This window comes from Haloferax elongans ATCC BAA-1513 (assembly GCF_000336755.1).
In the GTDB taxonomy this organism is placed as follows: domain Archaea; phylum Halobacteriota; class Halobacteria; order Halobacteriales; family Haloferacaceae; genus Haloferax; species Haloferax elongans.
The window spans coordinates 1-57,671 of sequence record NZ_AOLK01000019.1 but is presented as its reverse complement, the minus strand read 5'-3'; the positions used below and the strand labels follow the sequence as shown (position 1 = coordinate 57,671).

The window sequence follows — 57,671 nt, the reverse complement described above, 5'->3', positions numbered from 1 at the left end:
ATGACGAGGACGTAAAGGATGGTCACCAGCACCACCGAGAGAATCATGGACAGCGGGATGATTCGACTGGGATTCTTGATCTCGCCCGCGACGGTGGCGATAATCTCGAAGCCGAGGAACGAGATGAAGACGATGCCAGTCGTGGAGACGACACCACTGGGTCCGAAGGGGGCGAAGGGTTCGAGGTTCCCCGGGTCGATGAAGAACACGCCGACCGCGACGAAGACGAGTATGATGGCAGTCTCGACCCCGATGGTGACGTTCTGGAAGGCGCTTGACTCCTCGGTGCCGTAGTAATTGACCCCGAGGAGGAGGACAAGCCCGACGAGCCCGAGGCCGACGATGAAGACCCGTCCGTCGAGGAACGGAATCGGTTCGACGAGATACTGCCCGAAGCCAATCATGTAGAACGCGCTCGCGAACATCAGCCCCGTCCACATACCCCACCCGACGACGGCACCGAAGAGCCCGCCGAGCGCTCGGTTGACGTAGTGATAGCTCCCGCCAGCGATGGGCATCCCGGTCGCCAGCTCGGAAAGCGAGAGTGCCGCAAGCAGCGCGACGAAGCCAGCGATAGCGTAGGAGACCGAACTTGCGGGACCGGCGGCTTCAGCGGCGATGCCCGGGAGGATGAATATTCCCGCACCGATCATCGTCCCCCCGCCGAGCGTCATCGCCTCGATGAATCCGAGCGTCCGCTCGAGTTCGTTCCCCTCAACGCTCATCTGTCCCTCCTCCAACTCGTAGCGTCTGGGCTCACTCGACATCCCTCACGATGAGCGACGGGACGTCGAGCGCGTCGACGATGGCCGAGAGGACGTCCCCGATGATGCGCTCGCGGAGCGGGGGTTCGGTCTCGCCGAGGACGACGAGGTCGTACGCTGCTCCGAGTTCGACAATGTCGGTCTGTGGGTCACCGCCCTTCGAGAGCTGCCAGTCGACCCTGTCGCGTTCGACTCCGTACTCGACGAGGCGGTCGACGGCACCCATGAGAAGTAACTCTCCTTGGGTTGGGTCGGCGTCCTCTGCGACCGAGTGGAACAGGGTGGCGGTCTCGTTGCCCGCGAGCAGCAGGTCGGCGACGACTGCAAGAATCCGGTCGAGGTTCACGTCCCCGCGAAGAGGGACGAGGACGCGGTCGACGACCGTCGAACGACCAGCCGTCAGCACCGCGTCGCAGTCGTACTCGTCTGCGATGCGGTCGATAGTGGCCTCGCGGTCGTGTGTGAAGACGAGCACCTCGGCGGGATTACCGTGCTCGTCGGCGACTGCGTCCAGTCGGTCGGTGGCTTCGGGACCGTACTGGTCCCTGAGCAGTGCCGGTTCGGCCTGGTCCGGTACCGGGAAGTACCCGAGTAAAACCACCTCGACGGCGCCGAGATGGTCGAGGACGTCGAGAGGTGGCGGCTCCGTCTCCGAGACATCGACCGGAACGAGAATCCTCAGCTCGTCGATGCGTGTCATTATGTCACAAATGTTCCCTCCCGGAGCGTTTCAATCCTTCGCGGGGTTTGCAGGCGTCTCCGAACACCGGAATCAACGATGCTCTGGGGAGTTGCGGCCCGAACCGGCAAACGGGTGACCTAGGTCCTCGTTGAAGGGACGGCCCTGTACTTCCTGCTCTCTCATCACTGAAACGCACTCAGCCGGGTTGCTGAACTCACCCTCTGTCTGTGTCACATACTTCCTGTTAGAACTCGGTGAGATTTCTGCGGTCGTAAATTGAATATGGAGAGTGAAAACTAGCTGACCAATGAAAACACTCTTACTGGTAGCGGTTCACAGGTCCGACGTTATGTCCCTCCACAAACACTTCTATCGAGAGCTGACTGAGGGTGAGCTTCAGCTCGCCACAGCCATTGGGCTCGTGTCGGCACTACTCACCGTTCCACTATCGTGGGGAACAGTAACCGACGAGTCGTTCGTTGCCGGTGGGAGTATCTCTGGTGGGGCGTTCATAATCGCTGGCTTTCTCGTCGGATACCTCTACTATAATCGACCAACGAGCCGACGTCGAGCGAGTACACGAACTGGACTGGCTGCTTCCATCGGCCTCGTCATCGTGTATCTCGCCACCATGCTCTCAACCCTAAGCGTGACTTCACTCAGGGCAGCGCTCTTCACCGTGGTTGGAACTCCCATCGCGATTGTTCTCGGAGTTATCATCGTGGTGTTCGTTGTGCGCTTGGCTGCCTATATTGGTGACCGACTTGCTGCTGTGCGGTCGTGGCGAGCCAAAGTGAAGGATACGACGAGTGAAGACTGGCGAGGAACAAACGACTCGAAATGGTCGAAGTACGTGGCTGCGTACGTCTTACTTTTGCCTGTGACGGCTGGCTATCTCTTTGGACTGAGGCCGCAAAGTGCCGTTGGGTCACTTTTCGGTTTCTTATTGCTGCTGGTCACGTCCGTCATAGCAATACTTCTGCTCGTTGCAGTGTACAAGGATGCAGAACAGCTTCATGAGGATAATTCACCGTGGGTTCCAAACGTTGCTGCGTACGTCGGCGCTCCCGTCGCCGCGTTCATACTCGGGAATTACGCAGCGGAACTTAACACATGGGACGCCCCTGTTGGAGCCCTGAGTTTCCTCGGTGTGTGCTGGCTCGCTGCCCTCATCTATCTCCTTGACCGGCGGCGCTCAGTAAGGACAGCGTAGTATCTCTGATTTTGCGAAAACGCCAGTGATTTGCTAAACCAGCATCGAACTGCTAGCTTCTTTTGGACACTCCGCAGTCACTCTGCGTTGTTCTCACCCGACGCCCGAGCCACAGCCACGACCATCAGCTGTCAGCAAAGAATAGCCACGGTACATCACTGCCTTACATCGGCAAAGGCCCATCTGTACGATGGCTCAGAAATACTCGGCAGACCGTGTTGCAGCGTATCGGGGTGGCAGATGCTGCTGAGTCCGTATTGGGAATCAATAAATCACATGTAGCGATATAAATATCCAAGAAGGTTGCAGTGTCACGTCGGTCAGGATAGTGTGGATAACCATGATTCGTTGCTCGTCTGGCGTGCACAGAGAAGACGACTGATGAGTAGAGCCTACTAGCGACTGCTTAATTTATCGACACAATTTCGGTCCCACCCACTGATGCTTTGCTATGAACTACATCACTCGCCGCAGCACCCTTCGTGCGTGCGGTATCGCCGCTCTCAGTTCACTCGCTGGCTGTTCGACCCTCTCAAGAGGTGGTTCGGACACAGAACTCCCGAGTTACGAGCGACTCGATGTGACTCCCGTGTACGTCGCTGATGGGGCCGACCTCACGACGCCGACAGAAATCGAGACGGTGACCGCAACGAGCAACGCGGACCTCCTCGTCCTTCCCGATGATACAGACACCGACGCCGAACAGGCGGTCGAGTGGCTTATCGAAGACCGAGTGATTGCACTCCTCGGGGAGCGTGCCGAGACAACGTGGCTCTCGTGGGCACAGAGCGATGCGTTCACGGACGTGTTCGGAGCTGAGGGACACGCTGACAGTGAACCAGACCCGTCACTGGTAGTGAGTGCGAAAATCGACCTACGCACGACGACATCCCGCTACTCCTGGGGGAGCGAGCCAAGTAATCGCGACGTACTCAACGCACTTGACGAATCGCTCGTCGCCATCGAAAACAAGTCGTCGGCGGAGTGAGGCAGTTCTGACTGGCCTTCGGTCTGTGTGGTCCCCACACCCAGTCACCTATCGTTACTCATCAACGGCCGAGCGTTCAACAGAGCCGGTCTGCGTTACGAGAGATGCGAGAGCAGTGCCTCAGTTACGGCCTCCCGTTCGAGATGTACGCGCGATATCGTCTCACACCACACGGAACACACGCACAGTATCACGCTTTCCGCGTTCCGCAAGGAGTTGGGCGAGGCCAAGTTCCGAGAAGACCTGCTTCCAGTTTCGGTGATACAGCGGGAAGTCGTCGTTGACGTAGCTCACTTCCGCGCCTTCGCGACCACGCTGGGGACCATTCCCCTCGTTTTCTGCGGTGATGAGTAAGTCAGACGTGATTCGAGTCAACTCCTCGAAGACCCACTCGTCGTCTGGATGGACGTGTTGGAGCGTCTCGACCGAGTAGATAACGTCGAAATGGTCGTCCGGAACGTCGACGACGAAGTCCTCGAGAGCGCTGGCGTGGAACGTACCCGTCTCGGCGAGTTCCGGGAAATACTCGGCCATCACCTCGAAGGACTCGTCGTTGAGGTCGATACCGGTCAGGTTCTCGTAGCCCTGCGCTCGAAGGTGCGCGAGGTGGCGACCGGAGCTACAGCCGAGTTCGAGAATCGAAGCGTTGCTTCCGACGTAGTGGTCGAAGACGGAAGCGAGCGTCTCGCTCACCTCGTTCGCCCCGATTTGGGCGTAGTAGGCGGGCGAAAATTGACCAGAGCGAGTCGCCCAGCCACGGTGATTTTCTTCGGGGTCCATACCGGGGAGAACGGGGGCAGGGTCTAAAGGCTCCGCGGAGTCGGTGTGGAGAGGCTGACGGGCGAGCACGCTGGGAGTACGCTCGCTTGCAGGGCGAGTGTAGAGTATTGTGAACGACCGCACCACCTACGAGCACCCAGTTACGTACGAACACCCAGTCACTTACGAACGCCAGAATCGCCGACTTCGCCTGCGCACGTGGTACAGAGGCCTGCGCGTCGCTCGAAATGTGTCGAACAAACCTGTGCGCCGCATCGTTGGCACTGATACGCCGCTGGTGCCGACTCGCAGTGGTGACAGAGTCCTTGGACGCTCATCTGTCGCTCTCACGTCGAAATTAGGGCTGTCGAGATAAAAACCACCGCGGTGGTCCGGGGCGAGAGGAGTCACTGACGAGCAGGAGTTACACGCGTTCGAGTTCGACCTCGAAGATACTTCCCTCCGGGTCGGCGTCGAAGACGTCGACGGAGCCGCCATACCGGTCGACGAGCGACCCGACGAGGTACAATCCGAGTCCCGTTCCGGGGCTGTCGATTCCCTTCTCACCTTTTCCGAAGATTTCGTCCTTACGACTGTCTGGGATTCCGGGACCGTTGTCCTGAACCCGGATGCTGACGCTGTCGTCGTGAGTCGCCACTGAAACCGTGACGGCCGGGTCGTCCTTGTCGTTGTGCTGGACGGCGTTCCGAAGGAGGTTTCTGAAGACCGATTCCAGCAACTCGTCGGCACACACATCCACGTCGGGCACCGAGCCAGTAATCGACACGCTCGCGTGGTCGTGTGCCGAGTCGACTTCTTGGACCTTCGATTCGAGGGCGTCGGAGAGTGAGACTGCGGTTCGCTCCGCGTCGGTCTGGAGCATCACGTCCGACAAGACGCGTGCAGTCTTCGTGAGTTCCACCGCGTTGTCCGCACTCGTACGGACTTTGTCGAGGTAGGACTGTCCGGCGTCGTCGACGTGGTCTTCCAACATCTCGGCGTACGCGACGACGAGTTGCAGGTCGTTGCGGATGTCGTGACGCACGACCTGATTGAGAATTTCGAGGTCGTCGCGCTGGTTCAGCAACTTCCGCTCTATCTCCTTTCGGTCGGTGATATCGCGGTTGACCGCGACGAACCGTTCGATGTCACCCTCGTCGTCGAGGATGGGTGCGATAGTCTGGTCGACGATAAATCGCTCGCCGTCGCGGCGCTCGTTGACGAGTTCGGCGTGCCAGACTTCGCCCGAGAGAATCGTCTCCCAGAGCCGACGATAGAACTCGTCGTCGTGTTCGCCCGAGTTGAGAATCGCTGGCGTCGCTCCAATCGCTTCTTCGCGGGAGTAGCCGGTAATCTCCTCGAACGCCGGGTTCACGTACTCGATTCGTCCCTGCGTGTCGGTGACGATGAGAGAGTGGCCAGCGTATTCAACCGCCTGCTCGAACGTCCGAAGTTCGAGTTTGTCCTGTTTCCGGTCGGTGATGTCCACTTGAATCGCGGCGAATCCCGATATCTCGTCGTCTCTGACGATGGGTGCGATAGTTTGGTCCGCGACGTACGTCGACCCGTCCTTTCGGCGATTTCGTATCTCGCCCTCCCAGACGCGACCATCGAGAATCGTCTCCCAGAGGTCTTCGAAGAACTCCTCGTCGTGTTCGCCCGAGTCGAGAACGGCGGGTGTCTCCCCGATGACTTCGTCGGCACAGTAGCCAGTGAAAACCTCGAACGCCGGGTTGACGTACGATATCGTTCCATCGGGACCGGTGAAGTATATCGCAACGGTCACAGACTCGACAGCCTCTTCGAACGTCGTGAGGCCATCACCCATTTTTCTTACAAGTCCGCGGCCGTGACGTTCCACCATAATCGGGTATTTCGAACCACCGCTGATGAGTATATCGCTGGTTGTTACAGAATGAAAGAAGCGAACTAGAAGAAGTTGTCAATCAATTTTCAATACACTCGGCCTATTCGAGAATGACCGAGAATCCCCACGTTGCCTCTGTTCGGTCCTCGTCGGACCCGGAGGCTTTCCCGACCGCAATCGTCGTCTCGAAGCGGTACTCTCCGGTGGGGAGACACCCACTTGCTCCCTTCCCCTGTGACGCCCCATACAGGTCGACGCGTTTGGACCGCGATTCGTCAGCATCGAAACGCTCCATTCGGTACTCCTGGGTCACCATCAACGGTTCAGAGAGTCGCCAGCAGCCGGGGGCAGCTGGGTAGTCATTCTCTGCCGGGAGGAACGTGAGGGCACCCGTCTCGTCAGTGACGTGCTCGAAGAAGATTGCCCGTCCCTCACCGGCACTGACCGTCTCGTCGCTCGTGTTGGAGAGCGTAATTTCGACCTGCGGTGGGTGGTCCTGAGTCGCGTCAGCCTCGGTGACCTCGACTGCAGGTTCGAGCGGGATGTCGGGCGCTGAGTCGACGTTCGCGAGCGACATCGTCGATGCGTCGGGCGCGTCTGTATCGGTCGGTTCGTCAGTCGGAGTGTCAGTGTCGTCGGGCATGTCTGTGGTGTCTTCTGGTTGCTCAGTCGTGGTCTCGTTTGGTGTGTCCTCGGTCGTGTCCTCGGAGTCTTCGGTCGGGTCGCTACCACTGCCTCCGCCAGCGTCGCCGAGACAGCCAGTTGCGACGCCGAGACTGATGACGCCAGCGCTTTGGAGGAGTTGTCTTCGAGTCGGGGGCATACATCATCGTTTGACAGGAAGTAAAATAACCGTACGTGAGAGTCAAAAGGCTGTTTCAGTCACACCCAAGGAGGTCGTAGACGGCGCTTCGAGTTACGGTGTTTCGTCGGTTCGGCGTCGACTGCGGTAGTAGTCCCACTCGGTGTCAGACCCGTAGTGGACCACGAGGTCAGTCGCCATCTGTTCAGCGATACCAGGGACGTTTCTGAGGGCGGCGGTATCACGGTTCAACACGACAGCAGCGACCTCGTCAGCAGTCCCGAAGTACTCGTAGAGAGCGCTCGCAACCCGCTGGCCTGCGTTCGGAACGGGGCGGCAGGCAGACCGAATCCGCTCTCGTTCTACTCGTTCGTCGATGCGCTGGACCAACGTCTGAACCCACGAAGCAACAGCGGCGCGGTCGTCAGCAGAGTTCGGCTGGTCGAACTCACGGACCGAGTCGTCGACGATACCACCGAATCGAGCAGACACAGAGACACCGCCGGGATGTGGAAGGACGTGGACACCAGGGTCGTCGCCGGATTCGGTGCCGACGAGTGATGCGGGGACCGCCTTCTCGAAGCGAAGCGCGAAGTTCGCCGGACGGGGTTCACCCGGCGGATAGATGATCCACTCGTCACTCGGGAGGGCGACTCGCTCCGGGAGCCACCCCAACTCGCTCACCGCAGGGCCAGTGTCCGTGTCGGTATTGTCATCTGTCACGCGTGCGCCTCCGGCGTGCCCACCGCGACGGCAGTAACTCGGGCACGGAGTCGTATCCAATCCGTCCGCCCGGGCGGGTATAATACGGGGGGATACGCAGGTGCGACTTCGGGATGTTGCAGAAACATTCGACACCCGGTCGCTCAAGTACGTTGAACACGAACCACCGGTGTATGCCCGTCGTAGAAGTCAACCTGCCGGACGAGTTGTTGGTCGAGTTCGAACAGCTAGTCGACGAAGAGTTCCTAAGCGAAGAACAGGCCGTCGAAGAGCTCCTGTCGATGGGAATGGACGCGTACGGTGCCCCCGTCGACGACGAATCGGCCGTCCAGTCCGACTTCGTCGAGAGCGCACAGAACAACCTCTTCGACACTGCTGGCGACCCCGGTGGTCTGGACGACGACGTCCTGTAACTCGGTGCCAGCCTTCTCTTCGCCTCGATTTTTCTCCGCCGAGCAACAGCGACTCCCGAGTAACTACTAGCGGCTGACGAAGCGGCCACACGTTGGCGACCGACTGGAAAGCGTGTTCACACGCTGAAGATGTGCAACCCGAGGGTCGTGGCTGTGTCGCTCAGACTCACTCGTCCGCGCTCGCCTGCTCTTTGAGCCACGAGACGACGCCGTAGAGGGCGGGTGTTGCCATCGCAGTGCCGAAGATGCCCGCGAGTGCGATACCACCGATGTCAGCCATTCCGGGGTCGTCGAACGGTTCAGCGATTTCCGCGTTACTTCCCGCTTCGTCTTCAGAGGCGACGACGACTGCGCCCTTCATGCCCATCGATTCGTGGGGGACACACACGTACGGGAAGGTGCCCGTCTCGTCGAAGGTGTGTTCGAACGTGTGACCTCCGTCGCCGACGAGTTTTGACTCGAATACACCGTCGGGGTGGACAACGTTGTGAGAGCCGCCACCACCAGTCCAGCGCCAGACGACCGTCGTCCCTTCTGTGACGCGAATCGCCGCAGGACCGAACCCGAACGCGCCGCCGTTGGCTTCGCTCCCGACAGTCACCTCGACGCGAGCGAGGCCGGTCTTGTCGGCGACGCCGTCGTAGTTCGACGTGTTTTCGAACCACGTGTCGAGGTCGGTGGCGGATTCACTGCCTCCAGACTCGGTTTCGGCGTTCGACTCCGACGATGTCGACTCGGCCGCACCGCCGGTTTCGACGTCGCCGACGACGACCGCACCTCGCATTCCCATAGACGTGTGCGGCGTGCAGATGTACTTGTACACGCCCTCAGCGTCGAACGTGTGCTCGAAGGTGTGACCTGCGTCGCCGACCAGTTCACTCCCGAACGAGTCATCGTCGGCAGTCACGTCGTGGACGCCGCCTTCGCCAGTCCACTTCCAGACGACTTTCGTCCCGGGGTCAACTTGGATGGCCGGTGGAGAGAACCCGAACGCCCCACCATTTGCCTGACTTCCGACGGTAACAGTCACTTCGGACGCACCAGTCTTGTCGACGACGCCGTCGTAGTTCGACGTGTTTTCGAACCACGCGTCGAGGTCGGCACCGTCTGCCTGTGCACTCGCAGTCGACGCCGAACCAGTGACGGCTGCGCCAGACAGTGCTGCACAGCCGAGTAGTCGAAGTACGCTCCGTCGCCCCAGTGTTGGATTCGTCGTATCGGATGTCGTCATGGTGAACCACGCCGACTGGTGCGCATCGTGGGCCGCATGGCAGTCGACACGTGAGACGAAGCCCCCCGTACAAAAAACCGGAGAGCGTGATTCCCGTGAGTTGGCTCTAAAACGAACATGTTCGGCCCCGTCGAAATTCGACGGGGGACTACACCAGTGTGCGCCGGTCTACGGCCGAACGCCCGACGTTACTCGGGGTTCGGGTCGAAGATTTCGGGGTTCTCCGGGCCCTCTGCGCGGACGACCGCCATACAACCCTTCCGGGCCACACGCGTCAGCGAGTGGTCCACGAGTTTGAAGTCGCCCGGAACCGGCGAGTTCATCGTCGCAATCGTGGTGCTTCCCGGCGGGACGAGGCGGGTCTGGATGTGCGTCTGTGGGTCCATCGACAGCGACCCATCCGGGTAGAGCGTCTCCCAGACGCTTCCGATGGGGTGGAAGCTACTGGAGAGGTTCGGGCCACCGTCGACGAAGAACACACGTACAGTCTCGCCGGTCTTGACTGTCGCCGCTGGGCCGCGACCGGCGTCCGTCCAGGCGAATTTCTCGCCGTTCAAGAGGACGTACGTCGGTTCTTCGTTGCGCATCGCGTCGAAGTCGAACTTGTGGTGACCCTTCGTTCCGGCTTTCTTGTCCGTGTACAACTCGTGTTGGCCGATGTAGATTTCTTTGTCGACCTCGGGGAGTCCCTCTGGCGGTTCGACGAGGATGATGCCGAACATCCCCGCGCTGATGTGCATGTCGAGGTTCGGCACTGCACAGTGGTAGATGTACGCGCCAGGGTAGGTCGCCTTGAACCGGAGTTTCGTCGACTCTCCGGGCGCGGTCATCGTCGCTTCGGCACCGCCACCCGGTCCTGCCACGGCGTGGAAGTCCACGTTGTGCGGCATGTTGTTCGATTCTGGGTTCTCGAACGTCAGGTTCACCGTGTCACCCTGACGGACCCGAATCATCGGCCCCGGAACCGTCCCGTTATAGGTCATATAGGTGAACGTGACACCTTTTTCGACCTCAGCAGTGACCTCCTCCGGTCGGAGCGTCACGTCGACTTCCGTGGGTTCGTCGCGGTCGATTGGGCCGGGGATGTCCGTCGGGTCTGCTGCGACCTGGTCCGAGGTTACTGGTTCAGACTGCTGCTTCGGTTCTGGTGTCTCGTCGAGCGCCTGTGCCGCCGTCGGTGGTTTCGCCGAACACCCAGCGAGCGATGCCACACCACCGAGTCCGAGTGCCTGTAACGTCCGCCGTCGAGTTGTATACGCCATCTGGTGTCACCTTCCATTTGGATACAGACCACCGAACTGGGTATACCCAGAAGACGGTTTCACCGGACAGAGACGGGTACCGAACATCTTCGTAACGTATAGGACTACGTTTGCCCGTCATTCTGAGGGTAATGTCGATGCCGAGGGGAGAGAACATGTTCGGGGGGGCGCACATCACCCGACCGGACAAATCAACAGGTGTCATGAGCGACACAGCAGACAAAACCAAATCGACACACGACACGTCGTGGTCGGCGAATCTCGAAGCCCCCGAGCACGCGGAGAGTGAACGCCGCGTCGTGAGCGACGCACTCGACGCAATCGAACGAACCGAGTCAGGCTGCCACGTCAACCTCGTCACGCACGCGAACCACGGCCATCCCGAAGCATACCTCTACCCCGTCATCGAGCGCGAGTTCGACGATGTCGACGTGGCGTTCGTCGACCAGTGTGGTTGCGGGGGGTTTGTAACGCGCGTGAACGTCTAAGTTGACTCCGACGCGACGCTCAGAATCATCGAAGCGATGACCGCACTCACAACTACGCAAAACGAAGACTGACGGCGGGGATTAGTCTGTGCCCACGAACCGGTCACGACGATACCGGCAGTTTTCACAGAAGAACTGTGCCAACCCTGCGGGCTGGGTTCCACTAAATAGCATCTCCGTACCACAGTCGGGGCACCACTCGGAGTACCCGTCCTGTGTGAGGTCAGTACTCATACCAAGCTCATACGAGTAGGAGTTTATTACATTAACGATTGTGGACAATGTGCCGCCGTGGCAGTCACGTCTGCGACTTCTGTCGTGCCGGAGACGGCTCAAAAGTCAGTAGACTGCGACGTCAGGGGCTGTAGTTACCAGAACCGATTCTCGTCGAGGCGGGCTATCGCTTCCTCGATGGTGGCCTCGTTCCGGGAGAACGTGAACCGAACCCAGTCAGCAGTCCCCTCGGTGTAGAAGCTACTTCCGGGCACGACCGCGACGCCAGCCTCACGAATGAGACGGAGCGCAAATTCGGTGTCGTCTGCGTCGGTCGGGTATCTGGTGAGCATGTAGTACGCCCCGTCCGGCTTAACCGGGTCTAAGCCGACACTCCGAAGTCCGTCGTAGAGCATCTCTCGGCGGCGTTCGTACGATGCAGCCAAGTCAGTGTAGTAGTCGTCGGGGAGCGACAGCGCCTCCACACCGGCCTGCTGGAATGGTGTCGGTGCGCAGATGCTCGTGTAGTCGTGGACCTTCCGAAGTTCGGCCGAGAGCGGTTCGGGAGCGAGCACGAACCCGACACGCCAGCCAGTCACGGAGTACGTCTTCGACATCCCCGTACAGACGACGGTTCGGTCGGCGAGGCCGTCGATTTCGACCGGACTGACGTAGTCATCCGTATAGACGATGTGTTCGTAGATTTCGTCGGTGACGACGATGAGGTCTTCCGCGGCGGCGACGTCCGCGATGACTTCGAGTTCGCTGGGTGAGAAGACGGTTCCCGTCGGGTTGTGCGGGTGGTTGAGAATGAGAATCGAAGCGTCTTCGGCGGCGTCTCGAAGCTCGTTGGCGTCGATTTCGAGCCCATCCGTGATATCGAGCGGCATCGGCTGACCGCCAGCGAACTGGACGGCAGGAATGTAGCTCTCGTAGGTCGGTTCGAAGTAGATGACGCCGTCGCCGGGGTCACACAGTGCGAGCAGCGTGGAGACGATTCCCTCGCTCGTTCCAGTCGTAATCGTGATTTCCGTCTCCGGGTCGTAGGAGACGCCTTTCCACTCGGCGTAGCGTTCGGCGACAGCGTCACGGAGTTCCGGCAGCCCCCACGTAATCGTGTACTGGCTCGACGTGTCGATAGCGTCTTTCGCTGCCTGTTTCACCCGCGGTGGCGTCTCGTCTTCGTCGGGGATACCCTGTGACAGATTTATCGCGTCGTGTTTGTGCGCCTCGCGCGTCATCTCCCGAATGACCGACTCACGCATCCCTGTGACGCGGTCGCTCCCGACCGAGTGTGGAAATGGCGACGGCTGTGTCATATCGGGTGTGCGATAGTCTGACACATGAATCCACGGGGTTCTGTGGACCGGTCGCGTCAGCCAGTGCAGTTTTACCGGAGGTTTGCAGGCCGTGAAGTACTCGCATGCTCGCCCCCTAGATTGTGCGTCGTGACGTACCGAGAGCACGCGGCGTGGCGGCAGGAGCTTCTCGAACTCATTGGGGAGATGAATAAGGACGTCGACGCCGCCATCGTCGAGGGGCAAAACGACCGACTTGGGCTTCGAGCCGCGGGCTTCGAGAAACGAATCTACACCTGCTCGGAGGCCGGCGGACTGGTCCAGTTTGCGACTCGAATCGACGAAGAGTGGGTCGTCATCCTCACCGACTTCGACCCGGCAGGTCGGAAGTTGAACGCCCGGTTACGTGAACTACTTTCCGACTCACAGATCACTCCCGAATGGCGACGGAAAGTCGGCGCGCAACTGACGCCGTACGGCCGCCGAGACATCGAATCGCTGAACAACCTCTTTCGAGACCACTGGTGAACAGGTCTAATCAGCCGCCAGCGAGTTCGAACGGGCGTTCGAGCACGTACCTGTTTTCGGGATATGACTTGTCGCCGATAGTCGTCTCACTCTCGTCGACGTGTTCGAACCCGAACTGTTCGTAAAAGTCGTTTCCAGGCTCGTTTGCGACGAGGACCATCGCGTTGATTTGGTCGATTCCTTTCTCGTCGAGGTCAGAGAGAGCCGCTTCGAGTAACGCTCGTCCGATACCCGCACGACGATGGTCGGGGTCGACGTAAATGCGGAGGATGTACCCCTCTCGTTCGGTGTAATTCCAGGTCGTGTGTGCGAACCCGACGACCGTCTCCTCGCGGTTAAAAACGAGAATCTGCCCTTGGCTCTTGTGGAGTTCCGATGCAATCTGCTCCGGGGTGTACCAGTCAAGAGCAGCCGTTTCAGCCGTCTCACGCGTCAAAATATCCGGGTAGTCGTGTTTCCACGACCGTTCTGCTACCCGGAGAATGGCACTGGTATCGGCGTCGGTCGCAGGGCGGATAGTCATACGTGAACATAGCACAGAAAAGACGATAGTCCTTCCCCAGTGTCACCCCCGCGTGGCGAGCACGTATGCGACCCCAGTGAGACCACCCCACGAGGCTGCTGCGGCGAGTCCGACGCCGACCAACGGGCCAACACTGAGGAGTCCACCGACGAGCCACACGAGGACGCCAGCCGCCGCGAGACCTTGTATTTGGAGGCCACTGACCGGGGGGGACCGCTTTCGTAAGGTCAGCGCCATTCCGTGCCCACCGAGTAACAACGCACCCAGATAGAGTGCACCACCAAGCAGGCCCCAGACTGAGCCTAAGACGGCAGAGAGGCCACCGCCTCCGCGTCCACCTCCGGCGAAGAGCCCACTATCAGACGGCGTCGGCGACTGAGTCTGCTGTGTCGTCGCCACCGCAGTCGATGTCGTGGTCGGTCCGGGCGTCGCTGTCGGTTCTGCTGCGCCGACCGTCGCCGTCGCAACGGTCTCGCTGTCGATGCCGAGTCGGTCTTCGACCCCTAACTCGACTTCGAGCGACTGATTAGGCATCGTGAGGGCGAGCACTGGTGAGGATTGTGCCGTGTGTGCGGTACCATTCACGACGAAGTGGTACTGGGAGATAGGCGATTGAGCACCCGTCGAGGAAGCACCCGAGACGCTGAATTGGCTCGTTGCGGGCGCTGTCGCCGGTGCCTCGAGACGGGGAACGGGACGCTCGTAGGTCGGCCCCGGTGCAGTGGTTCGGAACGGCGTGAAGTCGACCCAGCCGCGCTCGGTGACGACTGGGTTGCCATCGCCAGCCGGTAGAATCGAGGAGTGGTACGGGCCGCTCTCGGCACCCCAGTAGTTGGATTCGGCCTCGACGGTCCGAAGTTGGTCGACGACGATTCGGGCCGTCGTGTTCGCGCTGATGAGAGGCTCGATATCCACAGTTAGCCCGCGTTCATGACCGTAGATGCTGTTGTTGGCGATGGAGTGGCTCTGTCTCCCCTCAGCAGTCTTTTGAATCCCGATTTCGCTCGGGAGCGTCCCGGTCACTTGGCGAATCGAGAGCGCACTTGCGTCCGCAGGGCGGATGTGGCTCTGCCCGTCTGTCCGCAAGACGACGACCATGTCTTCCCAGAGTCGAGCCACCACGAGGTCCTCGGTCAACTCGGGGTTGGCCACGAGTTCTTCGAGGGGAACCGACGTCTCCGCCTGGTTGACGATTGCACCTGCTGGGCCTTCGGCAACGTACACCCCTGTGCCCGGGTCGACGTCTTCGACCAGAACAGGGTCAGCGAACGTATTCGTGTTGAAGACGATGTCGTTCTCTCGAATGGCGGTCTCTATCACTCCGCGGACGACGACACCATAGGAGTTGGCGGCGATGGTGTTGTTCGCAACCGAGAGGTTGCCACGGTGTGTTATCGGGCTAGCAACGAGCAGCCCAGAACCAGCGTTGTTCGTCAGCCGATTCTCGCTGATGTCGGCCCGATGAATGAGGAGATCAGACCGAACGACGACACCGTGGCCGGCACCATCCCTCACCGTGTTGTTCTGAACAGTGACCTCGCGGGCTGCCGCCCCCATCTGGACCGCCAGCCCTGCACCCGCATTTCTCACGACGTCGTTGTTCGCCAGCGTGAGCTTCGTCACGCCGGTCCCGTCGAGGTCGAACCCATCTTCGCCGTTGTCTTCGAGCAGATTGCCACGGAGGTTGCTTCCTCTCGTCACCCACGCGGTGGCGTGGACGCCGTCGCGCCCGTTGTCGCGTATCGTGTTGTTGACGAGTCCGAATTCGAGTTTAGTGCTGTGTGCGGTGATTCCGACTCCGTGGCCGGTGTTGTTCGTCACCGTGTTCTCGCGGAGCGAAAGCGATGCCTCCCCGGAGGGGTGTGCGCCGGATTGGTGAACCCGAATCCCAGTCCGGGCGTCGTGAATCCGGTTTTTTACCCCCGTCGTCGACAGGTGAGACCGGGCATCGAGTTGAATGCCAGCGTCACGAGCCGAAATCTCGTTGTACCAGAGGCTCGTTTCGCTTCGCGCAGCGCGGATTGCAACGCCACTCCCGTTGGTCCTGTCTATCTGGTTGTCCACCAACCAAAACCGACCAACCGTATCGGCAGCGGCGAAGATACCGTTCCCGTCGATTTGGCTGAACGTCGAGCCACGAACGGTGAGGTGCTGTACACGCGTTCTCGACGCTGTGCGCCTGTCGACCGGTGACGCGATATCACCGACGACAAGCGAGGCCTGCACGCCGTCAGAGAGTTGTGAGATGGTTCCTTTTCGCAGATCGACTCCGACCGGATAGACTCCCCGCGTCGGGGGATTGACCGCATCTTCGTATTCGACGATTAACCGCCCGTCACTCGGGATGCGAACCGGTCGGGAGAACGAAATTTTCAGTCGGTCGTCCCGCACTGAGACACCAGTGACGAACTCCCTAAAGGACCGCTCGATACTGCCATTTCGGCTGCGGTCGAGGCCGATACGCTCGATGCTCTGCGCGTCGACGTTTCCGACCGACGCATCGTCAGGATACTGTAACTCGACTGTATCGAACGCGACACCAACGCCGGCGTCGAGGGAGAACGTGTGTACCGAACTGTCCTCACGCCCATTCGGTGACGCTCTCAGCGACACGTCTCCGGTCGCACCCATCGACGGACTCGCCCGAATCGCGTGTCCATCGATTCTCTGGAACGCCGACCGTTCGACCGTGATAGATGGTGTCGCAGTGGTGTCGTCGACCGAGAGCCCCGCTGCTGCAAAGTCCCGCAGCGTCGAATCGGCGATTGTAATCGACCCATCCGAACTGTCCACAGTAATACCGCTCGTTCCCCCTTCTACCGTCGTATTTCGTATCTCGAGACGAGAGGAGTCCGTGCCATTGTATCGAATACTCGCCCAGCGACGGTCGGCGTCGGCCCCATCCGACCGTGAAATCGCCACCGGACTGCCCTCGGTACCATTCACTACGAGCGAGCCATCCACAGAGAGCGTAATCTGTTCGGCGAGTTGCACGTTCGTGCCGGGGCGTATCGTCAGCGTAGCACCGGGTTCGATGTGAATATCCTGAATAATCCGATAGGGACCATCGTCCGGCGACCACGTCGTATCCGCCGTGATATCCGACTCGACGAACGTAGTGTCGGCCGTGGTTTCAGCGACCGCTACTGGGGCGACGAGCGATGTGACCAGTGTCACGACCAAGAGGACGCTCAGTGTTCGTCGCGTCCACGCACCAGTCGCGCTAGTCAATCAGGTCACCCCGCGTATCGGCGGTGTTTGGACGCGGTATCGCCCCTGAGACACGTCGCAGGAGGCGTTCCGCTGCTGCCTTCGCCCGGAGAGTCGCAAAGCGGCGCAGCCACCCATATTGGGTGTGCCGAATCCAAAACTGATAAAATATACTCATAATTAGAGATTGAATTAAAAGAGTATATACTCACCGGTTGATATGGTCGATACGTACCGAAACAGTCGCTCCCGGGTGAGATGGCAGCGGTCAGTTGTTTACTTTCGTGCTTCGGCCTGCGTGTTTCGGACTTCGTTCTGTGTGCTTCGGTCTGCGTCCTGCGCCTGCGTTGCGTCCTGTTCCAGACGCTCAGCAGTCTGCTCCAAACGTTCAGCAGTATCCGGCGAGATGTGTGGCAGCCTAATTGGGCGGTCGTCGACATCGAGACAAACCGTCTCGGTCCCGAACAACCGGTCAGCCACAGTCCGAGTCCGGTCTGCGTCGCCGAGTTGCTCGCGCGACAGTCGCCACTGCGGCCCGAACAGACGGTCGGAACCGACGACAGCGTCGGCGATACGATACTCCATACACAGATACCGAAACAGTCGGTCGAAGATGCCGAGGGTTGCGAAAAAACCACCCAGAACCGACCCGAGAACCACGAATAGGCCGACCGGCCAGCCACCGGAAGTCACAGCACTAAGCAGTCCGACGACGACGAGAAGACCGAGTGGCACCAGTGCTGCCGGTGACCGGACCCCCCGGGCGATTCCGTCGACGAGCAACGCCACCCGGTTCGGGCGTACTGTCGTCGGAACTGAATCGAGTTCAGTGTCGATTGGCTCCCAACGCGGACACTCTTCTCTGTCGAATCCGAGTTCGACCGCCGACTGCTCGTCGTATGCTTCCAGTCGGTCCCTGTAGACATCGACGATGTCTGCGAGCAACTTCACGGCGAACACAGCAGCCAAGACGAACGAGGCCGGAGCGCCCGCGACGACGAATCCCCCGCCGACGAACAGTGCTGAACCGAGTCCAACCACCGACATGAGTGCCGCTCGAAGTGGCTCGTGGGCCGAGACATCTTCGTATTCGGCAGTGACGAAGTAGCTGCCCGCCTCGACGGCCCGGCCAATCGTCACGCCAATGATTCCCAGTCCAGCAGAGGTCGCCGCAGCGCCCTGCAGAGTCGCACCCGTAGCCTCACCAACACCACCGACGCCGACACCACCAGCGAAGAGCCACATCAGACCCCCGATGACGAGTGTAATCGCAATCCCCGGAATGTTAGCGACCTGAATCGACAGCGGCAGGCCGGGGATGGGGATGCTCCCGCGTTTCTCGGAGAGCGCACCGGTCACCAACCACGAGAATCCGTTTGCGTCATACTCGGGTTTTCGCTCCGCAAACAGGGCTTCGAGTCCAGCAAACGTCAGCCGAACCCCGAGTTCGATCCAGTAGACAGTCAGGAGCGCGACGAGCGACCAGTCAAGGGCGACGACACCAACCAGTGGGACCGCATTGAGCGCCGCCAACGCGATGAGGCGGGCCCGTCGCTTCTCGCCGTCGGTGAACTGCATTGGAGGTTGGGTTGGCTTCTGGCTCAGGGCAGTTAGGTTGACGGATTTTTGTCGTGTGTGATCGACTGCGTTCCTGCTGGGGTTAGCAGGGACCGACGCCCGTGAAAAACGTCTGCGCTCTCTGTCGACCCCCCGGGGGTTTGGGGGTGATTGGGGGTCGACGGAAACACTTGAGTGGGAACGGGGTGTAGGAAGGCTGTGGTGGCCATATTGGCCATGGTTACAGACGAACCCTAGTTGGGTTGAAGCTACCGTGGAAAACGCCGGGACGATTTCGAATCAGGGCAGTTACAGACGAACCCTAGTTGGGTTGAAGCTGTCCGAACTGCGGCTCTCCGGCGACGCCCGCTGTTACAGACGAACCCTAGTTGGGTTGAAGCCTCGACGAAGGAGTCAAAGTCGACATCGCCCTGGAAGTTACAGACGAACCCTAGTTGGGTTGAAGCCCGGTCACGTCCGAACTCGGGGCCGACGCCTTCGAGCGGTTACAGACGAACCCTAGTTGGGTTGAAGCAACGGGGCGCGCTATCTCCCGGCAGTCCACATCGAGTTACAGACGAACCCTAGTTGGGTTGAAGCAGTTTGACAGACCGCCACTGTGGGAATGGACCGTGTTACAGACGAACCCTAGTTGGGTTGAAGCCAAATCGTCAGCGCGCAGTCCCCCACGTCCACCACGGTTACAGACGAACCCTAGTTGGGTTGAAGCAAAAGACGAGAACGTATTCGTCCGCGTTTCTGTTGACGGTTACAGACGAACCCTAGTTGGGTTGAAGCGCGCCGAAGTGACTTTTCGGCGTGCTTCACCGTTACTTGTTACAGACGAACCCTAGTTGGGTTGAAGCTGGCTTAAACCGGCGTCTTCGTCGGGATATCACAAGTTACAGACGAACCCTAGTTGGGTTGAAGCCACAGGTCCGGGTCGTCTTCGACGACGACCATGGGCTCGTTACAGACGAACCCTAGTTGGGTTGAAGCCTTTGAGGCTAACCTGTTGAGCATCGCCATCCAATTCGTTACAGACGAACCCTAGTTGGGTTGAAGCGCCAGTGCGGCTGTGACTACGCGATTCGGAAGGGCGCGGTTACAGACGAACCCTAGTTGGGTTGAAGCGTCTACAAGGCGCTCGCCGAGGTCGACATCGTCGGTTACAGACGAACCCTAGTTGGGTTGAAGCCGCATTTGTTTTCGCCCGGTTGTGGAACTACTAATTGTTACAGACGAACCCTAGTTGGGTTGAAGCTCGGACCTCACCGACAACATCCCCGAGACGGTGACGTTACAGACGAACCCTAGTTGGGTTGAAGCAGGATGCTGGGCATTTGAGTTCTTGACCACCGACCACGTTACAGACGAACCCTAGTTGGGTTGAAGCCCGAAGTTCGCCCCGCTCACGCGGTTGAGAACCTTCGTTACAGACGAACCCTAGTTGGGTTGAAGCCGCAAGGACGTCGACTTCGTCGCGAAGGACGACGCCGGTTACAGACGAACCCTAGTTGGGTTGAAGCGAGAATCAAGTCTGCCGCTTGTTCGGCCAGTTCGTGTTACAGACGAACCCTAGTTGGGTTGAAGCGTCCACCTTCTCGCGAGCGGCCCCGCCGTCGCCGCCCGTTACAGACGAACCCTAGTTGGGTTGAAGCCGCACCCGATGCCGAGGTGGAAGAATGACTGAAGCTGTTACAGACGAACCCTAGTTGGGTTGAAGCCAGGAACCACTCGGGTGGGGGTCGCTGACGCTCGACTGTTACAGACGAACCCTAGTTGGGTTGAAGCGACTTCGACATCGAGATCGACGACCGAATCAACGAGTTACAGACGAACCCTAGTTGGGTTGAAGCACGGTATCGGACTCTCGCGGCACCCACAGACAGTTGTTACAGACGAACCCTAGTTGGGTTGAAGCTCAGTCACCGACGACGGGTCGGGCCTGAGCGGTTGCTACAGACGAACCCTTGTAAATGAGCCAAGTTATCTGGATTGCGTAGAATATCCCCATATTGCGTCACTGGATTCGACGGAGACGACCACTCCGTTGGCGGTGTCCAGTCGAGTGCATCGAGTTTGACGACAACTGACAGTACGGGCGGCTCAAAGAACTAAAGAAGCACTGTAGGCTGACGTGGGAGTTCCCCTCGAAGGTGAGACGAAAATTAGGGTAGGCCCCGAAGTAAGCGCCGAGCGTGGGTGATGTCGTAGAATGTCAGATTCACACCCACCCTAACGGAGGAACCTTCTCCCTTGATTCAAACGGGGTGGCTTGCAGAGTCGGTCCTACAACTTTGACTGAACGTTGCAGGATTGACCCTACAACAGTAACCAATAGTTGTAGATCCCACCAAACAACTTTGATGAAAAGTTGTAGGGGCAATCCTACAAGTTATACTGCTTGGTGAGAGAGTACGCGCATGGACGACACACGGTTACAGGGGATTCTGTCGCGGTTTAATCCGTGGTGGCAGGGCGACCCGGTACAACCGAGTTTGTATTCGGATGAGCACCACCGTCGTGATTTTCAGCGCCTCGTCGACCGAGTTGCAAAGCGAGATATCGTTACGCTCGTCGGCCCGCGGCAGGTCGGGAAGTCGACGATGGTTGGTCAATTGATTGACCACCTGATTACGGAGCAAGACGTGCCACCGAAACACGTGCTGTTCCTCACGACTGAAGCCGGTACTGTCTCCTCCGATTACGAGACGATCGTCAGGGATGCACTCGAAGTGTACGAAGAGCGGATCCTCGGGAAGGCATTCAGTGAAGTCGACTCAGAGATTTATATTGCATTTGATGAGATTCAAAAAGCCCACAATTGGGCAGACACAGTCAAGCTCTATTCCGATCGGTACGACTCACTGACGTTCGTTCTGACAGGGTCGGTGAGTACGTTAATCTCGAAAAAGACGAGCGAAACGCTGGTCGGGCGGGCAAAAGAGCAGGTCATGGTGCCGATGAAATTTATCGATTATGTGCGCTATGAACAAATTCTCGACGCGTCTGAAGTCGACGAAAAGAGTCGCAACCTTCGACAGAGCCTGAAAACCGGTCTGAAATCGGGCGACAAGCCAGCGGTTGTGTTGGCATTGAGCCAAGCATGGACTCGTTTAGACTCAAAGCGACCTGAACTCCGAGATGCGCTTGATACCTATCTACTCCGTGGAGGCTACCCAGGGTACTTCGAGATGGAAGATACAGAGGCCCTTCGAGAGCTCGACGAAGACTTATACAGAGTGGTCACGGGGGACCTGCCGTCCGTCTATGACATCGAGAAAGAAGACAAGTTGATGAAAATCTTGCAGTATTTTGCAGATGGAACTGGCAGTAAGCTGAGTATCAACAATCTTAGCAAGGAGATTGGGTTAGGACGGGGGACAGTTGACCGATACATCACGTATCTCGAGGATTTCTACCTCGTCTACCGCTGTCCGCACTATTCCGAAAAAGCAGCCGGGTCGACAAAGCAACAGATGGCCTATCTGAACGACGTCGGCCATCTGAACGCACTCACTGGCACCACTGCTCAGCAGTTGCAGAACGCACCGACACGAGGACCGGTCCTTGAGACGGCAGTGTGTGATCATCTGCGGCGCCTCCAGTTCAACCTCTCAGAATTCAAGAATTCGGCGGTACAGTACAGTGAAATCACCGGCGAGATTGATTTTGTTCTGCAAGGCCACGATTACACCCTCCCCGTGGAAGTCAAACACGGCGACCCGCGAGATGCAGACCTCACTGCCCTCAGGCGGTTCATCGAGCAGCAAGAGCTTCCGATGGGGCTGGTCGTCAACAACAGCAATGTCTTTGGCGAGGACGGGCGGGTTATCTATCTTCCCGCCTGGCTGTTCTTCTACCTCTGTTGAGTTGGTACACTACGTCAGGGTTACACACCCCGGGGACTCGGCCTGCCCCTGCGGGTCACGACCGGTGCAGAGCGGACAACGAAGAAACGCAGTACAGACGAACCCTGGTGGGGTTGGATTCGGTCAAAATGTGCTAATGCTTTCGCTTAACACTACTTAACGGCTCTGAGCGGTATTGGTAGTTTTTCTGACTCATAATCAGTGTTAATTGACAAAAATTTGTGGCTATCAGTCTTAGCTCATCCCATTTACAGACGCGCTAGCATTTATGATACTGTCGGGAGAAGAACCACTTTGTATGACATCATCTGGCAAATCGGAGGTGAACAAACAGGATGCGTTTAATGGTTAAGTTACGTGCTCAGTGTGACGCCACCTACCAGCACGCGTACCACCACAAACTCAGAGGTCGTGTGTGGCGAGCACTCAAAGACTCGAAGTTTGATCGCGAACACGGCAACGGCCACCCGCTCGGGCTTGCGTTCAGCAACATCTTCCCGTGGGGAGACATCCAAGAAGGCGGGCAGCGGTCCCTGCTGTTCGCTTCACCGCGTGAGGATCTCCTTGCGACCATCGCACACGATTTGCAACACAACCGAGAGTTCAACGTTGGTGAAATGGCGTTCAAAGTTGATGACCTCTCCCAACTCAGCGTTGATGTTGGGGAACCGGGTACGCGTGGCGTCATCGAGACCGCGACTGGTGTCGTCGTTCGCTTGCTCCCCGAGCACCGCGAGCGGTACGGCATCGATGTCGACTATGAAACTGCAACGTACTGGCGTCCAAAGCATACCATCGACCCGTTCAAGGAGGCGGTGCAAGCGAACCTACAGCACAAACACGACCGGTTTGCTCCCGACTATCGAGACGGACCAGTCGATGTTGACGGTGAACTCTTCGAGGGGTATGATCTGTTGAAGACGTATGCACTTCCAGTGACCGTGACAACCGGAACAACTGCCGAGATTCTTCTGAGCAAGTGGCGCTTCGATTACCGTGTTCGAGACGACACGCACCGCACCCACCTCAACCTCGCACTTGATACAGGAATTGGCGGTCGGAATGGACTTGGCTTTGGGTTCTCGAATATCGTCGAGAAAACCAAACCTGGCGAAAGCGAACTGGAGGGAGCCGATGCTTTCGCCTGAGGAGTTCAGACAAACGTACCCCAACGGGGAGCTACTCAACGAACTCCCAAACAGTCCGGTTTCGTCACTCCGAGATATTCAGTATCTCTACGGAACACTCTTCACGCTCGCAACAACTGGTGGAGGGCCGTACGCACCGTATCTCACGCCCGACGCGGCGGGGGACCTCATCGACGAACCGGATAGCCTCATTGTCGTTCGTGTTGATGTGTCCGGAACAGCGCCTGAATTCGCCTCGGACAGCAAAGGTCCGGTTTGGGTGACGAAATACACCGACGCGCTCGTTCCAAAGGTTGCACACTGTAAGTACCCCGCTGCACGGGGAATCGACCACAGCATCACACACCAGGCAGGGAAGAACAGCGACCCAGAGAAGCTCGCCAGGTACGCGAAAGAGCGGCTCTCCAAATGGGCGAGTAATTCCGTTGTGCAAGAGGCTGCAGCCGAACACGACGATGGCTGGATTATCGACTCACTTGCTGAGTTGGGCGAAGATGAGACTGCACTTGAACAGCTTGGAGACGACGTCCAAGCAAGCCTCAGCGGGTCGACGACAGCACTCCTAACGGTCCAAATAAAAGTCGACACAGACGGTCCGTATCAGTGGCCTGGGGACCTTGATGTCACGATGGCCGCGATGCGAAGCCGGAAACTTTCGAAGCTCGTCTCGAAGGGAGAAGCCTCGAATTCGACCGGTGAGGCAACTGACCTAATAACGGGAGCGCAGACTCGAACGGTCGGGACAGCACAGGACCCATTAAACTACTTCCTCGGCAAACAGCTCGAGAAGTTCCCGGGATTCGATCCTGACGAAGCATGGCGCACACACCCAATCTCAGAGGACGCTGCGATCACACTGATGAACGCAGAACCGTTCATCGACGCGTGCTCGTATCGGACGTTCGGCGCACGGGTTTACTACCTCCCGTACTTTTTCGGGAATCCGACTGTCGAAGACACCTACCGCCTCTACGAACTTCTGTACGATACGCTTGAGGAAGACGATGAGAAGAGTGGACTGACGCCTATCGAGACCGCGTATCAGTTCCGTGAAGACGTCCCACTCGATGAGAATTCGCTCCGGTTCTACGTTTCGGCGATTATGCCACACCAGATGTCGCGGTTCGACGTCTTCGGCGAAACGATGAACGGGCGAATTCAGTACCCTGCCTCGGTAGCAACCGCTCACAGGGACATGCTCCGAACTGCGGCGTTTAAATCCGGAGTCGACCGGACAGCCGCACTGCCGACACACGAGAAGTGGCCACTCCTCTCGGGCGACGACTTTCTCGGGCTTGTCGCATCTGGTTCGTACTTTTACCAGACGTTCCCGACCGGAGACGACGACACGGACGCGAGTGCGGACGACCCACGGATTAAGGCACTCGTTGCGGTCCTCAGTGGCGACCCACTTCCGGTCTCGTCATTGCTGGATTCGTATGTCGACCGCATCATTGACGACTCCGGGGATGACGACCACGGGTTCCCGGTCTTCAGAGTGGCTAGCCAGTACGCCCAGCTGTGCGCACTCGCAAGTGCGCCACACACATTCCTCGAAGCCACAGGCACGCAACAGCCGGTTGCTGAGCCCCCAACCTACGACTCACGAACCATGCCAGATATCACCGAACCAATTGCAGACGGCGGCTTCGCCGGTGCAGAGAAGCTCGAATCGTTTATCAAAGACACGCCAGCACTTGCATCGAACGACGAGCGGTGTGCGTCCTTCTTGCTCGGCGCTCTTGTCGGTGCTGTCGGGAATTATCAAGAACACAAACACAATCGCTCGACGACACTTGTTGACCAGTTCCCAGTCCAAGCGGTTACGAGCAACCGAATCAAGAAAGTCACAGAATCTGCGATCGAGAAGACGATCACGTACACGCGGCAGGAAAAGAAGGGGGATGCAAGCTATCCGGGGACCAAATTCGATTATATCGTCGATCGACTCCGAAGACGAGTTATCAACCCGGACCCGGATGACTGGGAGCTCGATACTGCCGACCTCCGGTTCTACTACGCGCTCGGGCTCACCTACGGCATGAATGACCGACCGCAAACGTCGAACAGCGAGACCGAACAACCGAACACAGCCACCAACTAAGCCCATGACTGAAGACCTAGACACCGTCGAGAACCGCTCAGAAATCGTGTTCCTGTACGATGCCGTTGACGCGAATCCAAACGGCAACCCCCTCAGCGGGGCAAACCGGCCACGGATTGACCCACAGACCCAACAGGCAATCGTCACCGACGTTCGCCTCAAGCGATATCTCCGCGATCAACTAGATGCAGATGGGCACGGGGTCTACATTAGAAACGTCCAAGAAGAAGGTGAACAGTACACTCGCGAGAGATTACTCAAAGACCGCCTCAAAGCAGTCGACCCTGACGACTACGACGATAACGACGAGCTCTCTGAAGCAGTTTTCCGGACGTTCCTCGAAGAGAGCGCCGACGTACGCTACTTTGGCGCGACGATGAGCGTCGATATGGATGATTCATATGGGTCGTTGCCTGACCACTTCACTGGTCCGGTTCAATTCTCCCCCGGCAAGTCTATGCACGCGGTGAATGAAAACGAAGAATACGACAGCCTCACCAGCGTCATCGCGACCCAGGAAGGAAAGGAACAAGGTGGCTTCGGACTTGACGACCACCGCATTCAATACGGTCTGATACGGTTCCACGGACTCGTCGATGAACACGCTGCGGAAGACACGATGCTCACAACCGAAGATGTCGAACGGCTAGATACACTCTGCTGGCGAGCGCTGAAAAATCAAACAATCAGTCGGAGCAAAGTCGGCCAAGAACCACGTCTCTATCTTCGCGTCGAGTATGCCGACGATAGCTTCCATCTCGGTGGATTAGACAAGGACCTTGAACTCGATCAAAACGACGGACGAACGAAGCCTCCTGAAGAACTGAGAAACATCCGTGACCTGACGCTCGCGGTCGATACGCTTGTTGACCGACTCGAGCAGAATGCAAGTCGCATCGAGCAGGTCCACGTTGCGACGAGTGATGTCTTGTCAGTGTCTTCGAATGGCGATGTCGGTGGGCCAGAAGTCCTCATTGGGGCGCTCGAAGCAGCGCTCGGGGCAAATGCCGTCCACGTCATTGACGTGTACGATGATCACGTCGAGACGTTACCCAACTAACCGTGAGCCAACAGAGCCTCTCAGAGTGGGACAAAGCTCGCAACAGCGAGTCGGTTGAGCCCCCGCGGTGTCTCTCGCTCACAATTCGCGGTCCATGGGGTCACTTCCGTCGTATTGAGGGAAATATCGTCAAACAGACGTACCGTATCATTCCCCGAACGACGGTTGCTGGGTTGCTTGCAGCGGTGCTCGGTATCGAACGGGATGGCTACTACGGGCTATTTGCCCCCGGCGAGTCTGCGATTGCGATCGAACCTGTCGAGCCACTTAGAACGATGAACATGCCGGTCAATACCCTCTCGACTGCGGCAGAGTCGATGAAGTCGCTAAACAGCAGGGGAAAGATCAGTATCAAGCTCCCGGACCCGACGAAACCCCGCCAACAGCATAACTACGAGGTACTTGTTGACCCGGCGTATCGCCTCTACGTCTGGGTGAGTGATTCCGACCAGTTCGATGCACTACACCAGATGCTTTCCCAAGGGAAATCACAGTATGTTCCGAGCCTAGGGCTGTCAGAGTACCTCGCAGATATCCGGTACCACGGCCAGTTTGAGGTTGAGAATGACCCAACAACTGGTGTCGTTGCGGTCGACTCAGCCGTGCCGAACGCGGTTGACCGTGTCATTCCAGATACGGAAACACGCTGCCAAATCGAAGAATCGCCTGCATTCATGCAAGCTGATGGAAGTGGGCGTACAACGACAGGGTTCACGAGCTACGCGTACAACCCGGACGCGGGACCAATTCACGTCCGAGATCCAGATACAAACATCGTCGATGGTCACACGGTGATGTTCGTTTGAGATGACATCCGAGTACGAGCGCCGGTACTCACACCCTCCGGAGAACGGCCGCCCCGGTGTGTTCTTGTTCGACCACCTCCGTGACGTTCGGGACCGCGTCGATATGATCCTCCCCGCTGGGGCCACAACCCCAGACGACGAATCGGTCCGGGGTGTCGTTCGCCGACTCGCACTCGTCCACGACATCGGGAAAGCAACGACCTATTTTCAACAGTACATCGGTGAGTACCCTGGAAATCCAAAGCACGATGCCCTGAGATATCATGCGCCGCTCGGGTCGTTTGCGGCATACTATGTCCTACGAGAGACGGGTCACTCGACAGCAACGTGTCTTGCAGGGTTTATTGCAGTTGCAAAACACCATGGCCGGCTCCCAAACGCGATTACGTATCTCTTCTCTCGCGTATCGTCACCCGACCCCGAACCGCGGCGACGAATTAAACACCAAGTCGTGGACATTCACCAGCACGCACCGACTCTTGCGACCGCGGTATTCGAAACAGCAACTGGTGACGACAGTGTGTGGAAATCGTTCGCGATGGCTTGTGCCAACGATGAATCGCTCTTCGACGAGATTGCCAGTCACGTCACCCTCAACGGTGAGCGTCCGATTACAGACCCGGACTTTCTAACCCACGAGTTCTACGGCCTCATGCTGGAGTGTTGGGGGGCACTCGTACTCGCCGATAAGACGAGTGCTGCTGGCGCGCCTCGTAAACGGTCAGTCTACAGTGCTGCACCTCCTAGCACTGAGACACTCACACAGTATATCGACGATCTCTCGGGGACCACGACCACCCCAGGGGGAACTCGAACCGAGCGACTCAACCACTTCCGATCACGCGCCCGCCGCGACGTCCTCAATTCGATTCCGGACTTCGTCAGTGGTGACTCACGCGTTGCAACGATTACATTGCCGACTGGGATGGGGAAAACGCTCACTGGACTGAATGCTGCCTTCAAGATCCGTGACCGGACAGATGGCGCCCGCATCGTATACGCATTACCGTTTACAAGTATTATCGACCAGGTCGGAGCAGAAGTGCAGACTATTTTCGAGACTGACGGGACCGATGGGATGCTGGCGCTTCACCATCACCTCTCCGAAACTCGGTTTGAGAACACCGACGACGATGCAGCCGACCTGAACGACGATATCGCAGGCCTGCTCGGGGAAGGCTGGCGAGCAGGACTCACGATAACCACCTTCGTCCAACTGTTCGAAAGTCTAGCTGGGCCGCGAAATACGCAGTCAATGAAGATTCCTGCGCTCCGTAACAGTGTGGTCGTACTCGACGAACCACAGTCACTCCCACTCGACTGGTGGAAGCTCGTTCCAAGGCTAGTCGAAGTCCTCACTGACCAATATGGTGCAACCGTGATTTCGATGACAGCGACGCAACCTGAACTCTTCCCCAATGCAGAACCCCTCGTGTCGGAGACAGAGCAGTATTTCTCGGTTGCAGAACGTGTTCAGTATCGACTCCACGACTCTATTGACCGCTTCCTGCAGGGCGAGGACCAGCCTCTTGGATACGACGCAGCAGCGACTGAAATCGTTGAGGTGGCCGCTGCCGGTGAGTCTCTACTCGCGATTTGCAATACGATTGATAGTGCACGAGCATTGACTGCAGCCGTCACGGAACGACTTGCTGCCGTTAGCCTCGCCGAACAGTACTTTGAGGTCCTCCACGGTGGAGCTTCAGACCCGGTTACACAAACCGTCGAACGAGTTCGACAATCCACCAAGCGCGCGTTTGTCCATCTCTCAACTCGACTCCGGCCGACTGACCGACTCGCATTAATTCAGACAGTCAAACGGTTGCGTGACGCTGGGGTGCAAGTCATTGCAGTGACAACACAACTCGTCGAAGCTGGTGTTGACGTCAGTTTCGAGAACGTATATCGCGATTTGGCTCCAGTCGACAGTATCGTACAAGCCGCAGGCCGCTGTAACCGTTCGTTCGAACAGGAGCGAGGAAACGTTACAATCTGGTGGCTTGCCCAGCCGGCAGAGCAGACCCACACCCCAGCAGTAGCAGTCTACGACAACAATGGGCCGTCCCTGACGCCAGTAACTGCTGCGGCACTTAACTCTGTCCGTGGCGATAAAACCAAACTTGATGGCAAGGCAGTGGCCCGGACAGCAGTGAACGAGTATTACCGGCGACTGCAACACGACAAGAACGTTGGGAAAGAACAGTACCGCAAGTACGTCGAAAGTGCTGACGCCGAATCGCTGGGTAGGCTATCCCTGATCACACAAACAAACACAGTTGATGTCCTCATCGCTGTCACCCAGTCGGATCAAGACCTCGTCTCCGCGCTCGAAGAGGCGTACGACAACTACGACTTCGAAACGGTCAAGCGACTTCTCAACGCGACCAAACCACTTCGGGTCTCAGTACCAATTTACCGCGACGACTCACCAGAGGCAAAGACTGTAACGAACCTTCGACCGCTTGCTGGGCACGACAAAGAACGGTCGCTTCGTGTCCTCAGTGCAGAATCGCACACCTTCGAGCGATACTTCGATCACACCACAGGCTTCGTCGTGCCAGACACGACAATTGAGGACCGCTTCCTATGACCAAAGCACCACAGGACCCAGTTGCACGACTCTTACGAGCGGCAAAGGAAGACGCAGTAGACGACTCGTTTCGAGTGACTGGGGTTATGATGCAGTATTATGTCGTGTGTGAACGCGAACTGTGGTTCTACAGTCGGCAAGTCGAGATTGACCGTGGAAATACAGCTATCGTTCGTGGGACGCACGTCGATGAAACCGCATACAGGGAGAAACGACGGCACATGTCCATCGATAGTACAATCGCAATCGACGTACTCGATGACGGTCGAGTGATGGAGGTCAAACCCTCCTCTGCACTCGTCGACCCCGCAAAGCTCCAGTTGCAGTACTACTTGTGGTATCTGAAGCATGTTGCCGGCGTCGAGAAGTCCGGGGTTCTCGCCCACCCGACAGAACGGCGTCGTGAAGCGATTGAATTGACAGCTGAAGCCGAACAACGGGTCGAAGCGGCAATCCGGGGGATTTACGAGATCATTACGAGTGATTCGCCACCGCCAGCATCGGAGAAAGAAGTCTGTGAGTCGTGCGCCTATCACGACTTTTGTTGGAGTTGCTAAGATGGACCGAAACTACCACATATTCAGCGACGGGCGTCTCGAACGGTACAACGACACTGTCCGTCTCGTAACTCTTGACGGCGAAAAGAAATACCTCCCAATCGAGAAGGCCGAAGCCATCTACCTTCACGGCCAAATTGAGTACAATACGCGACTTGTGTCGTTCCTCAACAAACACGGCACGGCAATTCACATCTTTGGCTGGAAGGATTACTATGCCGGGTCGGTTATGCCAAACCGAGGCCAAACATCGGGACAGACACTCGTCGAACAAGTACGCGCCTACGACGATGCTGAACATCGGACGACGATTGCCCGGAAGTTCGTTGCCGGAAGTATCCACAACATGCGAGCGAACATCGCGTACTATGACGCGCGTGAGCACAGCTTCGGTTCGGCCCTCGAAACACTAGATTCGACGGCCGATCGACTCCAGAATACGGACACTGTCGAAGCACTCATGGGTGTCGAGGCAACCGCTCGGCGTGCCTACTACTCAACGTTCGATAGTATCCTCCCGGATGGGTTCGTGTTCAACGGGCGGCACTATAACCCACCGACGAACGAGGCGAACAGTCTCATTTCGTTTGGGAATTCGCTCGTGTATGCAAATGTGGTCTCAGGAATTCGCGCAACTGCCCTCGACCCAGCCGTCAGCTATCTTCACGAACCGGGAGAGCGCCGATACTCACTGGCACTCGATATCGCAGACGTGTTCAAACCGGTGCTTGCAGACCGAGTTATTTTCCGGCTTCTCAATCGGAAGCAACTGACACCATCGGATTTTGAAACGGAGCTCAATTCCTGCTTGTTGACTGAGAGTGGCCGAAAAACGTTCTCAAAAGCGTTCGAGGAGACGCTAGAGCAGACAGTTAACCACCCGCAATTGAACCGGAAGGTGAGCTACCAGTATCTCCTTCGAATCGAGGCCTACAAACTGAAAAAGCATCTCCTCACTGGAGAGGAGTATGTCCCATTCAAGCGGTGGTGGTGACTGTGGTGTATCTCATCGTTGTGTACGACATGCGAGCAGACCGAACACGATTGATGCTGAATTTTCTCCGGAAGTATCTCACTCATGTGCAAAACTCGGTCTTCGAGGGCGAGGTTACCGAAGGTGATTTAGAAACGATTCGGAATCATACTGAATCCCTGCTGAACCCAGAGGAGTCGGTGATTATCTATCGCGTTGGGTCTGCTCAGTATGTCGACCGAACTGTTATCGGAGACGACCCAACTGACGACGCGCGGTTTCTGTAACTTCGACCCCCCGGGGGTTTGGGGGGTATTGGGGGTCGACGGAAACACTTGAGTGGGAACAGGACGTAGAAGGGCTGTGGTGGCCAAATCGGCCATGGTTACAGACGAACCCTAGTTGGGTTGAAGACCGTCGAACTCGTCCATGACGACGATGAATTTGAGGTGTTACAGACGAACCCTAGTTGGGTTGAAGACCGCCAGATACCTATTACGACGAAGCAATAGACATCTATCGTTACAGACGAACCCTAGTTGGGTTGAAGAAAAGCCCAACAGCCCGTTGCAGACGGGATGCAACTCGCCGTTACAGACGAACCCTAGTTGGGTTGAAGAACAGTGTGTCCGGCTCAGCAAACGAGCGCATCACTGTTACAGACGAACCCTAGTTGGGTTGAAGCCCAATCGACAGCGCCGCTGCCGACGGACCAATCAGTTACAGACGAACCCTAGTTGGGTTGAAGCGCTGAGAACGTGGTGTCGATAAAGAACGTCGAAATGCAGTTACAGACGAACCCTAGTTGGGTTGAAGCAGGCCGCAGACGAGGACGATGACGGCGGGGCACTCCTCGGGTTACAGACGAACCCTAGTTGGGTTGAAGCGTCATGTGCCCCGGCCGACCGGGCGGCCTCCAGGTGGCGTTACAGACGAACCCTAGTTGGGTTGAAGCTGGATGACGTCGACCTCACGCACATCGGCCCCGTTGGTTACAGACGAACCCTAGTTGGGTTGAAGCAACTGTATAGCCGGTGAACCGCTTCGACAACTCGACGTTACAGACGAACCCTAGTTGGGTTGAAGCCAACAACAGAGAGATTGGTCAGTGAATCCCCAGTAAGTTACAGACGAACCCTAGTTGGGTTGAAGCAGTCACCGTCGCACCTGCAAACCCGTCGACGACAGACGTTACAGACGAACCCTAGTTGGGTTGAAGCCGTAGTCGTATTCCGAAGCCACCTCGTCGAGCAGTTACAGACGAACCCTAGTTGGGTTGAAGCCACCGAGTGGGGTCGAGAGCGCGCCACCGATAGGCGTCCCGTTACAGACGAACCCTAGTTGGGTTGAAGCCTCCAGGGCGGTGGCCCCACCGTCAACGGGATGTCCGCGTTACAGACGAACCCTAGTTGGGTTGAAGCTTCCATGAGGTGTTTCGTGGATATCTCGCGTGTCGCTGCTAGTTACAGACGAACCCTAGTTGGGTTGAAGCCAGACGACGAAAGAAGGCATGCACGAAGGCTTCTTCCGTTACAGACGAACCCTAGTTGGGTTGAAGCGTCGAGTAGTATTGCCATGTTTTAGTCCCTCGTGCGGTTACAGACGAACCCTAGTTGGGTTGAAGCCAACTCTTCGATGGTCTCGGTCGCCTCGGCGAGCGTCGTTACAGACGAACCCTAGTTGGGTTGAAGCTTGCTCGATACGCCCGATATCGGGGACATTCCCCCGTTACAGACGAACCCTAGTTGGGTTGAAGCCACTTCACGGGCTCGACCGAGGAGTTCGGGTACGGTTACAGACGAACCCTAGTTGGGTTGAAGCCTGCGGTACATCCGCCGTGACGAGCACACGATTCGGCTGGTTACAGACGAACCCTAGTTGGGTTGAAGCATGCCGATAAACAACGCAGTGAACAGGGCCAACAGGTTACAGACGAACCCTAGTTGGGTTGAAGCAACACTCACGCACCGACCAACACGAGTTCCTTCGATAGAGACAGCCGAACCCGCTACACCCGGTCAGAGAAGAACGCAGCCAGCTCTCGTGTCGCACGCTGCTCGCGTTCGCGGCGTTCGTCGTGCGTGATTTCTTCGACACCCTCGGGAACGGCCCTGTCGAACTGGTCGTAGTAGCCCGCTGGAACGACCCAGTCGTTGTAGTAGTTCGGTCGCTGGCGCTCGATAATCGACCGCGCGACGCGTGCTCCGTCACCGGCGTTCACGAGCGCCTGATGATATGTTTCGGTGATTCGACCTGCGGCGTAGACCCCGTCGACGGTGGTCTCGCCGTCGTCGTCGGTCACGACCACCTCGACATCGCCCGGGTGTTCCTCTTGTACAGTCTCGACACCCAGTGGGGAGAGGTAGTCAGTCTCGGCCCACGATGTCGCGAGAACGTAGCGAACGTCGAACACCGCATCTCGGCTGTGAACGCGAAATCCGTTACCTGAGGGGTGCTTCGAGATTCGTTCGACCGCCGTTTCGACTCGTTCACACCCGACCGCGTCGGTGTGCTCGTGCATCAGGTTGCGAAATGCGGCTGGCGAGATACCGGCCGGGAAGCCGAGATAGTTTTCGAGGAACGCGCACTTCCCAAGCGCGGAGCGGCCGTGGTCGAAACACAGGACATCGAAGTCGGCGCGAGCCAGAAAGACACCGGCTGCCGAACCGGCTGGCCCGCCGCCAACGATGGCGATGTCGTAGCTGTCTGGCGTCTCAGTGTTGGAGCTGTCAGTCATGGTCGATTTGCGTTGGTCACGTCCGGTTGGTGAGTCGCTCTTTCAGAGGGTGTGTCGCTGCGGTGGTCGTCACTGCGGTGGTCGCCACCGTGGAGGTCGTCACCATGGTAGTCGTCACTGTCGCGGTCGCTCGTAGCATCCGGTGCATGAAGACACCGAACGCGGGTGCCACCAACCGCCTCGAACTCGGGGCGGCGCTCGGTACACGCCGCCGTCGCCGCGGGACAGCGCGGATGGAACGAACACCCAGTCGGTCGATTCGTTGGGTCTGGAGGGTCGCCGTGGAGCGGGTTCGGTGGATCGTCTCTGGGGTCGTCACTCGGAATCGCACCGAGAAGCGCGTCGGTATAGGGGTGATTCGGCTGGTCGAAGAGCTGTGTTGCTGGTCCCGATTCGACAATCTCACCGGCGTACATGACAGCGACCCTATCGGCGAGATACCGGACGACGTCGAGGTCGTGAGAGATGAACACGTATCCGACACCGAACTGGTTTTGAACGTCAGCGAGCAGGTTCAGAATCGTCGCTTGGGTCGCCACGTCGAGGCCAGAGACGGGTTCGTCGAGGACGATTACGTCGGGGTCGTGGGCGAGCGTTCGAGCGAGCGCAACGCGCTGGAGTTGCCCGCCAGAGAGTGCTCGGGGGTAGCGGTCGGCAAGTTGCGGTGAGAGGTCGACGCTACGCAACAACCCGGAAACGTCGTCGAGGGTAGAATCGAAGTTGGAGCGAGAGGCAGGGTTTGGACCGTCGAGCGCCTCCGAGAGCGACCGACGAACCGACCACCGAGGGTCGAAACTCCCGCGTACGTGCTGGAGCACGACGCCAACCCGGCGGCGCTGTGTGGGCGACCGCTCCGCGAGCCCACCAGCAGGAGTCCCGTCAAGGAGCACCTGTCCGCAGTCCGGCGTGAGTTGACCAGTGAGGAGTTTGGCGAGCGTCGATTTTCCGCAGCCACTCTCGCCGACGACACCGACGGTCTCGCCGCTGTGAACAGCCAGCGATGCGTCACAGACCGCTTTCGCGGCCGAGGTGCGACCACGCAAGCGGTCCAAGAGCGACCGGTCGCCCGAGAACGACTTCGAGACGTTCTGCAACTCGAGTACCGGAGCTGCAGACGCCGATTCACTCTCGTCCACTACACGCTGCTTCGCACCGTCAGATGGAGTCACGGTCTGCACCTCCGTCTGGCATCGGTGGAGCCCGTCGGTGAGGCGACTCGGCGGGCGCATCGAGCGGTGCTTCCACGCAGGCCACTCGATGCCCGTCGTCGAGTTCGGTCGTCGGAATGCGACCCTCGCGACACGTCGGCGTCGCGTACTGACAGCGGTCGGCGAACGGGCAGGCCACGTGACCACCAACAGGGTCTGGTGGACTACCGTCTGCCGACCGAACCCGTTCACCCGGCTCACTGTTTCGAACCGAACACGAAAGCAGGGCTCGAGTATAGGGGTGCGCCGGTTCGGTCAGCACGGTCTCGACCGGGCCAGATTCCATCACTTGCCCGCCGTACAGCACGACGACGCGGTCACAGGTTTGTGCGATGACGCCGATATCGTGAGAGATGAGGAGGATACCGAGGTCACGTTCGTCTCGGAGAGTACGAAACCGTCGGAGGATGTCGGCCTGTGTCGTCGTGTCGAGTGCCGTCGTCGGCTCGTCGGCAATCAGAAGTGACGGCTCGCTCGCCAGTGCGATGGCGAGGACCGCACGCTGACGCAACCCGCCTGAGAACTCGTGTGGGTACGCGGACGACCGGGATTCAGGATTCGGAATATCCATCTGGTCCATCAACTCGATGGCGCGTTCGTGTGCGTCCGACCACGCCGACCGGTTTCGGAACAGCGGCACGCCGAGGTAATCGAGGAGTCGCTGGCGCTCTTCTGTGTCGTGAATCCGAACCGCCTCGGCAATCTGCTCGCCGACGGAAGACACCGGATTCAGCGTCTCGGTCGGGTCCTGAAACACCATCGAGATATCGGAGCCGCGAATCCGGCGAAGCGTCGACTCGTCGGCGGTCGTGAGGTCGGTCCTGTCGAACGTGACCGCCCCATCGACGATTTTTCCCGGGTCTTCGAGTCGACAAATCGACCGCGCCGTGACGGACTTTCCGCTCCCGCTCTCGCCGAGGATGCCGACGATTTCGCCGCGGTCGACGGTGAACGATGCGCCGTCGACGGCGTGGACAGTCCCGCGAGTGGTGTGGTACTGGGTCTGCAGGTCCTCGACGCGGAGTAATGGGTCACTCATAATTGCTTCAGAGTTGCTCCATTTGCGCCGACTGTGTCGGCGAAAGCATGTCTCTGAGGCTGTCACCGAGGAGGTTGAACCCGAGGACGGTAATCATGATACAGACGCCCGGAGCGTTGACGAGCCACCACGCCTGCTGGAGATACGTGCGTCCCGACGCGAGCATCGTCCCCCACTCGGGCGTCGGCGGCTGTGCGCCCAGTCCGATGAACGACAGCCCTGCAGTCCCGAGAATGACGCCACCGATATCGAGCGTCGCCAGCACCACGACCGGAGCGACGACGTTCGGAATCAGGTGCCGGACGACGACGTGTGTCCGGGACCGACCGAGCAATCTGGCGCTGGTGACGAACTCTCGGTTTCGAAGTGCGAGGACGTTGCTTCGGACTAATCTGGCGTACGACGCCCAGCCGACGACAGCCAGCGCGAGCATCACGTTCACGAGACTCGGCCCGAGAACGCCCGCGATGACCAACGCGAGCACGATTCCGGGGAACGCTAACAGCGTGTCGACGAGTCGCATCAACGCTTCGTCGACCCAACCGCCTGCGTAGCCCGCGACGAGGCCGACCGCGGTCCCGACGACGAGTCGGACGCCCGTCACGGCGACGGCGATTCCGAGCGACAGTCTGGCCCCATACAGCAGTCGCGTGAGTACGTCGCGGCCGAGTTGGTCGGTCCCGAGTGGATGGGACGGTGATGGCGGTTCCAACTGGTGAGCGAGGTTCTGTTCGACTGGGTCGTACGGCGACACGAGCGGGCCGAACACGGCGGTCACGGCCAGCAAGAGAACGACGACGACACCGACCTGTGCGAGGCGGTTCGACCGAATCGTGTCAGTCAACCGGCTCCGACTGTCGGCCGGGCGTTGCTGTGGGTCGGATTGGGTCGCGCTCACGTCGGTTCACCCCCGAAATCGATTCGCGGGTCGAGGCGGCTGTACGTCAGGTCGACCGCGAAGTTCGTCACTACGAAGATGACGCCGATGAGCAGCGTCACCCCCTGTACGACCGGGTAGTCGCGTGCGAAAATCGCGTCCACCAAGAGCGTCCCAAGTCCCGGTCGTTGGAACACGACCTCGACGACGACAGCCCCGTTGAGGACGTAACTCAACTGGAGTCCGATAATCGTCACGACGGGAACGAGCGCGTTCCTGAGGGCGTGTTTGTAGACGACGATTCGCTCGCGTAACCCCTTCGACCGGGCAGTTCGGATGTACGCGTCGTCGAGCACGTCGAGCATCGCCGTTCGGACTAACCGGGCGATGACGGCGGCCATGCCGGAACCCAGCGTCAACGCGGGCAAGACCAGATATTCGAGCCCGCCCGCGCCGGCGACGGGAAACAGGTCGAGCCAGAGCGAACAGACGATGATGAGCAGATAGCCGAGCCAGAAGTTCGGCATCGAGACACCGACGAGCGCGCCAAATTGTGCGGCGTAGTCGGTCTGACTCCCTGGCTCGACCGCGCTCGCGATTCCGGCTGGGACGGCAATCGCAACCGCGACGAGCATCGACGCGACACCGAGTGCGATAGTGTTCGGGAGCCTCGTGGCTATCATCGCGGTAACTGCCTGGTCGCTGTAGTACGACTGTCCGAGGTCGCCCTGAACTGCGTTCTCCACCCAGCGGGCGTATTGGACAGGGAACGGGTCGTCGAGGCCCTTCGCGACCCGGAACTGTTCGACCGCCTCCTGTGATGGGGTTTGGCCGCCCATCTGCTGGGTCAGAATCGTTCGCGCCGGGTCACCGGGCGTGACGAAGATGAGTCCATAGGTGAGCACCGAAACGCCGAAGAGGACGACGAGCATCGTCGCCACTCGTCTGGCCAGTTTCCAGCCGTTCATCGTTGTCGTGTGATGTTCTCTAGATGGTAGCAGGACTCGGTCGGGTGCGGGCGATAGCCGTCGATGTCGGCGCGTGTTCCGACGACGTTCGTATAGTACGTGAGCCAGCCAATCGGGACCTCGCGCTGAACGATGCGCTGGACCTCGGCGTACCGTTCGAACCGTTCGTCACGGTCACTCGTGCGCCGTGCCTCTTCGAGGAGTCTATCGACCGTCTCGTTTTCGAAGCCGCTGAACATCGTCGCCGTCTCCGAGTGAACGAAGTCCGACAGTCGGTCCGGGTCGGGGTACCACAGTACTGAACTCGACCAGAGCACGGCGTCGAAAGAGCCGCTTTTCGCCTGCTCTTTTATCGTTGCCGACTCCATGAGTGTGACCTCGACATCGAACCCAACCTCCTGAAGCTGTCTCTGTATCACCTGTGCGATTGTGGGGAGTTTCGGACGGGTATTGTAGGTCCAGATGGACACAGAGAGTGATTCTCCATCGCGAGTTCGAGTCTCACCGTCCTGTTCCCAGCCTGCCTCCGAGAGAAGACTCCGCGCACGGTCCGGGTTGTACTCGTACGGTTCGAGGTCGTCGACGGCCCAATCCGTGATGTTCGACGGGAACGGACCGACTGCCGCCGAGCCGAGGCCACTCAGGATATTCTCGACGATGGCGTCGCGGTCGACCGCGTGCATGACTGCGCTGCGAACGCGCCTGTCCGAAAACGGAGACGAGTCCAAATCGAAGACGAGGTACCGGGCTCGCGGAATCTCGTACGTGTGAGCAGAGAGGCCGTCGCGTGATTCGAGCGTGTCGGCCGTTTCGTTCGGGAGAATTCGAGCCATGTCTAGCTCGTCGCTCTCGAGTTTCAGCCGCCGTGTCTGGTCGTCGGTGATTCCCTCGTAGACGAGCGTCTCGACACGAGGCCCCGAACCGTGGTAGTCGGCGGTAGCCGTCGCCGTGATACTGGACCCTTGTTGCCAGCGTTCGAACTGGAAGGGACCGGTTCCGATTGGTTCGCTGACCGACCCGTCGTCAGTGATAGCGGTCGGTGAAATGAGACACGTCTGGCCTCGGGTACAGTGCGCCGGGAGTGGCGAAAACGGCGTGTCCGTCCGAATAACGACTCTCTGGTCGTCGGCCGCCTCGACTGATTCGACTGGCACGGAAGCCATCGAGTTCGACTCGAACGCCCGTCTGAGCGAGGGGAGCGCGGTGTTCGCCGTGAGGTCGGTCCCATCGTGGAACGTCACGCCCTCACGGAGGTCGAATTCCCACGTCACGTCGTCGACTCGCCGCCAGTCAGTTGCGAGACCGGGAGCTACTGTCGCGTCGTAATCGACAGTCAACAGCGGTTCGAGGACGCTGATTCGACGCCAGAGCCACCCGTTTACGACCGGGTCCAGCGAATCCGGCGTCCACGGCGACCCCACGGTGACCGTATCGGATTCCGCATGGTCGTCGCCGGGCGCTCCGTCGTCACCGGGTGCCAAGTCGCCACCGAGCGCCCAGTAGCCACCAAGACCGGATACGCCGGTCGCGAGTCCGAACAACGTCTGCCGTCTCGTAATATCAACCATTGATGTGCTTCGACTCTATCGCTGTCATTCGGTTTCGGATTGATGCACTTGTCGAGTCGGCGGCGGACCACTCCCCCGTCTGGTTGGTTCCGCGCATGCTAGTCGCTCCGAGAGAGTTCAGCCCAATCGGCCATGTTGCTGACTGGGTGGCCATCGATTCCCGAGACGGTCGCCTGCCGGGCCAAGACGGATTCGTTGTAGTACAGCGGGATAACGGCACCCGTCTCGACGACTCGTTTCTGCACTGCACCGTAGTGCTCGCGCTTTTCGGCCAGCGTCTCAGCCCGATAGCCGCGCTCGATGAGACGGTCGACCTCAGGTCCGGGGTTGTAGATTCCGGTTCCATTTTTCTTGTAGCGTTTTCGGTTGTCGCTGCCCTCCGAGTGGAACATCGCCCGAACGAGGTAATCACAGGCGGCGCTGTTCGAGCCGAAACTGACGAGCGTCAGGTGTGCCTCGCCGGCGGTGAAGGTATCGTAGAACGACGCCGGGTCGACCTGTCGAATCTCGGTCGCGACGCCGATGTCGTCGAACCACCCCGAGAGCGTCTGTGCGACCATCTTGTCGTCGGTGTTCTCGCTGTTAATCAGAATCGACAGCGGGTCGCCGCTGTAGGAAGAGTCCTCGACCAACTCCCGCGCCCGCTCTCTGTCGGGGCCGTACGGTGAGAGGTCGCCATGAACAGCCCACGGGATAACCGACGATATCGGCCCTCGGGCCGGTTTTCCCATCCCGTTCAAGACGCGCTCGACAATCTGGTGTTGGTCGACCGCCCAATTGAGTGCCTTTCGAAGCTGTTCGTCGTCGGTCGGTGCGGTGTAGAGGTTGACCGCGACGAGCCCCGCCTCGGGAGTGAGTTGCGTCTCGATAGCCGTGTCGTCCGCGTCGGCAAGCGCCGTTGCCCGGCTCTTCGGAATCTGCTGTGCGATATCGACCGAGCCCTTCTGAAGCGACAACACCCGCGTATTCGGGTCTTTGACCCACTTGAACGTGAGTTCCCTCGGTTCCGCAGTCCCCCCACGGTAGTTCTCGTACGGCGTGAGCGTTATCGACTGCTCTTCTTCGACGTGTTCGACCTGGAAGGGTCCCGTTCCGACTGGTGTCTCGTTCGGGTTGGGATGCTGAATCCCGAAGTAGTTGTGCGAAATCGTCCCCGGGAACGCAGGGAAGTGCTCCGTCGTCTGAAATCGGACCGTGGTGTCGTCGACTGCCGTGACGCCGTCGGGTTCGACGCCAATCCAACCCGGAACCCACGACCACTGCTCGAAGACGCGGTCGAACGAGCTAACGACCGCGTCGGCGGTCAGTGAATCACCGTTGTGGAAGGTGACGCCCTCCCGAAGCGAAAACTCCCACGTCGTCTCGTCGACCGCCTCCCACTCGGTCGCCAACAACGGTGCAGTCTTCATGTTCGCTGTCGTGTCCACCAGCGGTTCGAAGACGTGCGTGTAGTACGGCGTGACACCGCCGTAGATGTCCCACTTCTCTCGTGTCGGGTCGCGGGCGAGTGCCACGGTAAACGACTCGGCAGAACTAGATTGCGAGTCGGTGCTGGCCCCCGTGTCAGAGTCGGAGCCGAGACTGAGTTGCGAGCCAGTACAGCCTGCAATCAGCCCAGAGACACCAGCCGAGAGTCCAGCGAGAAATCGCCGTCTCGAAGAGCGCCTACGCATCGACAGCCACCTGTGTGATGAATTTCTCAGCTGTTGCTACCGGAAAACCACAGAGTTGTATCCGAACGTCCTCGCTCGGGAATACAGACGGAGGGTGTTCAGCAGACATACCAGACACGCGATGTGCCTCAGTAAAAACAACTTTGGTTTAGATAACTAAATTGAACTTGTGTGAGTCATGTGTAACCATTCCAGCCACTCAAACCACGGTGCAAAGAACGAGAGCAAGTCACAGAACCCCCACAAGAGCAGGCTACAGAATCTCCTGACGGTTGTAGAGGCCATATCGCTCTGCTCCACGTGGCTCCAGTTCGACAGTGAGATGCAGGAACTACTTCTACAACTATCGCCTCCAATGCGACGACAGTATCAAACTTCTGTGGGTTCCTTGGACGTTCATATTATAATGGAGAGACGAGTACGACGAGAGTAGGTGACAGGCATCACTGTCGACTCGGCTGATACATGACTCCCAGTACACTTGCCGTCTCGTTCCTCGAACTCACCATCGGGGTCGTTTGCCTCGCGATTACAGCGTTGTCGTGGCGCTATCGCGAGCGACCAGGCGGCTTACCTCTCGTCGTGATGGCATTCTCGGCTGCCATCTGGTCGGTTGCAGCGGGTGTGGCGTCGCTCTTTGTCTCACCAGACGTAACGAGAGCAGCACAGACCGTCGTGTACATCGTCATTGGGCCAGCCGCAGTCGCGTGGTTCTACGTCGTCGTCGAGTACAGTGGTCACGAGTGGTGGAAACAAAAGCTAGTCGTCGGAGGACTGCTCGGATTAGTCGGTCTCGAATGGGTGGGAATCCTCACAAACCCGCTGCACCACCTGTACGCGACTGGTATGACTGACCTCCCACAGTCAGGGCTGATTGACCCGACACCGGGTGTGATACTCTACGGATACACGCTGGTTCGGGTGACGCTCATGCTGATTGGTCTCAGTATCCTGCTGGAACGATACGCGAGCGCTCGGGGAGTGAGCAAGATTCAGACAGCATCGCTGGTTTTCACTGGTGTGTTACCAGTGTCGACCGGGTTTCTCGAATTGATGGACTTCGTTCGGATTCCGGGCTTGGATTTCAGCGTCATCGGCATCGTCCTCAGTTCGGGAGTCGTCCTGTGGGCGCTGTTCTACGCCGACTTTCTCGAATTCGTTCCAGTTGCCCGAGTGACACTATTCGAGAATATGACCGACCCGGTCGTCGCGGTCGACACCGACGGACGCGTGGTCGACCTCAACGGGCGGGCGAAGTTGCTATTCGGCGTCGGCGACGACGCAATCGGAATGCCGACGACAGCAGTCTTCGAAGAGTACCCCCAACTCTCAACAGCGCCGGTCGGAACCTCGGCAGAGCCAATCGAGATTACAGCCGAGGTCGATGGACTTCAGTACCAGTACGAACTGGCCGTCTCACCAATTGTCCCCCGAAGTGCTCACACCTCGGGGTCCAAGGACGCTCTCAATTCGTCGCTCGGGTTTCTCTTCGTATTCCGGGACGTGACGCTTCAAAAACAGCGAGAGCAGGCAATCGAGCGCAAGAACGACCGACTGGAACAGTTCGCGTCGGTCGTGAGTCACGACCTCCGAAATCCACTGAACGTCGCCCAAGGGTGGGTCGCACTGGCACGAGACGACAACGACAGTGAGAGCCTAGCCAAAGTCACCCAGGCACACGAACGGATGGAACTCCTCATCGAGAACCTCTTGACGCTCGCCCGGTCTGGAAACGCGATAAGCGAGACCAAACCGGTCAACATCGCCGAACTCGCCCACACGTGTTGGCAGACCGTCGAGACAGCGGACGCGACACTGACTGTCGATACCGACTTGACAGTGCACGCCGACCCAGCCCGGCTCCAAGAGCTAGTAGAGAACGTGCTGCGGAATGCAATCGACCACGGTGGAGAGGATGTGACGATTACAATCGGCACCCTCGGAGACGACCGCGGGTTCTACATCGCCGATGACGGTGGGGGAATCCCGCTCGAAGCCAAGGAACAAATCTTCGAAAGCGGGTACTCGACGGGGCAGGACGGAACGGGCTTGGGCTTAGCAATCGTCGCGGAGATTGCGACAGCACACGGGTGGAGAATCGGGGTCACAGACAGTGGCGAGGGCGGGGCGCGTTTCGAATTTGTGACTGAACGCGGCGATTCGTGAATGTATTTCCACGCTGGTTTCACTCCGGTTCCTGCTTCGGTCTGTCAGTTCGTGCGATGCCAGGTCGTGAAGTCTGTCATGCACTTGTCCGATACGAGTACAGAATGTCGGTGTGTCCAGGCGGATTACTTGAGATATGTCTTGCTTCCACCGAATCACAATGACATGGTCGAATGAATAGAGAGACATGTATCCGGAACTATTAGTATCCTACATGAGAAATTGAATAAATAAGCGTTACTGTAGGCCAACTAGTTCCAGTAGGAGGGTCGTTAAATGGGCGTCAATCGAAAATTGGGTATTCACAGACACCGAGTTCGTTCTCACGTCTCTTCTCCCGAGCTATGTTGGAGGACCTAACACGATGATTCGAGAGACGGCTCTAAGAGGGAACCCAGAAGAGAAGCCGAGTCGTCCCGGCCACACAAGAAAGCGGAGGTCAGTAAAACAACGGTGGCGGGTGTCGAAACATATACAAAAATTCGTCCCAGACAGCTACGACGACCTCCCCACCCCTGATTCCAATGCAAGATATCGTTAGAGAAGCGCTCGAACATACGACAGAAGAAACCGCCGGGGTAGATACTGATGAGGAGGAGTTTATCGACCCCAGTATCGTTGTGGTTGGCGTTGGAGGTTCGGGGAACAACACAGTAAACCGACTCAACAGTATCGGCATTGCAGGTGCCGACACAGTCGCTATCAACACCGACAAGCAGCACCTGAAGATGGTCGACGCGGACACGAGGCTCGTTGTCGGGAAGTCTCTATCGCACGGGTTGGGTGCGGGCGGTGACCCCTCCATTGGCGAACGTGCAACCGAGATGGCCCAAGGAACTATCAAAGAAATCCTCGGGGGTGCGGACCTCGTCTTCGTCACCGCCGGTATGGGTGGGGGGACTGGTACTGGCGGCGCGCCAGTCGTCTCGAAGATAGCCAAGGACCAAGGGGCCATCGTGGTCGGAATCGTCTCGACGCCGTTCAATGTCGAGCGCGCTCGCACGAAGAAAGCCGGGGAAGGACTCGACAAGCTTCGCAACGAAGCCGACTCGACCATCGTCCTCGACAACAACCGGCTCCTCGAGTACGTCCCGAATCTACCCATCGGTAAGGCGTTCTCGGTCATGGACCAGATTATCGCTGAGACCGTCAAGGGAATCACCGAGACCATCACCCAACCGTCGCTCATCAACCTCGACTACGCCGACATCTCAACAGTTATGAACCAAGGCGGCATCGCGGTGATGCTCGTCGGCGAAACACAAGAGAAGAACAAGGCCCAAGAGGTAGTCCGCGATGCAGTCAACCACCCGCTTTTAGACGTCGATTACCGGGGCGCATCCGGTGGCCTCGTCCACATCACGGGCGGTCCAGACCTCACACTGAAGGAAGCCGAGGGAATCGCGAGCAACATCACCGAACGACTCGACGCCGCCGCGAACGTCATCTGGGGCGCACGCATTCAAGACGAGTACAAGGGGAAGGTCCGCGTGATGGCCATCATGACCGGTGTCCAGTCGGCACAGGTCCTCGGTCCGACGACCCAAGAGCAGACAGACAAGTCCATCGTGGGACAGAACGTAGAGTCCAATCAAGAAATCAATGACTCGACTGCCACCGGTCGTGCTGTTAGCGAAGGGAACGTCGATGGCGACGACGACAACCTAGACGTCATTCGCTGACATCGTCCCCGGAATGAAGGGCGGTGTTTTAGCCGTGAGTGTCTCATAAGAGACGGGAGCGACGAGAGACCACAGAGAAAACTGATTCTTGCGTACTGCGTGGCGAATCCGTCTAGTAGCAAAGTCGAGGTAATTCCACCGACATTTGATAGATAAGAGAACTGTTTTGTAGGATATAACAGAATATGTCGGTCATGGGGGAGGATGCGTCAGATGAGCCAGCACCTTTCGGGGCAACAAATGACCATCCATCAACGACAGACCACCTCGGGTTCGAGCCGTACGTAGCCGCAGTACACTATTTTTTGACGCACGAGGAAACGACGCCACCGCTGACCCTGTCAGTAGAAGGAGAGTGGGGGAGTGGCAAGTCCTCGTTCATGCAACAACTCTGTGAGAGCCTCGAAGCCGAGGGAGAGACGACGGTCGAGTTCAACCCGTGGAAACACGAGCAACAGGAAGCGTTGTGGGCGTCGTTTGCGATTACCTTCGTCGATTCGCTTAAACAGAGCATTCCGCTGACGAGACGTCCGCAGAAGTTTTTCGCGATTACGTGGCAGCGACTCCTCTCTGAGACGAGCAACGCGGCGCTCATCAAATTCACAGGCGGTTTTATACTGTCTCTTATCGCGCTTTCGACCGTCCTTTGGATTTGGTTAACCGTCGGTGTCGACTGGGTCGTTACTGCTCTCTCAGCGACCGGTCTCAACCTCCGGTACTGGCTGGGAACGAGTGGTGTTATTGTCAGTGTTCTCGCAGGGATTGACCTCACTCGACGAGCGTATAGCATCTGGTCAGTTTCGATTCACCGGTCGTTCAGCCAGCGTCTAAACGACCCCACATACCAAGAGCGAACAGAGTTTCTCGAATCCTTTCAGGCGGACCTCGAGCGCGTGCTCGACGTGTACGGTGACGACGGTCCCGTGTACGTGTTTATGGACGACGTGGACCGATGTACGGTGCCACGAGCAGCAGATTTGATGCGCTCGATCAATCTGATGGTCTCCGACGACTCACAGCTTATCTTCATTATCGGACTCGACCGAGAGCGTGTCGCTGCGGGCATCGCCGCAAAACACAACGAACTGCTGGATTACATCGACGGGGAAATCGATAACGAAGAACCAATCGAATTTGGATACCGGTATTTAGAGAAGTTCATCCAGATTCCCTTCGTCGTCCCTGAGCCGAAAGGGGAAGATATCCAACGCCTCGTTCGCGGGAATATTCTCGACGCAGAGACGGAGGACGCATCGACTGACCGGGAGGACATCGCAACACTCTGGGAAGAAAACCTTGCAGCTCAATTTGAAGCAACCCTTGACGACATTGTTGCGATGGCCGCCCCTGCGCTTGGCAACAACCCTCGGCAGGTAAAGCGGTTCCTGAACCTCTATCGGCTCCGTGCTGTACTGGCCGAATCGGAGGGGCTGCTTGCAGACAGAGGTGAAGACCCAGTTGGAGATACGATTACTCTCCCCCAACTGGCAAAGTTCGTCGTCATCAGCATCCAGTGGCCTTCGTTTGTGACGGCGGTGTCGAACGACCCGACCGCGCTAGAGCGCGTCTCTGACTACGCAACTGGTGAGGAAGAAGACGCGGAGAAATACGACATTCTACAGACGTGGGCGGATACCGACCCGCTACTTGAACTGCTTGCGTATGGTGAAGGAGACCGGTATCAAATGCAGAGTGTCTCCGTGGTCGATTTGAAAAAGATATCACCGCGGGTTGACCGGCCTGCGCAGTCAGAGCAAGACGAGATGGACCGACGCGTACAGGTTGCGTTCTTCGACGATGCAACGTACGACCCCGAGAAAATAAAGTCGAAGCTCGAATCGATTTCAGAGACACTCGAACTCGACCTCAAGTTGCGGGTGTTCGAAGGCGCACGGGAGAAGCCTATTGCGGACATCGACGAACTCTACTATTGCTTTATTTGGATCGCCGACCCGACGCTTCTCGCCAAAACGTGGTTTCAGCGCCTGTGCAAACGTGCACCAGAGCAACTGCAAATCATCTCGCTAAGCCCCGATACCGAGCTACTGGACCCACCAATCGACCGTGCGGTCGAATCGGTAGATACGCTCGATGACCTTACAACGAGCCTAGAACAGGAACTCAAAACGATTGATGCAGTCGACGAAAGTGGAGAGACACAGTGGGAAGAGTGGCAGCGTTCCCTCGCCGAACTCCGCGATATCGAGGATACCGAGATTATCGACTAAGTATCGGTCTCAAACGCAGACACATCGATTACCATCAAAGTCGGTTCCGGATGGAAGCTTCCGCTGTGTCGTCGCAACACCAACGGTTGGTGAAGTAGCACCAGCGAAGTGAACGATGGGTCGGGATGGGCGGGACTACTGCATTGAACCTACTGTCGCACCATTGATACCCACTGAGACCTTCGGTACGACATCGAGATGGACCGACGAACGTATCTCAGAGTCGGTGGACTGGCCATGGGGACCGCACTCGCTGGCTGCGTCGGTGGCGTCGATACCGATTCGGACACCGAGACAGCGTCAACAGCGACTGGTCATTCAGAGTCCGGGACTACGGAGCGCACGGACACCATGCCCGCAGACCTCACTGTCGAACGCGTTGCGACGGGGCTGACATACCCGTGGGCACTCGAATCCCTGCCCGGCGATTCGCGGCTCCTCGTCACTGAGAAGGGCGGCCAGTTGTTGCTCGTCGACCGCGGTTCGGGAGCGACGACGCAGGTCGAGGGGACGCCAGAAGTGTACGCACGCGGGCAGGGCGGGCTCCTCGACGTCGCGCTCCACCCACAGTATCCGGACGAACCGTGGGTGTATCTCACGTATTCGGCTGCGCGAGACGACGGGACGTCGAGCACTCACCTCGGGCGGGGACGCCTCGACGTAGATGCGGCGCGAATTACGGGGTTCGAACGACTCCACGCCGCCGAGCCGTTCGTCGACTCGACCGGGCACTTCGGGTCACGAATCACTTTCGACAGCGACGAGCGACTGTACGTGAGTGTCGGCGACCGACAGTTCAAAAACTTCGGACCGGACCACGTCTCACAGGACCGGACCAACGAACTGGGGACGATACTACGGTTTGAAGCCGATGGCTCGGTCCCCACTGACAATCCGTTTGTCGACGACCCAGACGCCAGAGACACCATCTTCAGTTACGGCCACCGGAATCCGCAGGGGTTAGCCACCCACCCAGAAACGGGCGACATCTGGGAGACGGAGTTTGGTGAGCAAGACGGAGACGAAATAAACGTCCTCGAAGCCGGGGCGAACTACGGGTGGCCTGTCGCCGACGAAGGCTGCACCTACGGCAGCGGTGAGCCGATTGGTGTCTCGCACGCCGATCGAGACGATGTCGTCGGCCCGGTCTTCTCGTGGCCGTGTGGTAGCGGTGGGTTCCCCCCGAGTGGGATGGCATTCTACACGGGTGACGCGATTTCGGAGTGGCAAGGTGACCTCTTCGTCGCTGGTCTGGCCTCGCAGTATCTCGCTCACTTCACCGTCGACGGACAAACCGTAACCGAGGCCGAACCGCTGTTAGCCGACCGCGGATGGCGCGTCCGGGACGTGCTTTCCGTCTCCGGTTCGGGCGACCTCTACGCCGTCATCGATGCCAAGAACGCACCCCTCGTCAGAATCGGCGTGGACCGAGAGTAGCCAGTGAGAGCGGGAGCGGTAACAGAGCGAGAGCGTAGCGATAACAGACCCAGTTCTTAAGCGGCGTGTCTCGCAGACGCGACGCTCTTCCCACCAGTTTCAATTCGTCGAAACTCACCGAATGCTTATACAACAAAATCCCCACAAATAGGTCGTATCAATGTCGCACACGGGGGAGCACACAGAGGAGGCGTTCTGGCGGCACCTCAACGAAGCCGCAATCGTCGTCGACAGTACGAGCGAGACCGTTCACGATGTCAACTCGGTCGCCTGCGACCACCTACGGTATCCCGCCGAGAAGCTGGTCGAACAAGGTATCGAAGTGCTAGTCCCCGACGACGACAGCTCGACCGTTCGCAAACTATTGAAAAACGGAAACACTGACCGCGCTACTGTCTCGTTGCGCCGAGGGGACGAGACCAAGTACCGAGCCGAAGTCTCGGTCTCGGAACTCCCGCAGCGAGACAGCGACCTGCTACTGTTACTGGCTCGGAAGGCAGACACAACGGCGCAAGAAGACTCGACGAACCAGACGAGAGTCGTGCTGAAGACGATTCTCGAGAACCTCACGCTCGGGACCCTCGTCGAGGACGAAAATCGAGATGTGCTGATGGTAAACGAGGCACTGGGTGAAGCACTCGGAGTCCCGGTAGACCCAGAGAGCATGATCGGACGCGACTGTGCACAGGCCGCCGAAGAGATGAAGGGACTGTTCGCCGCCCCCGAACGATTCATCGACAGCAACGACGAGTTCATCGAGCGACGAGAACTCGTTCGAGGCCAAGAACTCGAACTCACAGATGGCCGAACCATTGTCCGTGATTACGTCCCCTATCAGCTCCCAAACGGCGATGCGAACCTCTGGATATATCGAGATATCACAGCACAGAAACGTCGTGAACGAGAGCGAGAGCGCCACCAGAGCCTCCTCGGACAGCTCCAAGAGGTAGCTGAAATCGGCGGGTGGGAGGTCGATTTCAGGACGGACGAGCTTACGTGGACCGAAAAGACGTACGATATTCACGGCCTCCCGACCGACGCAGATATCGACCTCTCGGACGCGCTCGATTTCTACCACCCCGACGACCGTGAGGCGATACGAGAGGCCTTCGAGCAACTCCGCTCTGACAACACGTCCTACGACCTCGAACTTCGAATCGTGACGACCGACGGTGCGGTTCGCTGGGTCCGCGCCCGGGGTGAACCGTGGGTCGCCGACGGGGAGACGGTGGGTGCTCGGGGAACGTTCCAAGACATCACCGAACGAGTCTCTCGCGAACAGCGGGTCGAAGACCAACGAGATAGTCTGGAGGTTCTCAATCAGGTGATTCGCCACGACATCCGAAACGACCTCCAACTGGTACTCGCGTATGCCGACCTGCTCGACGAAGAACTAGACGACGACAACGAGCATCTCGACCGCATCATCTCGGCGGCCCGCCACTCTGTCGAAGTCACGGAGAACGCACAGATGATGGCTGGAATCTTCCTCGGAGAGGACCATGAGTTCGTACCGACTAGCCTCGCGCGCCTCCTCCGAGACGAACTCGACCATCTGTGTTCGACGTACGCCGACGCGACAATCGAGATTTCCGAACCACTTCCAGACGTGACGGTGTGGGCGAACGAGATGTTACGGCCGGTCGTCCGAAATCTCGTCGGCAACGCAGTCCAACACAACGACAAAGACACAGCCGAAGTGACAGTCGAAGTTCGACCGACAGAGGAGACGGTCCAATTGCGCGTCGCGGACAACGGTCCAGGAGTGCCGCCAGAGCGACGTGAATCAGTGTTCGGGAAAGGAAACAAAGGACTGGAAAGCGGTGGAACAGGGCTGGGCCTGTACCTCGTCAAGACGATTGTCGACAAGTTCGATGGGACGGTCTGGATCGAAGACAACGACCCCGAAGGCGCAGTATTCGTCATCGAGCTACCGAAACACGGCTAACCGTCAACTGATTTCCCTCGATACTGAGTGAACAACAACCATTCAGCCGGATAATAGCAGTTCTCGACTACTTTTTTATGTTATCAAACTACATACGTACTATGGACATCCGTGAGGCCACGACAGCAGACATCGATGGCATCCGAAGCGTTGCACACGACTCGCTGGTTGCGTCGTACGGCCACGCACTCGACGAGGATGTCATCGAAACCTCGATTGACGAGTGGTACGGCGGTGGGCTCACAGGAGAGCTCGATGACGACGACGCGCTCTTTCTCGTCTGTGAAGACGACGGTGACGTCGTGGCCTTCTCGCAGAGCTATCTCGGCGGCGACGGCGTCGTTACCGGTCAAATCAGTTGGATACACGTCCACCCGGACCACCGCGACCGTGGTATCGGGGCTCGACTCCTCACCCGGACCGAAGAGGCGCTCGTCGACGAGGGGGCGACCCGACTGACGGGGAAGGTCCTCGAACTCAACGAACCGGGAGCCGAATTCTACGACCACCACGGCTACGAGGAGGTCGAAGGCCGCCGCATCGAACTCGGTGAGGAGCAGTACGACGAACGAGTCTTCGCGCGGTTCCCCGGAACAGAAGGTGACGTCGCGGCCCCGCTTGACCCCCACACGGTCGATGGAAAGACCGTCTACGTCGCGTTCGACGAGAGCGACCGCGGCTCACAAGCCCCGCTCTACGCCAGCTACACCGACGAAGACCGCACAGAACGGTACGGCTTCTTCTGTGGAAACTGCGAGAGCTTCGAAGTAACGATGGACTCGATGGGGAAAATCGTCTGCAACCAGTGCGGTAACAAACGCCGCCCGTCACGCTGGGACTCGGCGTATCTCTGAGGTCGCTGTCCGTACACTACTCATTCGCTTTTTCTCAGTTGCTGTCGAGCCTTGGTTCCCTGTGCAGACCCCGAGTAGCGCGGCCTCAGCGCGAGCCACTCTTTTTTCGACGAGTCGTGAAATGATGAACACATATTTCTTCGCCATTAGAACTTTCAATCATGACGGATAACTGAGCATCAGATGTCTGATAGACAACGCCACTCAAATGGCAACGAGCCAGAATTCAGCAGACGACAATTTCTCGGCGGACTCACGTCAGTCGCCGCGGCATCGTCGTACACGCTGGACGTTCCCGACACAATCGCGTCGGCCGTGTCGAACGCCGACGACGACCTCGTTCAAACCGTCTCGTCTCCAGACGGAGCAGTCACCGCGGAGTTCGATGTGGCGTCGGGGACGCCGACCTACACGGTCTCGTACGACGGAGAGCAAGTCGTCGAGCCGTCCTCACTCGGGTTCGAATTCGACGGACAACCCAAATTCGGAAGCGACCTGACCGTCACCGGGACCGAGCGCCAGACAGTAGACACGCGATGGACCCCAGTCTGGGACCAGTACGACGAAATCGACGAACACTACACCGAACTTAGGGTTGGCCTCGCCGAGACCACCGGCACCGAGCGGAGCCTCACGGTCGAAATCCGTGTGTTCGACGACGGAGTGGGCTTCCGCTACGTGTTCCCCGAAGACAGTGGGTTCGGCCAGTTCGTCGTCACTGCCGAACAGACCGAGTTCGCGTTCGCCGGGGACTACACGTCGTGGTGGGTCGAAAACGACTTCAACAGCTACGAGTACGTCTACAAGGAAACTCCGCTGAGCGAAATCGGCGACCGTAGCCCCTTCGGTGGTGCACACACGCCGATAACGATGAAGGCCGACGACGAGACGTATCTCAGCGTCCACGAAGCGAGTCTCGTCGATTACGCGGCGATGGCTGTCGAACCCGCGTCCGCCGGGTCGGCGACGTTCGAATCGACACTCGCACCGCTCCCTGACGGAACGAAGGTGGCGGCGACGGCACCGCACACAACCCCGTGGCGTACGATTCAGGTCGGGTCGAGTCCGGGTGACCTCGTCGAATCGAACCTCGTCGTCAACCTCAACGAGCCGCACGACCCCGCAAACTTCCCGCACGGAACCGACTGGATAGAGCCGCAGAAGTTCCTCGGCGTGTGGTGGCTCATGATTACCGGCCGTGCCGACTGGGAGTACCGCGGCCCAGAAACCGGGAACCACGGCGCGCAGACGAAGCGCATGAAGCGCTACATGGACTTCGCCAGCGAGCACGGCATTCCGAGCGTCCTCGTGGAGGGATGGAACGAAGGGTGGAGCACCTATCCCGGCGACGGCAGTGCGATGGACTTCGACGAGTCGTATCCTGACTTCGACATCGAGGCGGTGACAGACTACGGGCGAAATCTGACCCCGCCGGTCAGGATGACCGCACACAACGAAACCGCGGGGAACGTCTCGAACTACGAGTCGCAACTGGAGTCCGATTCGAGCCCGTTCGCATTCTACGACTCGCTCGGCATCCACTCGATAAAGACGGGGTACGTTGCCGACAGCGGCGTCACCATCGACGGGGAGACGTACAACCACCACTGTCAACTCCTCGTCAACCACCACCGACTCGTCTACCGGGAGGCGGCCAAACACCGACAGATGCTGGAGGTTCACGAACCGCTCAAGCCGACCGGAGAACGTCGGACCTTCCCGAACGTGATGACCCGAGAGGGCGTCCTCGGACAAGAGTACGACTCCTTCGGTCGGGTCAGCCCGTCACACCACGTCACGTTCCCCTTCACCCGGATGCTTGGCGGCCCCATCGAGTACACACCGGGCATCTTCGATACGGACTCCGGGTCCGGCGGCATCGAGACGACTCGTGCGAAGCAACTCGCCATGTATCCGACGTACTTCAGCGGCCTTCAGATGGTCGCCGACCTCCCGAGTTCGTACCTCGCCGACCGCGATTCGACCCTCGAACTCGGAGCAGTGTCGCAGGCGGAAGACGCAGAGCGTGACGGGTTCGCAACGGCCGCAAAATGGGCCGGAGCATCCGGCGGCAGGTACGTTCCCATCGACCCGAACACCGTCGACAGCGGTTCCTCCCTGTCGTGGACTATCGAAGACGTCGCAACCGCCGGCGAGTACGACCTTCATATTCGGTATGCGAGCGACGCGACGAAGAACGTGGTTCCCGAGGGAACGCCCCGAACGGCGACTGTGCGCGTCGACAGCACCGCACAGCAGGTGACGTTCCCGCCGACAGATTACTGGGACGAATGGAACACCGTCTCTGTTCGCGTTTCGCTGTCGGCCGGCGCAAACGAAGTCACCGTCACGCTCGGAGACGACGATACAGGTGGCTTCAACCTCGACTCGATAGCAGTCACGGAACCCGACGCACCGATGCCCGACCCCGAGACCGACCCGACCCGCGGCCCGACAGTCGAGGCGTTCGACTTCATCGAGTCGGTCCCGGCTGGACCGTGGGACGACACTCGCGTCCTCGACGCCGAAATCGGGTCGTACTCGGTCATCGCCCGAAAGCAGGGAGAAGAGTGGTTCGTCGGAGCTATGACTGACGAGAACGGCCGGGAGCTGGAAATTCCGCTCGACTTCCTCGACAGCGCGCCAGGAGCACGCGAAGGCCACTCGTCGAATCCGGGGCGCGCGACCGGGAACGGGCACGACAAATCGAACGGAAAGGGACACAAGAAGTCGAATGGGAAGGGCTACGGCAAGTCGAACGGCAAGGGGCACAGCAAGTCGAACGGCCTCGGTCACACGAAAGGGAAGTACGTCGCAGAGTTGTACTCGGACGGCATCGAGGCAGCGTACGACGCGAACCTCGATGCGGTCCGCGTCGACGAAGCCATCGTCACGGCCGAGACGACAATTCTCGCCTCGATGATAGAGACCGGAGGAACGGCAATTCGCCTCAGACCCGCCACCAACGAGGACGTAGAGCGACTTCCGACGTACCAGCGACCCGAACAGGACATCGACGTCTCGATTCGAGACGACCCGTTCGTTCGGGCGACGTTCGTGACCGCGACGGGGTCGAACACCGGCGACTACATCGGTGGCACGACGGTCGAAATCGTCGTCGACGGCGAGGTGGAGGCGACCTCGAACGTTCGGTTCTCACCCGGGGCGACCGACCAACAGGACACGCTCTCGTACACCATCGACACGCCCGGAACCTACGACGTCGCCGTCAGAACCACGGATGGGCAGGCGCTCGCCACCGAGACGGTGACAGTCAAACCGCCGGAGACCGTCGCCACGCTGACGGACCCGACCGGCGACGACGACGGGCCGGGTGCCTACACGTATCCGACCAACGGGGCCTTCAAAGATGGCGCGTTCGACTTGCAGTCGGTCACGGTCGATCAGACGCCGGACGAGTATCTGGTGACGTTCGAGGTCGAGAACCTGTACAACGCCTTCGGGAGCGGGCGTGGATTCTCGCCGCAACTGTTCCTCCTGTGGGTTCGCGACCCGAGCAACTCCGGCGGTGCCGACGAGAGTCTCGACGACCTCGGGGCGAACGTGTCCTTCGAAGAGTCGTGGCACTACCGCCTCGAAGTGAGCGGCTTCACCAAGAGCGCCATCGATGCGACCGGGGCACCGCTCACCGACGAATCGGGGAGCACCGTTGCGCTCACGGAGGAAGTCGATACCGAGGACAACACCGTCGCACTGACGCTCAATCGGGAAGCCTTCGACGGCGTCGACGCGAAGGAATTGGAGGTCGTCGCCGCGGTGCAGTCCGAAGACCGTGGGTCACTTCGCCCGGTCAAAGAGGAACGCGGTGCGTACGTCTTCGGCGGTGCGAAATCGGGCGCAGTCGACGATGCACCGCTCATTGCCGATGTCATCGTCCCCGACGAGGAGTTGCAGTCGTCCGTCCTCGACTACAGTGACGGCAGTCAGGCGACCCTGCCGTACGTCTCGCTGGACTGAGGGCTCTCTCCGTAGGTGGGATGGCCCTCTATTACTGTTTTGGGCTGGATTCGGAGTGTGGGAGTTCGAAATTACTGCTGTGCAGTCTGTTTCGCTTATTGCGGAGATTCAGGTGTAGCCGGAGGCGTCTATGGTCGCCAAATCGCCGTCACGGTTCCCTCGTCGGTCTCGACGCTGCGGTAGTCGAACCCCCGGTCGTCGAGCTTCGGAAAGAGGAACTTCGGCGCGCGGTCGTTCAGTTGGACGAACATCGTCTCCGGGTCGAGTTCCGCGAGGCTGTTCATCGTCTTCGTCAGCGGTTCCGGCGGCGGGAGGTCGCGCGCGTCGAGAAATTCGATAGCCTTCCCGGTCGGTGCATCGGCCTCTCGCAGAAGCGATTCCACATTCATGGTCGAAACGTCGGTCGGAAATCGTAGATAGTTCCCCCCGAAGATGTTCGACGCGAGACTGCTCCGGCGAACATCGCCAATAGGCGAACATGTTCGCCACGTGGTTCACTGGGTGTCGGTCGAAACACTCGGATACCCATGTCTCGTCCATCTACCGGGCCGGACCCCACCGCTATCGACACGAGTCGCCGTCCGTTCGTTCTCGTGTGGGAAGTCACACAGGCGTGTGGCCTCGCGTGCGACCACTGTCGGGCGGACGCAACCCCGGCGAGACACCCCGACGAACTGACCACCGAAGAGGGCAAGCGACTGCTCGATGAAGCACGCGACTTCGGGCCGGGCCAACTCGTCGTTCTCTCGGGTGGCGACCCACTGGCACGGCCAGACCTCACAGAACTCGTCGAGTACGGGACGGAACAGGGGCTCAGGATGACGCTGACCCCCAGCGGAACCTCGTCGCTCACGCCGGAGACGGTGCAATCGCTCGGTGAAGCCGGAATTCGGCGACTCGCACTGAGTATCGACGGTGGAAGTCCGGCAGCCCACGACTCCTTCCGTGGCGAAGACGGGAGTTTCGATCAGACGGTGCAGGCGGCTCGCGCGGCGAGAGAGGCCGGTGTCCCGCTCCAGATTAACACGACCGTCTGCGCGCAGACGGCCGACGAACTCCCGGCGATTCGCGACCTCGTGGCCGACCTCGACGCGGTGCTCTGGTCGGTGTTCTTCCTCGTCCCGGTCGGTCGCGGGCGCATCCTCGACCCAGTGACTCCCGAGCGTGCCGAGCGAATCCTCTCGTGGCTCACAGAGGTGAGCGAGGAAGCGTCGTTCGGCGTGAAGACGACCGAAGCGCCCCACTACCGTCGCGTGGCGATTCAACGCCGCCGCAACTCGACCGACGCGCCTGACGCAGACGGTATCGGCCGTCGACTGGGCATCATCGCCGGCAACGGTTTCGCCTTCGTCAGCCACACGGGAGACATCTACCCGTCGGGATTTCTTCCGAAGTCGGCGGGGTCAGTCCGCGAATCGAGCCTCGTCGAACGCTACCGCGAGAGCGACCTGTTTCAGTCGCTTCGCGACCCAGACCAATTCAGCGGAAAGTGCGGCGTGTGCGAGTTTCGGCATGTCTGCGGCGGAAGTCGGTCTCGGGCATACGCCCACACCGGCGACCCCCTGGCGAGTGACCCGCTGTGTGACTACGTGCCCGCCGAATACGACGGGCCGATGCCAGCCGGTCGGGCGAGCGACGACTGACGAGATACGCCCCGAACATATTCGGGGTAAT

General features: G+C 58.9%; 43 protein-coding genes and 2 CRISPR repeat arrays (1 of these 45 running past the window's edge). Of the genes, 22 read left to right on the top strand and 21 right to left on the bottom strand.

Translation table 11 applies throughout. The annotated features are described in order from the left end of the window. Together C453_RS11160 and C453_RS11155 are read right to left on the bottom strand one after the other, a co-directional pair. Positions 1-725, bottom strand: partial view of an amino acid permease gene (locus C453_RS11160; RefSeq protein WP_241430737.1) — the 5' end (the start) only. The gene continues 1,459 nt to the left of window position 1, outside the view; 725 of the gene's 2,184 nt are visible here — the first part of the coding sequence; its start codon is at positions 723-725; the stop codon falls past the left edge of the window. Positions 726-756: 31 nt separating this feature from the next. Further along, complete coding sequence (locus C453_RS11155) at positions 757-1,464, bottom strand: universal stress protein (protein WP_008324600.1); 708 nt, start codon at positions 1,462-1,464, stop codon at positions 757-759. A gap of 331 nt (positions 1,465-1,795) precedes the next feature. On the opposite strand from C453_RS11155, the gene C453_RS11150 reads away from it, so the two are divergent. Together C453_RS11150 and C453_RS11145 are read left to right on the top strand one after the other, a co-directional pair. After that, positions 1,796-2,659, top strand: a complete 864-nt coding sequence (locus C453_RS11150; protein WP_008324599.1) for a DUF5518 domain-containing protein — start codon at positions 1,796-1,798, stop codon at positions 2,657-2,659. A gap of 451 nt (positions 2,660-3,110) precedes the next feature. Continuing rightward, the gene (locus C453_RS11145) at positions 3,111-3,647 is read left to right on the top strand and encodes a hypothetical protein (RefSeq protein ID WP_008324598.1); all 537 of its coding nucleotides are present in this window, start codon (positions 3,111-3,113) and stop codon (positions 3,645-3,647) included. A 162-nt stretch (positions 3,648-3,809) separates the two neighbouring features. On the opposite strand, the gene C453_RS11140 is transcribed toward C453_RS11145, so the two are convergent. The 4 genes from C453_RS11140 to C453_RS11125 all read right to left on the bottom strand — a co-directional run bounded on the left by C453_RS11140 (position 3,810) and on the right by C453_RS11125 (position 7,798). Beyond that, positions 3,810-4,427, bottom strand: coding sequence for a class I SAM-dependent methyltransferase (locus C453_RS11140; RefSeq protein ID WP_008324597.1), 618 nt, complete (start codon positions 4,425-4,427; stop codon positions 3,810-3,812). Between the two features lie 403 nt (positions 4,428-4,830). Beyond that, a complete protein-coding gene (locus tag C453_RS11135) occupies positions 4,831-6,234 on the bottom strand; it encodes a PAS domain-containing sensor histidine kinase (RefSeq protein ID WP_008324596.1) in 1,404 nt (467 codons plus the stop codon). Between the two features lie 139 nt (positions 6,235-6,373). Further along, complete coding sequence (locus tag C453_RS11130; protein ID WP_008324595.1) at positions 6,374-7,096, bottom strand: hypothetical protein; 723 nt, start codon at positions 7,094-7,096, stop codon at positions 6,374-6,376. A gap of 93 nt (positions 7,097-7,189) precedes the next feature. Beyond that, a complete protein-coding gene (locus C453_RS11125) occupies positions 7,190-7,798 on the bottom strand; it encodes a hypothetical protein (protein WP_049907645.1) in 609 nt (202 codons plus the stop codon). 173 nt (positions 7,799-7,971) lie between these two features. On the opposite strand from C453_RS11125, the gene C453_RS11120 reads away from it, so the two are divergent. Further along, positions 7,972-8,211, top strand: a complete 240-nt coding sequence (locus C453_RS11120; protein WP_007541399.1) for a DUF7120 family protein — start codon at positions 7,972-7,974, stop codon at positions 8,209-8,211. A 166-nt stretch (positions 8,212-8,377) separates the two neighbouring features. Here the strand turns inward: C453_RS11120 and C453_RS11115 are convergent, their stop codons facing one another. After that, a complete protein-coding gene (locus C453_RS11115; protein ID WP_008324592.1) occupies positions 8,378-9,442 on the bottom strand; it encodes a halocyanin domain-containing protein in 1,065 nt (354 codons plus the stop codon). Positions 9,443-9,630: 188 nt separating this feature from the next. Further along, positions 9,631-10,704 carry a copper-containing nitrite reductase gene (gene nirK, locus C453_RS11110; protein WP_008324590.1) on the bottom strand — a complete coding sequence of 358 codons (1,074 nt, stop codon included), beginning with the start codon at positions 10,702-10,704 and terminating at the stop codon, positions 9,631-9,633. Positions 10,705-10,859: 155 nt separating this feature from the next. Between nirK and C453_RS11105 the strand changes: the two genes are divergently transcribed. Then, positions 10,860-11,192: a CGCGG family putative rSAM-modified RiPP protein gene (locus C453_RS11105; protein ID WP_049907674.1), complete on the top strand. Its 333-nt coding sequence runs from the start codon at positions 10,860-10,862 to the stop codon at positions 11,190-11,192. 81 nt (positions 11,193-11,273) lie between these two features. Here the strand turns inward: C453_RS11105 and C453_RS20910 are convergent, their stop codons facing one another. Together C453_RS20910 and C453_RS11100 are read right to left on the bottom strand one after the other, a co-directional pair. Continuing rightward, positions 11,274-11,426, bottom strand: coding sequence for an HVO_2142 family zinc finger protein (locus tag C453_RS20910; RefSeq protein ID WP_160163396.1), 153 nt, complete (start codon positions 11,424-11,426; stop codon positions 11,274-11,276). A 134-nt stretch (positions 11,427-11,560) separates the two neighbouring features. Continuing rightward, on the bottom strand, positions 11,561-12,724 hold the full coding sequence (locus tag C453_RS11100; protein WP_049907644.1) for a pyridoxal phosphate-dependent aminotransferase: 1,164 nt from the start codon (positions 12,722-12,724) through the stop codon (positions 11,561-11,563). A 129-nt stretch (positions 12,725-12,853) separates the two neighbouring features. On the opposite strand from C453_RS11100, the gene C453_RS11095 reads away from it, so the two are divergent. Then, entirely contained in the window at positions 12,854-13,231 is a 378-nt protein-coding gene (locus C453_RS11095) for a toprim domain-containing protein (RefSeq protein WP_008324586.1), read from the top strand. Positions 13,232-13,241: 10 nt separating this feature from the next. On the opposite strand, the gene C453_RS11090 is transcribed toward C453_RS11095, so the two are convergent. The 3 genes from C453_RS11090 to C453_RS11080 all read right to left on the bottom strand — a co-directional run bounded on the left by C453_RS11090 (position 13,242) and on the right by C453_RS11080 (position 18,542). Next, positions 13,242-13,754: a GNAT family N-acetyltransferase gene (locus C453_RS11090; RefSeq protein ID WP_008324585.1), complete on the bottom strand. Its 513-nt coding sequence runs from the start codon at positions 13,752-13,754 to the stop codon at positions 13,242-13,244. Positions 13,755-13,796: 42 nt separating this feature from the next. Then, entirely contained in the window at positions 13,797-16,985 is a 3,189-nt protein-coding gene (locus C453_RS11085) for a right-handed parallel beta-helix repeat-containing protein (protein ID WP_083881594.1), read from the bottom strand. Between the two features lie 255 nt (positions 16,986-17,240). Beyond that, positions 17,241-18,542, bottom strand: a complete 1,302-nt coding sequence (locus tag C453_RS11080) for a DUF6498-containing protein (RefSeq protein WP_008324583.1) — start codon at positions 18,540-18,542, stop codon at positions 17,241-17,243. Between the two features lie 219 nt (positions 18,543-18,761). Then, positions 18,762-20,445: direct repeats of the CRISPR family, unit length 30 nt; unit sequence GTTACAGACGAACCCTAGTTGGGTTGAAGC. A 502-nt stretch (positions 20,446-20,947) separates the two neighbouring features. Between C453_RS11080 and C453_RS11075 the strand changes: the two genes are divergently transcribed. From C453_RS11075 to cas2, 9 genes are all read left to right on the top strand, one after another. Continuing rightward, the gene (locus C453_RS11075) at positions 20,948-22,396 is read left to right on the top strand and encodes an ATP-binding protein (RefSeq protein WP_008324582.1); all 1,449 of its coding nucleotides are present in this window, start codon (positions 20,948-20,950) and stop codon (positions 22,394-22,396) included. Positions 22,397-22,731: 335 nt separating this feature from the next. Next, complete coding sequence (cas6, locus tag C453_RS11070) at positions 22,732-23,544, top strand: CRISPR-associated endoribonuclease Cas6 (protein ID WP_049907643.1); 813 nt, start codon at positions 22,732-22,734, stop codon at positions 23,542-23,544. Continuing rightward, positions 23,531-25,648, top strand: coding sequence for a type I-B CRISPR-associated protein Cas8b/Csh1 (cas8b, locus tag C453_RS11065; RefSeq protein ID WP_008324580.1), 2,118 nt, complete (start codon positions 23,531-23,533; stop codon positions 25,646-25,648). The genes cas6 and cas8b overlap by 14 nt, the downstream gene beginning before the upstream one ends. A 4-nt stretch (positions 25,649-25,652) precedes the next feature. Further along, positions 25,653-26,708, top strand: a complete 1,056-nt coding sequence (cas7b, locus tag C453_RS11060) for a type I-B CRISPR-associated protein Cas7/Csh2 (RefSeq protein WP_008324577.1) — start codon at positions 25,653-25,655, stop codon at positions 26,706-26,708. Between the two features lie 2 nt (positions 26,709-26,710). After that, the gene (gene cas5b / locus C453_RS11055; RefSeq protein WP_049907642.1) at positions 26,711-27,514 is read left to right on the top strand and encodes a type I-B CRISPR-associated protein Cas5b; all 804 of its coding nucleotides are present in this window, start codon (positions 26,711-26,713) and stop codon (positions 27,512-27,514) included. A gap of 1 nt (position 27,515) precedes the next feature. Next, positions 27,516-30,104, top strand: a complete 2,589-nt coding sequence (locus tag C453_RS11050; RefSeq protein ID WP_008324575.1) for a CRISPR-associated endonuclease Cas3'' — start codon at positions 27,516-27,518, stop codon at positions 30,102-30,104. Further along, positions 30,101-30,661, top strand: coding sequence for a CRISPR-associated protein Cas4 (gene cas4, locus C453_RS11045; protein WP_008324574.1), 561 nt, complete (start codon positions 30,101-30,103; stop codon positions 30,659-30,661). The genes C453_RS11050 and cas4 overlap by 4 nt, the downstream gene beginning before the upstream one ends. Position 30,662: 1 nt before the next feature. Further along, positions 30,663-31,655, top strand: coding sequence for a type I-B CRISPR-associated endonuclease Cas1b (gene cas1b, locus C453_RS11040; RefSeq protein WP_008324573.1), 993 nt, complete (start codon positions 30,663-30,665; stop codon positions 31,653-31,655). 2 nt (positions 31,656-31,657) lie between these two features. Next, positions 31,658-31,921, top strand: coding sequence for a CRISPR-associated endonuclease Cas2 (gene cas2, locus C453_RS11035; protein WP_083881593.1), 264 nt, complete (start codon positions 31,658-31,660; stop codon positions 31,919-31,921). Positions 31,922-32,018: 97 nt separating this feature from the next. After that, a CRISPR array of direct repeats spans positions 32,019-33,589; the repeat unit is 30 nt; unit sequence GTTACAGACGAACCCTAGTTGGGTTGAAGC. Positions 33,590-33,642: 53 nt separating this feature from the next. Here the strand turns inward: cas2 and C453_RS11030 are convergent. From C453_RS11030 to C453_RS11000, 7 genes are all read right to left on the bottom strand, one after another. Beyond that, complete coding sequence (locus tag C453_RS11030) at positions 33,643-34,371, bottom strand: NAD(P)-binding protein (protein ID WP_008324571.1); 729 nt, start codon at positions 34,369-34,371, stop codon at positions 33,643-33,645. Next, a complete protein-coding gene (locus C453_RS11025; RefSeq protein ID WP_008324570.1) occupies positions 34,368-35,507 on the bottom strand; it encodes an oligopeptide/dipeptide ABC transporter ATP-binding protein in 1,140 nt (379 codons plus the stop codon). The genes C453_RS11030 and C453_RS11025 overlap by 4 nt, the downstream gene beginning before the upstream one ends. A 19-nt stretch (positions 35,508-35,526) precedes the next feature. After that, the gene (locus tag C453_RS11020; protein WP_008324569.1) at positions 35,527-36,618 is read right to left on the bottom strand and encodes an ABC transporter ATP-binding protein; all 1,092 of its coding nucleotides are present in this window, start codon (positions 36,616-36,618) and stop codon (positions 35,527-35,529) included. Positions 36,619-36,625: 7 nt separating this feature from the next. Continuing rightward, positions 36,626-37,516, bottom strand: coding sequence for a nickel transporter permease (nikC, locus tag C453_RS11015; RefSeq protein WP_008324568.1), 891 nt, complete (start codon positions 37,514-37,516; stop codon positions 36,626-36,628). After that, complete coding sequence (gene nikB / locus C453_RS11010) at positions 37,513-38,463, bottom strand: nickel ABC transporter permease (protein ID WP_008324567.1); 951 nt, start codon at positions 38,461-38,463, stop codon at positions 37,513-37,515. The genes nikC and nikB overlap by 4 nt, the downstream gene beginning before the upstream one ends. Next, entirely contained in the window at positions 38,460-40,031 is a 1,572-nt protein-coding gene (locus C453_RS11005; protein WP_008324566.1) for an ABC transporter substrate-binding protein, read from the bottom strand. The genes nikB and C453_RS11005 overlap by 4 nt, the downstream gene beginning before the upstream one ends. A 98-nt stretch (positions 40,032-40,129) precedes the next feature. Further along, the gene (locus C453_RS11000; RefSeq protein ID WP_008324565.1) at positions 40,130-41,545 is read right to left on the bottom strand and encodes an ABC transporter substrate-binding protein; all 1,416 of its coding nucleotides are present in this window, start codon (positions 41,543-41,545) and stop codon (positions 40,130-40,132) included. 624 nt (positions 41,546-42,169) lie between these two features. On the opposite strand from C453_RS11000, the gene C453_RS10995 reads away from it, so the two are divergent. The 7 genes from C453_RS10995 (at position 42,170) to C453_RS10965 (ending at position 55,997) form a co-directional block, all read left to right on the top strand. Further along, complete coding sequence (locus C453_RS10995; protein ID WP_008324564.1) at positions 42,170-43,870, top strand: sensor histidine kinase; 1,701 nt, start codon at positions 42,170-42,172, stop codon at positions 43,868-43,870. Between the two features lie 524 nt (positions 43,871-44,394). Beyond that, complete coding sequence (gene ftsZ, locus C453_RS10990) at positions 44,395-45,552, top strand: cell division protein FtsZ (protein WP_008324563.1); 1,158 nt, start codon at positions 44,395-44,397, stop codon at positions 45,550-45,552. Positions 45,553-45,737: 185 nt separating this feature from the next. Continuing rightward, positions 45,738-47,780, top strand: coding sequence for a KAP family P-loop NTPase fold protein (locus C453_RS10985; RefSeq protein WP_338035949.1), 2,043 nt, complete (start codon positions 45,738-45,740; stop codon positions 47,778-47,780). A 198-nt stretch (positions 47,781-47,978) separates the two neighbouring features. Beyond that, positions 47,979-49,217: a PQQ-dependent sugar dehydrogenase gene (locus C453_RS10980; RefSeq protein WP_008324561.1), complete on the top strand. Its 1,239-nt coding sequence runs from the start codon at positions 47,979-47,981 to the stop codon at positions 49,215-49,217. Between the two features lie 160 nt (positions 49,218-49,377). Beyond that, on the top strand, positions 49,378-51,165 hold the full coding sequence (locus C453_RS10975; RefSeq protein WP_008324560.1) for a sensor histidine kinase: 1,788 nt from the start codon (positions 49,378-49,380) through the stop codon (positions 51,163-51,165). 101 nt (positions 51,166-51,266) lie between these two features. Then, positions 51,267-52,019, top strand: coding sequence for a GNAT family N-acetyltransferase (locus C453_RS10970; protein ID WP_008324559.1), 753 nt, complete (start codon positions 51,267-51,269; stop codon positions 52,017-52,019). Positions 52,020-52,202: 183 nt separating this feature from the next. After that, complete coding sequence (locus C453_RS10965) at positions 52,203-55,997, top strand: glycoside hydrolase family 97 catalytic domain-containing protein (RefSeq protein ID WP_008324558.1); 3,795 nt, start codon at positions 52,203-52,205, stop codon at positions 55,995-55,997. 128 nt (positions 55,998-56,125) lie between these two features. On the opposite strand, the gene C453_RS10960 is transcribed toward C453_RS10965, so the two are convergent. Next, entirely contained in the window at positions 56,126-56,386 is a 261-nt protein-coding gene (locus C453_RS10960) for a DUF2249 domain-containing protein (protein ID WP_008324557.1), read from the bottom strand. A gap of 138 nt (positions 56,387-56,524) precedes the next feature. On the opposite strand from C453_RS10960, the gene C453_RS10955 reads away from it, so the two are divergent. After that, complete coding sequence (locus C453_RS10955) at positions 56,525-57,640, top strand: TIGR04053 family radical SAM/SPASM domain-containing protein (protein WP_008324556.1); 1,116 nt, start codon at positions 56,525-56,527, stop codon at positions 57,638-57,640. Positions 57,641-57,671: the final 31 nt, after the last annotated feature.

Coding starts and splice junctions, on each gene's coding strand:
- C453_RS10955 (WP_008324556.1), top strand. CDS start 56,525: ATGTCTCGTCCATCTACCGGGCCGGACCCCACCGCTATCGACACGAGT.
- C453_RS10985 (WP_338035949.1), top strand. CDS start 45,738: ATGTCGGTCATGGGGGAGGATGCGTCAGATGAGCCAGCACCTTTCGGG.
- C453_RS10995 (WP_008324564.1), top strand. CDS start 42,170: ATGACTCCCAGTACACTTGCCGTCTCGTTCCTCGAACTCACCATCGGG.
- cas4 (WP_008324574.1), top strand. CDS start 30,101: ATGACCAAAGCACCACAGGACCCAGTTGCACGACTCTTACGAGCGGCA.
- C453_RS20910 (WP_160163396.1), bottom strand. CDS start 11,426: ATGAGTACTGACCTCACACAGGACGGGTACTCCGAGTGGTGCCCCGAC.
- nikB (WP_008324567.1), bottom strand. CDS start 38,463: ATGAACGGCTGGAAACTGGCCAGACGAGTGGCGACGATGCTCGTCGTC.
- cas7b (WP_008324577.1), top strand. CDS start 25,653: ATGACTGAAGACCTAGACACCGTCGAGAACCGCTCAGAAATCGTGTTC.
- C453_RS10960 (WP_008324557.1), bottom strand. CDS start 56,386: ATGAATGTGGAATCGCTTCTGCGAGAGGCCGATGCACCGACCGGGAAG.
- C453_RS11050 (WP_008324575.1), top strand. CDS start 27,516: ATGACATCCGAGTACGAGCGCCGGTACTCACACCCTCCGGAGAACGGC.
- C453_RS10965 (WP_008324558.1), top strand. CDS start 52,203: ATGTCTGATAGACAACGCCACTCAAATGGCAACGAGCCAGAATTCAGC.
- C453_RS11030 (WP_008324571.1), bottom strand. CDS start 34,371: ATGACTGACAGCTCCAACACTGAGACGCCAGACAGCTACGACATCGCC.
- C453_RS11140 (WP_008324597.1), bottom strand. CDS start 4,427: ATGGACCCCGAAGAAAATCACCGTGGCTGGGCGACTCGCTCTGGTCAA.
- C453_RS11105 (WP_049907674.1), top strand. CDS start 10,860: ATGTTCGGGGGGGCGCACATCACCCGACCGGACAAATCAACAGGTGTC.
- C453_RS11120 (WP_007541399.1), top strand. CDS start 7,972: ATGCCCGTCGTAGAAGTCAACCTGCCGGACGAGTTGTTGGTCGAGTTC.
- C453_RS10975 (WP_008324560.1), top strand. CDS start 49,378: ATGTCGCACACGGGGGAGCACACAGAGGAGGCGTTCTGGCGGCACCTC.
- cas1b (WP_008324573.1), top strand. CDS start 30,663: ATGGACCGAAACTACCACATATTCAGCGACGGGCGTCTCGAACGGTAC.
- ftsZ (WP_008324563.1), top strand. CDS start 44,395: ATGCAAGATATCGTTAGAGAAGCGCTCGAACATACGACAGAAGAAACC.
- cas6 (WP_049907643.1), top strand. CDS start 22,732: ATGCGTTTAATGGTTAAGTTACGTGCTCAGTGTGACGCCACCTACCAG.
- nirK (WP_008324590.1), bottom strand. CDS start 10,704: ATGGCGTATACAACTCGACGGCGGACGTTACAGGCACTCGGACTCGGT.
- C453_RS11130 (WP_008324595.1), bottom strand. CDS start 7,096: ATGCCCCCGACTCGAAGACAACTCCTCCAAAGCGCTGGCGTCATCAGT.
- cas8b (WP_008324580.1), top strand. CDS start 23,531: ATGCTTTCGCCTGAGGAGTTCAGACAAACGTACCCCAACGGGGAGCTA.
- C453_RS11075 (WP_008324582.1), top strand. CDS start 20,948: ATGGACGACACACGGTTACAGGGGATTCTGTCGCGGTTTAATCCGTGG.
- C453_RS11080 (WP_008324583.1), bottom strand. CDS start 18,542: ATGCAGTTCACCGACGGCGAGAAGCGACGGGCCCGCCTCATCGCGTTG.
- C453_RS11090 (WP_008324585.1), bottom strand. CDS start 13,754: ATGACTATCCGCCCTGCGACCGACGCCGATACCAGTGCCATTCTCCGG.
- C453_RS11135 (WP_008324596.1), bottom strand. CDS start 6,234: ATGGGTGATGGCCTCACGACGTTCGAAGAGGCTGTCGAGTCTGTGACC.
- C453_RS11020 (WP_008324569.1), bottom strand. CDS start 36,618: ATGAGTGACCCATTACTCCGCGTCGAGGACCTGCAGACCCAGTACCAC.
- C453_RS10980 (WP_008324561.1), top strand. CDS start 47,979: ATGGACCGACGAACGTATCTCAGAGTCGGTGGACTGGCCATGGGGACC.
- C453_RS11150 (WP_008324599.1), top strand. CDS start 1,796: ATGTCCCTCCACAAACACTTCTATCGAGAGCTGACTGAGGGTGAGCTT.
- C453_RS11145 (WP_008324598.1), top strand. CDS start 3,111: ATGAACTACATCACTCGCCGCAGCACCCTTCGTGCGTGCGGTATCGCC.
- C453_RS10970 (WP_008324559.1), top strand. CDS start 51,267: ATGGACATCCGTGAGGCCACGACAGCAGACATCGATGGCATCCGAAGC.
- C453_RS11100 (WP_049907644.1), bottom strand. CDS start 12,724: ATGACACAGCCGTCGCCATTTCCACACTCGGTCGGGAGCGACCGCGTC.
- C453_RS11005 (WP_008324566.1), bottom strand. CDS start 40,031: ATGGTTGATATTACGAGACGGCAGACGTTGTTCGGACTCGCGACCGGC.
- C453_RS11115 (WP_008324592.1), bottom strand. CDS start 9,442: ATGACGACATCCGATACGACGAATCCAACACTGGGGCGACGGAGCGTA.
- C453_RS11155 (WP_008324600.1), bottom strand. CDS start 1,464: ATGACACGCATCGACGAGCTGAGGATTCTCGTTCCGGTCGATGTCTCG.